The 57671-nt window shown below is 65.0% G+C and carries 48 protein-coding genes and 1 pseudogene (1 of these 49 running past the window's edge); 35 read left to right on the top strand and 14 right to left on the bottom strand.

Features of this window, described 5'->3' with window-relative positions:
- Positions 1-101: 101 nt before the first annotated feature.
- Complete coding sequence (locus AB0L82_RS40735) at positions 102-1694, bottom strand: PucR family transcriptional regulator ligand-binding domain-containing protein (RefSeq protein WP_364649862.1); 1593 nt, start codon at positions 1692-1694, stop codon at positions 102-104.
- 106 nt (positions 1695-1800) lie between these two features.
- Here AB0L82_RS40735 and AB0L82_RS40740 point away from each other — a divergent pair, with 106 nt between their 5' ends.
- The 4 genes from AB0L82_RS40740 (at position 1801) to AB0L82_RS40755 (ending at position 5709) form a co-directional block, all read left to right on the top strand.
- Positions 1801-3237: a cytosine permease gene (locus AB0L82_RS40740; protein ID WP_364649865.1), complete on the top strand. Its 1437-nt coding sequence runs from the start codon at positions 1801-1803 to the stop codon at positions 3235-3237.
- Between the two features lie 230 nt (positions 3238-3467).
- Positions 3468-3995 carry an anti-sigma factor gene (locus AB0L82_RS40745; RefSeq protein WP_364649868.1) on the top strand — a complete coding sequence of 176 codons (528 nt, stop codon included), beginning with the start codon at positions 3468-3470 and terminating at the stop codon, positions 3993-3995.
- Positions 3996-4076: 81 nt separating this feature from the next.
- Complete coding sequence (locus tag AB0L82_RS40750; RefSeq protein WP_364649871.1) at positions 4077-4490, top strand: low affinity iron permease family protein; 414 nt, start codon at positions 4077-4079, stop codon at positions 4488-4490.
- Positions 4491-4524: 34 nt separating this feature from the next.
- Positions 4525-5709 carry an AI-2E family transporter gene (locus AB0L82_RS40755; RefSeq protein WP_364649874.1) on the top strand — a complete coding sequence of 395 codons (1185 nt, stop codon included), beginning with the start codon at positions 4525-4527 and terminating at the stop codon, positions 5707-5709.
- A 1-nt stretch (position 5710) separates the two neighbouring features.
- Here AB0L82_RS40755 and AB0L82_RS40760 read toward each other — a convergent pair whose 3' ends face one another.
- On the bottom strand, positions 5711-6196 hold the full coding sequence (locus AB0L82_RS40760) for a DUF6328 family protein (RefSeq protein WP_364649877.1): 486 nt from the start codon (positions 6194-6196) through the stop codon (positions 5711-5713).
- A gap of 26 nt (positions 6197-6222) precedes the next feature.
- Positions 6223-6699, bottom strand: a complete 477-nt coding sequence (locus AB0L82_RS40765; RefSeq protein ID WP_364649880.1) for a hypothetical protein — start codon at positions 6697-6699, stop codon at positions 6223-6225.
- 256 nt (positions 6700-6955) lie between these two features.
- Here AB0L82_RS40765 and AB0L82_RS40770 point away from each other — a divergent pair, with 256 nt between their 5' ends.
- On the top strand, positions 6956-7300 hold the full coding sequence (locus AB0L82_RS40770) for an STAS domain-containing protein (RefSeq protein ID WP_364649883.1): 345 nt from the start codon (positions 6956-6958) through the stop codon (positions 7298-7300).
- 16 nt (positions 7301-7316) lie between these two features.
- On the opposite strand, the gene AB0L82_RS40775 is transcribed toward AB0L82_RS40770, so the two are convergent.
- The 3 genes from AB0L82_RS40775 to AB0L82_RS40785 form a co-directional block, all read right to left on the bottom strand.
- On the bottom strand, positions 7317-9665 hold the full coding sequence (locus tag AB0L82_RS40775; protein WP_364649887.1) for a SpoIIE family protein phosphatase: 2349 nt from the start codon (positions 9663-9665) through the stop codon (positions 7317-7319).
- Positions 9665-13909, bottom strand: a complete 4245-nt coding sequence (locus AB0L82_RS40780; protein WP_364649890.1) for a HAMP domain-containing protein — start codon at positions 13907-13909, stop codon at positions 9665-9667. Before AB0L82_RS40780 ends, AB0L82_RS40775 begins: the two co-directional genes overlap by 1 nt.
- Before the next feature lie 207 nt (positions 13910-14116).
- Entirely contained in the window at positions 14117-15010 is an 894-nt protein-coding gene (locus AB0L82_RS40785; RefSeq protein ID WP_364649893.1) for an NADP-dependent oxidoreductase, read from the bottom strand.
- 87 nt (positions 15011-15097) lie between these two features.
- Between AB0L82_RS40785 and AB0L82_RS40790 the strand changes: the two genes are divergently transcribed.
- On the top strand, positions 15098-15673 hold the full coding sequence (locus AB0L82_RS40790; protein WP_364649896.1) for a helix-turn-helix domain-containing protein: 576 nt from the start codon (positions 15098-15100) through the stop codon (positions 15671-15673).
- A gap of 46 nt (positions 15674-15719) precedes the next feature.
- Here the strand turns inward: AB0L82_RS40790 and AB0L82_RS40795 are convergent, their stop codons facing one another.
- Positions 15720-16628, bottom strand: a complete 909-nt coding sequence (locus AB0L82_RS40795; RefSeq protein ID WP_364649899.1) for an aminoglycoside phosphotransferase family protein — start codon at positions 16626-16628, stop codon at positions 15720-15722.
- Positions 16629-16726: 98 nt separating this feature from the next.
- Between AB0L82_RS40795 and AB0L82_RS40800 the strand changes: the two are divergent.
- Together AB0L82_RS40800 and AB0L82_RS40805 are read left to right on the top strand one after the other, a co-directional pair.
- A pseudogene (locus AB0L82_RS40800) lies at positions 16727-16819 on the top strand (DUF2510 domain-containing protein); the annotation flags it as partial.
- A gap of 6 nt (positions 16820-16825) precedes the next feature.
- A complete protein-coding gene (locus tag AB0L82_RS40805; protein WP_364650101.1) occupies positions 16826-17407 on the top strand; it encodes a hypothetical protein in 582 nt (193 codons plus the stop codon).
- A 58-nt stretch (positions 17408-17465) separates the two neighbouring features.
- Here the strand turns inward: AB0L82_RS40805 and AB0L82_RS40810 are convergent, their stop codons facing one another.
- Positions 17466-18086 (bottom strand): LysR family transcriptional regulator, encoded by a 621-nt coding sequence (locus AB0L82_RS40810; protein WP_364649902.1) that lies wholly within the window; start codon positions 18084-18086, stop codon positions 17466-17468.
- Between the two features lie 212 nt (positions 18087-18298).
- Between AB0L82_RS40810 and AB0L82_RS40815 the strand changes: the two genes are divergently transcribed.
- Positions 18299-18943: a dihydrofolate reductase family protein gene (locus tag AB0L82_RS40815; RefSeq protein ID WP_364649905.1), complete on the top strand. Its 645-nt coding sequence runs from the start codon at positions 18299-18301 to the stop codon at positions 18941-18943.
- A 46-nt stretch (positions 18944-18989) separates the two neighbouring features.
- On the opposite strand, the gene AB0L82_RS40820 is transcribed toward AB0L82_RS40815, so the two are convergent.
- Complete coding sequence (locus AB0L82_RS40820) at positions 18990-21035, bottom strand: hypothetical protein (protein ID WP_364649908.1); 2046 nt, start codon at positions 21033-21035, stop codon at positions 18990-18992.
- A gap of 239 nt (positions 21036-21274) precedes the next feature.
- Entirely contained in the window at positions 21275-22120 is an 846-nt protein-coding gene (locus AB0L82_RS40825) for an NmrA family NAD(P)-binding protein (protein ID WP_364649911.1), read from the bottom strand.
- A 69-nt stretch (positions 22121-22189) separates the two neighbouring features.
- Between AB0L82_RS40825 and AB0L82_RS40830 the strand changes: the two genes are divergently transcribed.
- From AB0L82_RS40830 to AB0L82_RS40850, 5 genes are all read left to right on the top strand, one after another.
- Positions 22190-22513 (top strand): metalloregulator ArsR/SmtB family transcription factor, encoded by a 324-nt coding sequence (locus tag AB0L82_RS40830; RefSeq protein WP_364649914.1) that lies wholly within the window; start codon positions 22190-22192, stop codon positions 22511-22513.
- Positions 22514-22617: 104 nt separating this feature from the next.
- Positions 22618-22899, top strand: a complete 282-nt coding sequence (locus tag AB0L82_RS40835; RefSeq protein WP_364649917.1) for a hypothetical protein — start codon at positions 22618-22620, stop codon at positions 22897-22899.
- A 192-nt stretch (positions 22900-23091) separates the two neighbouring features.
- Positions 23092-23865: a PRC and DUF2382 domain-containing protein gene (locus tag AB0L82_RS40840; RefSeq protein WP_364649920.1), complete on the top strand. Its 774-nt coding sequence runs from the start codon at positions 23092-23094 to the stop codon at positions 23863-23865.
- Positions 23866-23903: 38 nt separating this feature from the next.
- Positions 23904-24164, top strand: coding sequence for a hypothetical protein (locus AB0L82_RS40845; protein WP_364649923.1), 261 nt, complete (start codon positions 23904-23906; stop codon positions 24162-24164).
- Positions 24161-25141, top strand: a complete 981-nt coding sequence (locus AB0L82_RS40850) for a hypothetical protein (protein ID WP_364649926.1) — start codon at positions 24161-24163, stop codon at positions 25139-25141. The genes AB0L82_RS40845 and AB0L82_RS40850 overlap by 4 nt, the downstream gene beginning before the upstream one ends.
- A 54-nt stretch (positions 25142-25195) precedes the next feature.
- Here AB0L82_RS40850 and AB0L82_RS40855 read toward each other — a convergent pair whose 3' ends face one another.
- Complete coding sequence (locus tag AB0L82_RS40855; RefSeq protein ID WP_364649929.1) at positions 25196-26137, bottom strand: replication protein RepA; 942 nt, start codon at positions 26135-26137, stop codon at positions 25196-25198.
- Between the two features lie 5681 nt (positions 26138-31818).
- Between AB0L82_RS40855 and AB0L82_RS40860 the strand changes: the two genes are divergently transcribed.
- The 3 genes from AB0L82_RS40860 to AB0L82_RS40870 all read left to right on the top strand — a co-directional run bounded on the left by AB0L82_RS40860 (position 31819) and on the right by AB0L82_RS40870 (position 34052).
- On the top strand, positions 31819-32343 hold the full coding sequence (locus AB0L82_RS40860) for a hypothetical protein (protein ID WP_364649932.1): 525 nt from the start codon (positions 31819-31821) through the stop codon (positions 32341-32343).
- A 141-nt stretch (positions 32344-32484) separates the two neighbouring features.
- Positions 32485-33363, top strand: coding sequence for a ParA family protein (locus AB0L82_RS40865; protein ID WP_364649935.1), 879 nt, complete (start codon positions 32485-32487; stop codon positions 33361-33363).
- Positions 33363-34052, top strand: coding sequence for a hypothetical protein (locus AB0L82_RS40870; protein WP_364649938.1), 690 nt, complete (start codon positions 33363-33365; stop codon positions 34050-34052). The genes AB0L82_RS40865 and AB0L82_RS40870 overlap by 1 nt, the downstream gene beginning before the upstream one ends.
- Before the next feature lie 278 nt (positions 34053-34330).
- On the opposite strand, the gene AB0L82_RS40875 is transcribed toward AB0L82_RS40870, so the two are convergent.
- Both AB0L82_RS40875 and AB0L82_RS40880 read right to left on the bottom strand, forming a co-directional pair.
- The gene (locus tag AB0L82_RS40875) at positions 34331-34888 is read right to left on the bottom strand and encodes a GNAT family N-acetyltransferase (RefSeq protein ID WP_364649941.1); all 558 of its coding nucleotides are present in this window, start codon (positions 34886-34888) and stop codon (positions 34331-34333) included.
- A 62-nt stretch (positions 34889-34950) separates the two neighbouring features.
- A complete protein-coding gene (locus AB0L82_RS40880; protein ID WP_364649945.1) occupies positions 34951-35658 on the bottom strand; it encodes a MerR family transcriptional regulator in 708 nt (235 codons plus the stop codon).
- Between the two features lie 258 nt (positions 35659-35916).
- Here AB0L82_RS40880 and AB0L82_RS40885 point away from each other — a divergent pair, with 258 nt between their 5' ends.
- From AB0L82_RS40885 to AB0L82_RS40930, 10 genes are all read left to right on the top strand, one after another.
- Positions 35917-36396 carry a hypothetical protein gene (locus AB0L82_RS40885; protein ID WP_364649948.1) on the top strand — a complete coding sequence of 160 codons (480 nt, stop codon included), beginning with the start codon at positions 35917-35919 and terminating at the stop codon, positions 36394-36396.
- A gap of 47 nt (positions 36397-36443) precedes the next feature.
- The gene (locus tag AB0L82_RS40890; RefSeq protein WP_364649951.1) at positions 36444-37340 is read left to right on the top strand and encodes an ROK family protein; all 897 of its coding nucleotides are present in this window, start codon (positions 36444-36446) and stop codon (positions 37338-37340) included.
- A gap of 181 nt (positions 37341-37521) precedes the next feature.
- Positions 37522-38673 carry a GAF domain-containing protein gene (locus AB0L82_RS40895; RefSeq protein WP_364649954.1) on the top strand — a complete coding sequence of 384 codons (1152 nt, stop codon included), beginning with the start codon at positions 37522-37524 and terminating at the stop codon, positions 38671-38673.
- A 66-nt stretch (positions 38674-38739) separates the two neighbouring features.
- Positions 38740-39753, top strand: coding sequence for a conjugal transfer protein (locus AB0L82_RS40900; protein ID WP_364649957.1), 1014 nt, complete (start codon positions 38740-38742; stop codon positions 39751-39753).
- A gap of 19 nt (positions 39754-39772) precedes the next feature.
- The gene (locus tag AB0L82_RS40905; protein WP_364649960.1) at positions 39773-40039 is read left to right on the top strand and encodes a hypothetical protein; all 267 of its coding nucleotides are present in this window, start codon (positions 39773-39775) and stop codon (positions 40037-40039) included.
- On the top strand, positions 40036-40548 hold the full coding sequence (locus AB0L82_RS40910) for a hypothetical protein (protein WP_364649963.1): 513 nt from the start codon (positions 40036-40038) through the stop codon (positions 40546-40548). Before AB0L82_RS40905 ends, AB0L82_RS40910 begins: the two co-directional genes overlap by 4 nt.
- Entirely contained in the window at positions 40548-43064 is a 2517-nt protein-coding gene (locus AB0L82_RS40915; RefSeq protein WP_364649966.1) for an ATP-binding protein, read from the top strand. Before AB0L82_RS40910 ends, AB0L82_RS40915 begins: the two co-directional genes overlap by 1 nt.
- Before the next feature lie 143 nt (positions 43065-43207).
- Entirely contained in the window at positions 43208-45559 is a 2352-nt protein-coding gene (locus AB0L82_RS40920) for a hypothetical protein (protein ID WP_364649969.1), read from the top strand.
- Entirely contained in the window at positions 45556-46401 is an 846-nt protein-coding gene (locus AB0L82_RS40925; protein WP_364649972.1) for a hypothetical protein, read from the top strand. Before AB0L82_RS40920 ends, AB0L82_RS40925 begins: the two co-directional genes overlap by 4 nt.
- On the top strand, positions 46398-47903 hold the full coding sequence (locus AB0L82_RS40930; RefSeq protein ID WP_364649975.1) for an NlpC/P60 family protein: 1506 nt from the start codon (positions 46398-46400) through the stop codon (positions 47901-47903). The genes AB0L82_RS40925 and AB0L82_RS40930 overlap by 4 nt, the downstream gene beginning before the upstream one ends.
- A 22-nt stretch (positions 47904-47925) precedes the next feature.
- On the opposite strand, the gene AB0L82_RS40935 is transcribed toward AB0L82_RS40930, so the two are convergent.
- Positions 47926-50109 (bottom strand): hypothetical protein, encoded by a 2184-nt coding sequence (locus AB0L82_RS40935; protein ID WP_364649978.1) that lies wholly within the window; start codon positions 50107-50109, stop codon positions 47926-47928.
- 447 nt (positions 50110-50556) lie between these two features.
- Between AB0L82_RS40935 and AB0L82_RS40940 the strand changes: the two genes are divergently transcribed.
- The 8 genes in view from AB0L82_RS40940 to AB0L82_RS40975 are tightly spaced (at most 59 nt apart) and all read left to right on the top strand, a layout consistent with a single transcriptional unit that may run on beyond the window.
- Positions 50557-51831 (top strand): FxsB family cyclophane-forming radical SAM/SPASM peptide maturase, encoded by a 1275-nt coding sequence (locus AB0L82_RS40940; protein WP_364649981.1) that lies wholly within the window; start codon positions 50557-50559, stop codon positions 51829-51831.
- Between the two features lie 2 nt (positions 51832-51833).
- Entirely contained in the window at positions 51834-52469 is a 636-nt protein-coding gene (locus AB0L82_RS40945) for a hypothetical protein (protein ID WP_364649984.1), read from the top strand.
- A 53-nt stretch (positions 52470-52522) separates the two neighbouring features.
- The gene (locus AB0L82_RS40950) at positions 52523-53038 is read left to right on the top strand and encodes a hypothetical protein (RefSeq protein ID WP_364649987.1); all 516 of its coding nucleotides are present in this window, start codon (positions 52523-52525) and stop codon (positions 53036-53038) included.
- A gap of 59 nt (positions 53039-53097) precedes the next feature.
- A complete protein-coding gene (locus AB0L82_RS40955) occupies positions 53098-54753 on the top strand; it encodes a hypothetical protein (RefSeq protein ID WP_364649990.1) in 1656 nt (551 codons plus the stop codon).
- Between the two features lie 28 nt (positions 54754-54781).
- Positions 54782-56299: a PPE domain-containing protein gene (locus AB0L82_RS40960; RefSeq protein WP_364649993.1), complete on the top strand. Its 1518-nt coding sequence runs from the start codon at positions 54782-54784 to the stop codon at positions 56297-56299.
- Complete coding sequence (locus AB0L82_RS40965; RefSeq protein WP_364649996.1) at positions 56296-56637, top strand: hypothetical protein; 342 nt, start codon at positions 56296-56298, stop codon at positions 56635-56637. The genes AB0L82_RS40960 and AB0L82_RS40965 overlap by 4 nt, the downstream gene beginning before the upstream one ends.
- A complete protein-coding gene (locus tag AB0L82_RS40970; protein ID WP_364649999.1) occupies positions 56634-57320 on the top strand; it encodes a hypothetical protein in 687 nt (228 codons plus the stop codon). The genes AB0L82_RS40965 and AB0L82_RS40970 overlap by 4 nt, the downstream gene beginning before the upstream one ends.
- A gap of 40 nt (positions 57321-57360) precedes the next feature.
- Positions 57361-57671, top strand: the 5' portion of a protein-coding gene (locus tag AB0L82_RS40975; RefSeq protein ID WP_364650002.1) for a hypothetical protein. The gene runs 40 nt beyond the window's last position; only the first 311 of its 351 coding nucleotides appear in the window; the start codon lies at positions 57361-57363; its stop codon lies beyond the right edge, outside the window.

Consider the following 57671-nt stretch of genomic DNA (forward strand, 5'->3'; position numbering starts at 1 on the left):
GATTCGACAAACTCGCCGTCCGCTACCTGGCCACGATCCACATCGCCGCCATCAACCAGTGGCTACGGTGCATTGACTTTCAAAACACGCCCTAGTCCGGATCAGGTAGTGGGGTTGGTGGGCTGGATGGGGGATTCGAGGGATTCGGCCGTCAGGGCCAAATAGAGGTCGATGGTGTCTTCGAGGCGGTTTACGTTGCGGCCGGTTAGGTCGGTTATGCGGGTAATGCGGTTGCGGAGGGTGTTTACGTGGACGTGGAGGGCGGTGGCGGTTACTGCCCATTGGCCGTCGTGGGCCAGGAAGGTGCGGAGGGTGTGTTCGAGGTCGGTGTGGGAGCGGGTGTCGTGGTCGCGGATGGGGGTGAGGATTTGGTCTGAGAAGCGTTGGCGGACTTGGGTGTCGAGGAGGCCCAGGAGCATTCGGAAGGTGGCTATGTCGGCGAAGGTTGCTATGTCGGGGGAAGGTTGGGCGCGCAGGACCTGGCAGACTTCGCGGGCGCGGACGAGGGCGTCGCGGAGGCCGGGGGCGGGGGTGATGTCGCCTATGCCGATCACCGTGCGGGGGACGGGGGAACGTCTGGTGGTTTCGGTGGACAGGTCGCGGGCGAAGCGGGTGAGGTCTTCGGGGGAACGTTCCCACAGGCATATGGAGACCACGTCGCGGCTTCCCGCGGCGGTGAAGGCGGGGATGCCGTGGGCGGCGAAGAACGCGCCTACCGCGTGGGCTATGTCGTCGGGTTGGGCGGTTGCGCCGGCGGCGGGGACGGGGGCTGAAACCAGCACGGCCAGTGGGCGATCCGGGGGGACGCCGTAGGCGCGGAGGCGGCGGATCACCTCGGCACTGCTGCGCGGGCCCGACAGGATCATCTCCAAAAGCTCTGCGGCGAAACGGGCTTCGATGGCGTGGACCGCTTGCTGTTTGGTGACTTCCAAGCTCAGGAAGCGGGCAGCTTGAGCGAGGGCTTCTTGATCGGCGGCCGAGAGGGTGGCCGAGGGTTCGAGGCAGTACAGGCCCGCGTCGATCTCACCCATCGCGCCCTCGATCAGATACAGCGCGGCGGGGCCGGTCCCGAGCAGATCGACTTCGAGCGGCGGCGGGGTGCGGTTGAGGGCGGCGGCGGCCAGGCGGACCTGTTCGTCGGTCGGCTCGCAGCCGATCGAGGCCAGGCGACGGCCTTTGCGGTCCACCACCAGTAGCGGCAATTCCGTTTCACCGCGCAGGATTTCGAGTACGCCCGCCGCGCCGCTGCCACGGGAGAGCGCGGTTGCCAGCGCATCGCCGCGGTGGACCGTCGCGGTCAGTTCGGCCTGCAACACCTCGTTCTGGATCGCGGCGGCCGCGCGGGTCAGCGCGGCGAACGGCACACCGATGCAGAGTTCCACGAGGGGAAGACCGTGGGAAAGGCACAGGGCGACAAGGTCTTCGGGAAGCTCGGGAGTTTGCGCGGTGAGACCGAAGACCAGCCCGGCCGCACCCGCACGCGCGACCGCCGCCACGAAACGATCGAGCGATACCTGCGATTGCCACAGGCCGTTGGTCAGCACCAGCTCACCCGAGCGCACATACGGCGAGGGGTCGGCGAGCTCGGTGGTGTGCAGCCAGTGGATCTCCGCGTCCAGCGCGTCCGTGAGTTCCGGAGTCACCACGCGCAGTCCCAGGGCGGGATCGTCGACGAGTCGGCTGATGGTCAACATCTAGTCGAATGTACAGAACATTTCCGGCATTGGTGGATGAACATCCATCCCTTCGACGGCTCCCACACTGCTGTTATGAGGTACCTCACAACAAAGGAATGCGGCCATGTCCCAACCTCCCGACACCACCGAACGCACCGCACCCGCCGAGACCGGCGTGCGCTTCGACGAACACGGCGTCCTGCCCATCCCCGATCAGGAACGGGACTGCTCACCGTGGGAGCTGTTCTGGATCTGGTGCGGGGCGAATATCGCCCCGATCAACTGGGTGCTCGGCGCGCTCGGGATCACCCTGGGACTGAGCCTGCTCGAAACCCTGATCGTGGTCGTGATCGGAAACCTTTTCGGCTGCGCCATATTCGGGCTGTTCAATGTGATCGGCCATCGCACCGCGGTCAATCAGATGGTGTTGGGACGCTCGGCGTTCGGCATCAAAGGGGCGGCGTTGCCCGCACTCGTGCAGGGTCTGCTGACCATGGCCTGGGTCGGGGTGAATACCTGGGTGGTGCTGGATCTGGTGCTGGCCGTACTGGATCAGCTCGGCATCAGCGGCGGACTCGGGCTCAGAATCGTTGTGGCAGCGGTCATTATGGCGGTGCAGCTGGGTTTGGCACTGTACGGGTTCTATGCCATTCGCACGTTCGAGAAATACACCGTGCCGCTCACCATCGCGGTCATGGTGGTGATGACGGTGCTCGCATTGGGCCGCACTCATCTGAACTGGTCGACCGCCGTCACCGACACCCCCGGCGAAAAGCTCACCGCCATCACACAACTCATCACCGCGATCGGGATCGGCTGGGGTCTGACCTGGATTCCCTACGCCGCCGACTACAGCCGTTTCGTGCGCCCGAATCTGTCCGCGCGCAAAGTCTTCTGGGCCTCGGCGACCGGTATGTACATTCCGACGGTATGGCTGGCCGTGCTCGGGGCCTGCCTGGCGAGCGCGGGTGGCAGCGCCGACCCCTCGACGGTGGTCGTCGGCACCTTCGGCGTATTGGCGATCCCGGTACTGCTGCTGATCATGCACGGCCCGATCGCGACCAATATCCTCAACCTGTACTCGTGCTCGCTCGCGGCGTTGACCATCGGCATTCGCATCGCCCGCTGGAAAGTCACGCTGTTCGCCGGTGTGATCGCTTCGCTGGTGCTCGCGGTATTCATCAATGCCACGAGTTTCGCGCATGCCTTCGACAATTGGATGGTCTCGATCCTGATGTGGATCAGCCCATGGATGTCGATCCTGCTGGTGGACTATTTCCTGATCCATCGCCGGGCGCTGTCGATCCCGGACCTATATCGCGAGCCCGCTTCCTCGGCCTTCGGCGGGATCAATATCCCCGGCCTGGTCAGCCTCGCGGCCGGTCTGCTCGCCGGGTGGAGTTGGCAGTACGGACTGGTGCCCGCGATGCAGGGCCCGGTCGCGCGAGCGCTGGGAAATACCGACTTCTCTTGGCTCTCAGGCAGTTTCGTCGCCGGTGGGCTGTACGTCCTGCTCATGAGGGCGAGATTCGCCCGGACCGGACAGGCCGTGGAGGTCTGAGCGACGCTCGCCATCGGCGGTGAATTCCGGGGCGGAGGCCACACGCCTCCGCCCCATGGCCGATGAACCCCCTGCCACCACCTTCGAAACATCACGTGACACCTATCCCGCCCCCGGAGAGTGGTTCGCAACACTTACGTTTCCACTGTGAATTGCCGGGTAGATCCAATTCAGAGCCAATTGAAGATCGGATAGAGATCACCGTCGACCAGATTCCGGGGGCAAAGATGATGACCGGGTTACCGAGAACCCACCACGGCAGCACCAACGGGAAACCCCACCGCACCGGCGGCTCGCATCTGCGGCTGGTTTCCCCGGACGAGGCCGGGACCACGCGCCATCCGATGGATGACGCGCGCGGCCACACCATCGGGGTTCGAGTTCCGGCCGAAGCCTCGCAGCTCCTCATGCTGCGCGCCCTCGCCGAAACCGTATGCCTGACAGCGGATTTCGATGTCAGCATGGTCACCGATATTCGCGTCGCCCTCGATGAGGTGGCGACCGCGCTGGTGTCGGATCGCACGCCGGGCACCGAAATCAGCTGTGACTTCACCTATGACGAACAATCGATCGAGGTCCGGATCAATTCGGTATCGCAAACCGATGCCGCGTTCCGGGTCGCGAGTATGGGCTGGCATTTGCTCCAGGCCATCACCGACGATTTGAAGACCGAAGTCGGCCCCTTCGACCACCACATGTCCGGCTACCCGACGCAGGTGCGATTCACCCACAACCGGGACTGGCCGCCCCTCGATTGACGCCGTCGACGGCGCGTTTATCACGGCGCCGACGGTGGTATGGCCTGAGCGATCGGCTGTATCGAATTCGAAGGAGCACACGTGGACCACTCGCCCGGTACGGCGGTAGCACGCGGGGAGCAACTGTCGATCTTCGATAGATTCGCCACCAAAGCCAGCGAATTCGCCTCTCGGGCAGGGTTTTTCGTTTTCTGCGTAATCCTGGTCGTGGTCTGGGTGCCCTCCATCGCGGTAATGCCGAGCGTGGACACCTGGCAGTTGGTGATCAACACCGCGACCACGATCATCACGTTCCTACTGGTGGCGCTCTTGCAGAACACCCAGAGTCGCAGTGACGCCGCGTTGCAGCAGAAGCTCAATGCCGTCGCCGACGCGCTCGCGGACTTCATGGGTGAGCTCAGCACCGAATACCCCGAACTCCAGCGGCACCGCGCCGAACTCGCCGACGCCGTCGGCCTCGAACGCCGCGAGGGCTCGCGACACCAGGACAAGTGATGATTGCTCAGCTCTCCCGTATACCGGCCCGACCATGAACGACGAAGAACAAAGCACCGAGTGGGTCGGCCAGCCGCGCTCGGACGAACCCGCACCCATCTCGTCCGCTGAGCAGGACGCCGCCGCGCTGTCCAGCGACCAGCATCCGCTGGGCACGCCCGGTCGGCGGTTCGATCGGCGATCACCATTCATGACCGGGCTGCACGCGGCGGCCGGCGTGCTGGTCACCGTGGGCGCGGTACAGGTCGTACTCGCCGCGCACCAGGCGCTGCTGCTGGTGGTGGCCGCATTGTTCTTGGCCATCGGCATGGAACCGGCCGTGTCGTGGCTGGTGCGGCATGGCGTGCGGCGCGGGTTCGGGGTGACCTTGATCTTCGTGCTGGTGCTCGGCGGATTGGCGGCGTTCCTGTGGGCGGCGATCACGCCGTTGATCGATCAGGGCCAGGCGCTGATCCACCACGCACCCGATACGCTGCGGCACCTCGAAGATCGCTATCCGGTGATCCACAGTGTGTCGGATCGATTCCATCTCGATCAGAAGGTGCAGCAGGGGACCGGCAGCGATCTGGAACGGCTGTCGCAGGGCCTGCTCGGCGCGGGCAAAGTGGTCTTCGGCGCGGTGACCAGCACCGTCATCGCCGCAGTGCTCACCGCGTACTTCTCGGCCAACTTTCCGACCTTGCGCGCCTACATCTACCGCCTGTTCCCCCATGAGCGACGCCCCCGCGCGATCCTGATCGGGGACGCGATCTTCGCCAAGGTCGGTGGCTATGTGCTGGGAAACCTTTTGATCTCCTTGATCACCGGGGTGCTGACCTTCATCTGGCTCTCGGCGTTCGAGGTGCCGTTCCCCTTGGTTCTCGCCGTGCTGGTCGCGGTCCTGGACCTGATTCCGCTGATCGGTTCGACACTCGCCGGAATCGCGATAGCCCTTGTCGCGCTGACGGTTTCGCTGCCCGTATGCATAGCGACGGTGGCGTACTTCCTGGTGCTGCGCGCGGTCGAGGACTATCTGCTGGTGCCTCGGATCATGGGGCGCACCGTACAGGTGCCCGCGGTGGTCACCGTCGTGGCGGTCTTGATCGGCGGGTCGGTGCTGGGCGTGCTCGGTGCACTGCTGGCTATCCCGATCGCCGCGAGCGTACTGCTGCTGGTCGAGGAACTGCTCATCCCCCGACTCGATAAACCCAAGGTCGAGCTCACCAAGCAATCGGCCTGAGTCACCAGCGATTTCCGCCACGCTGCCACCACGGGTGCACGGCCCACGCGAGGGTGAACAACAGCCCGAAGCACGCCCCGGCCGCACTCGCCCAGATCGGACCGGCCACGGTATCGAAGATCAAGACGGCGACTCCCGTCAGCGCGATGCCGAGTAAGCCGAGTCCGGCCAGGGCATAACGGTGCGCCGTCACCACCACACTGCCGATTCGATGCCGCCGGAACAGCACTCGATGCGCGGCCACCGGCGCGATCAAACATACGGTCGCGGCGATCGATGTCGACACGATCAACAGGTACAGCAAACGCATGGCATGCGATAACTCGGTGAAGCGAGCTTGAAATGGCAAGGTCAGCAATAACCCGGTGAGCAGCTGCACCCCGGTCTGCACGACCCGCAGCTCCTGCATCAAACTGTTCCAGTTCCGGTCCAGCCGTTCGGCCTCGGTCTCATTGCGACCATCCCCGGCCGGCGGGACATCGGACATCACGAAACCTCCCACCCCGATACCGCTCAGAATCGCGTGTGCATCCCCACGCAGGTGGCATCGGCACGACGGCGTACGAGATCGGCGGTCGTCCGGTAGCGGGTGTACAGGCGGTCCTGCTCCTGATCGGCGGCGCGCTCACTGAAGGGCGACTCCCACAGCCGGGCGGCGGAGGCGCGGGCCACCTGCGCGAACTGCGCGGGCCAGCACAGTTCGCGGACCGCGCGCACGAGACCGGTATTCGCGTCGACCAGGACCACCCGCAGCAGCAGCTCGCTGGGCTCGTCGTCGATCGCGATCCCGCTCGGATGCTCGGCGCGGTGCGGGGTGTACGGGAAGTCCGACCAGTCGATGCCCTGGTCGAAACGGAAGGCCACCAGGGCGAGGTGCGCGCTGTTCACCCAGGCGAAGTCCGCCCGCCCGGACTCGATCGCGGTGATCTCGGACTGCTCGGGTGCGGCCAGCGCTATCAGCAATTCGCCACTGCGACCATCGGGTGCCATCCGCAACTGCGCGGACTCGGTCCAGCTGGAACGGCGCGCTTGGTAAACATCCCCGACCTGGACGCACGGGGCAGGCGCATCAATGACGTTGTTACTGGGCACAGCGCGTACGTTCCCGATTTGGGCGGATTCAAACGTGTGAGCCATTTCAGAGGCGTTCTTTGCCAACTTCCGGATTGGCGATAGGGTGACCTGCCAGTGGGATTCACGGTCCGCGCGGTGAGGTCGCGGCGATTTCGGAACCAGGGGCAATCAGTTGAGCAGCCAAGCGCCAGAGCTGACAGTCCACACGCGCACCGAGGCGGCGGCCATCGTCGTGGCCGTGGCCGGCGAAGTCGATATGGTGTCGGCGCCAATACTTTTGACGGCTATCAGCGATGCGCTGGCAACCGACCATTCCAGGATCGTGGTGGACCTGTCCGAGGTCGGTTTCTTCGGCTCGGCCGGGCTGAGCGTGCTCGTGCGGGTCGCCGAGGCCGCCGTCGGCCGGGAACTGCGGATCGTGGTGTCCGAGGCGGCCCGGCGGCCCATCGAGCTGACCGGCATCAACGAACTGCTCGACCTGTACAGCACCACCGCGCAGGCGCTGGGCGGCGCCTGACGGGGTGCGCATCGAGTCAGTCGACGTGGATGCCCACAACGCAGGTGTCGTCGTCGGTATCGGCGTCACTGGCATCGAGCAGATAGTCCAGTCGCTCGTCCAGACTTCCGGTGAATCGGGCCGAGGTGATGAGCAATTGGGCCACACACTCGTCCAGGCGACGGTCCCGGCGTTCGATCAGACCGTCGGTGTAGAGCAGCAGTGTGTCGTCGGATTCGAGCTGGAGTTCGCCCTCCTCGTAGGTCGCATCAGTCGCGGCACCGAGAATCATGCCCTTGAGCGGGGGCAGGCTCGACGCGACACCGCCGCGGATCAAGACCGGCGGCAGATGCCCCGCACGCGCCCAGCGCAATATCCGGGTGCTCGGATCGTAGAGACCGCACAGTGTGGTGGCGAAGATTCGATCGGTGAGGTGATGCGCCACCAGATTCAGCCAGGTCAGCATTTGACCGGGACCCGCACCGGTGGCAGCCAAGCCGCGTAAAGCGTTGCGCAGCACCACCATTCCCGTCGCCGCAGTGATGCCGTGCCCGGCGATATCGCCGACCGAGAGCAGAATCTCCTTGGACGGCAGCACAATCGCGTCATACCAATCGCCGCCGACCAGGTGATCCTGCTCGGTCGGGCGGTACCGCACCGCGATCTGCAGCCCGGATGCCTCGGTCGACGGTTGCTCATCCGGCATGATCGCCTGCTGGAGCTGGCGGGCCAACCGGCTCTGCGCCGCGGCCTGCTCCTCGGTGTGGGTGAGCCGGTCCCGAGTGGCCGACAGTGCGATCTCGGTCCAGTGCTGCGCCGAAACGTCCTGGTAGACACCACGAATGAGCAGCAGATGCCCGGCGGTGTCCAGGACCGGTTCGGCGATGACGCGGATATGGCGGGTGACCCCGTCCGAGCGCACCAGCCGAAACGCCGTCGACGCCGGGCGGCGATAACGCAGCAGCGTGCGCAGGAACTGGCGCACAGCATCGGAATCGGCGTCCTGGACATGGCCGGGCAGCTGCGCGAGCGGGATCGGATCCGCGCTCGGCGCCAATCCGTACAGTGCGAAAAGTTGTGCGCTCCAGGTGATCTCGCCGTTGGCGATACTTTCCTCGAAACCGCCGACCCGGCCCAGGCGCTGGGCATGCTGGAGCAGAGCCGCCAGCCGCGCCGCCTCATCCTCGACCCGCCACACCATGAGCACCGCATCGCCGTGCCGGGCCATGCTCAGCGCGGCCGAGAGCGTCAGCGGAATCTGATCGACCAATTCGGTCAGCAGCATCCGCTCCGCGCGGTAGCTCTCACCGGTGGCGTAGACGTGCTCGATGCGCTCGAACAACCGGCCTTCGGAGGCGGCCATCGGATACGCCTCGAGCAGCAGCGCACCGCTGATCAGCCCGCGCGGACGCCCGGCCGGATCCAGGAAGCACGAATTGACGTGGTGGATACGGAAATCGGTGAGCGCGCCGTCGACCAGATGCGGCAGCAGTACCAGCGCCGGATCGAACAGTCCATCGGCCAATCGCACCAGATCGGCGATATCGGGACGGTACGCGGTCGGTGTCACCACCAGATCCGATTCGAGGGTGTGCGCGACCAGCTCCGCCAGCGCTTCGAACTGACGTCGCACGCGAGAGGGCTGCTGCTCGATCGGATGCGGCCAGCACACCTCGAGCACGCCGAGCAGCTTGCCGCCCGCGCCGACCGGAATGGCCGCGCGCGCACCGGTGCGATCACCGATCGAGGGCAGGCCGTCGGGCTCCAGGCTCTCGTTCCACAGTGCGGTTCGGTCCACCAGGGCCTGCCGCGCCAGCGTCGCCACACCGGGCGGGACATAGCGCCACCGCTCGGCCTCATACGGGGCGATGCCCGCAAATCCCACCAGTGACAGCGACGCATCGGTGCCCGCGGACCAGATCGCCACGGCTGTCCCGCCCAGGGGCGCTACCGCGTGCTCGAGCACCGATTCGGCCACCCGCTGGGTGTCGGTCGCCGCGAGCAATCCGCTTTCCGCCGTGCGCAATCGCACCGCGGCCGCGGCCTCCTCCGGGGCTGCCGTGCGCCGCAGGAACTGGCCCACCGCCGCGCTGATCCGGTCGCGCGCGGCCTCATTGACCAGATCGGCGGCCAATTCCAGCTCGCTGATGCCCGCCTGCTCGGACAGGATCCGCAACTGCAACGCCGCCTGGGTCGGGGCGCACTGCAATCGCTCGATGAGTACACCCTTGGCCATCTCGATCAGTGCCCGGCCGTCCGCGGTGGCCTGCGCCTGGCGGACCTCAGTGCGCAGCCGTTCCACGGTCGCCGCGAGGCGGGTGAACATGGGCCGCGCCTGATCGTCCGGAGTGATCGGTTCCTCTCCGGGGTCATGAGGCTCGGACATCAGGCGCCGAGCCAGTGCCGGATGCAGCCGAGCAGCGCTTCCGCGTCGACCGGTTTGGTGACATAGTCGTTCGCGCCCGAGGCCAGACTCTTATCGCGATCGCCGAGCATCGCCTTGGCCGTGACCGCGATGATCGGCAATGACGCGTACTGCGGCATCTCGCGGATGGTCGCGGTCGCGGTGTAGCCGTCCATCTCGGGCATCATCACATCCATCAGCACCAGATCGGTTTCCGGATGGGCGAGCAGTTTGTCGATGCCCTCGCGACCGTTCTCCGCGTGCAGAATGCTCATGCCGTGCAATTCCAGAATGCTGCTGAGCGCGAACAGGTTTCGAGCGTCATCGTCGACGATCAGCACCGTGCGACCGGCGAGCTCACCCGCCGGTTGCGGCAGCGCGCCGGCGGTCGTCACTCCCCCGCGCCGCACCAGCGGCAGCACATCACCCGGGGCTTCCGCGGTGATGTGCAACGCGATCCGTTCGCGCAGTTCGTCCAGGCTGGTCAGCAATTCCAGCGGGCGGCGCGTGATGTGATCCTGTAGGCGACGCTCCTGATCGGCATCGAGTCTGCGGTTGTGCGCCAGCACCGGAATGCTGCGCAGCGCCGAATCGCCATCCATACGCTCGAGGAATTGCAGAGCCGCGTTATCGGGCATATCGAGTTCGAGCACCACGCAGTGGAAGGACTGCGAGGCCAGCGCGGCCGCGGTCTCCTCCACCCCGATCGCGCTCACGACCTGCACCGGGCCGCGCGGATCATTGCTGTCGGCCAGATCCGCCACCGCGCTCTGCGCGACCAGCGACAGCAGGCCCTGCGGACGTTCCTCCACGACCAGCAGTCGGCGCAATTGCCCGGTCGCCGAGCTCGGCGTGGGCGGGCGGTTATCGGCGCGCTGGGTGTCCTCCCGCTCGGGGAACGGCAACTCCAGGAAATCCGGACGGGCCACCGGCAGGTAGAGGGTGAACGTACTGCCCTGTCCCAGTGCGCTTTCCGCGGTGATGACACCGCCGAGCAGATAAGCGATCTCGCGACTGATCGACAGGCCCAGACCGGTGCCGCCGTACTTGCGGCTGGTGGTGCCGTCGGCCTGCTGGAACGCGCCGAAGATCGACTCCAGCTGATGCGCGGCGATACCGATACCGGTGTCGATCACCCGGAAGGCGATGGCGGTGCCGTGTCTGCGTACCGCGGCGGGCAGCTCGCGCGGATCCGGCGGCTCCAGGCGCAATTCGACCGATCCGGTCTCGGTGAATTTCACCGCATTGGACAGCAGATTGCCGAGTACCTGACGCAACCGGGAATCATCGGTCAGCAATTCCAGCGGCAGATTCGGAGCGCTGGTGATCTGGAAGCCCAGATTCTTCTGCGTCGTCATCGGCCGGAAGGTGGCCTCGACATAGTCGAGCAGTTTGCGCAGCGGCACCTGCTCGGGCGTGATATCCATCTTGCCCGCCTCGACCTTGGACAGATCGAGGATGTCATTGATCAGCTGCAGCAGATCCGAACCCGCGGAATGGATGATCCCCGCGTATTCGACCTGCTTCGGCGTGAGGTTGCGGGTCGGATTCTGGGCCAGCAGCTGGGCCAGAATCAGCAGGCTGTTCAGCGGTGTGCGCAGCTCATGGCTCATATTCGCCAGGAACTCGGACTTGTACTTCGACGCCAGCGCCAGCTGCTGGGCGCGCGTCTCGAGCTCCTGCCGGGCCTGCTCGATTTCGAGGTTCTTGGCCTCGATATCGCGATTCTGCATCGCCAGCAGTGCGGCCTTGTCCTCCATTTCGGCATTGGAGCTCTGCAACTCCTCCTGCCGGACCTGCAATTCCTGTGAGCGAGCCTGCAATTCGATGGTCAGGCGCTGCGATTCGGCCAGCAGATCGTCGGTGCGGGCATTCGCGATAATCGTATTGACGTTCACGCCAACGGTTTCCATCAACTGATCCAGGAAATCGCGATGGGTGCGGGTGAAGTGGTGCAGGGACGCCAGCTCGATCACACCGAGGACCTGATCCTCGACGCCGATCGGCAGCACCAGCAGGTTCACCGGTGCGGTCTGGCCCAAGCCGGAGGAGATGGTGACGTAGTCGCCGGGGACATCGTCCACCGCGATGGTGCGGCGACTGCGCGCGGCCTGACCGACCAGCGATTGGCCGAACGCGAAACGTGTTGCGGCACCGGGCTCTTCGGGGCTGCCGTAGGAGCTGATCAATTCCAGCTCGGACTTCTCCGGGGTGTCGTCGGCGAGATAGAACGCACCGAATTGCGCGGAGACCAGCGGGGCCAGCTCATCCATGATGAGCTCGGCGACGACATTCAGATCGCGCTGGCCCTGCATGAGACCGGAGATGCGGGCCAGGTTGGTCTTGAGCCAGTCCTGATCCTGATTCGCCTTGGTGGTCTCGCGCAGGGACTCCACCATCGAGTTGATGTTGTCCTTGAGCTCGGCGACCTCGCCCGAGGCTTCGACCGTGATCGACCGGGTCAGGTCGCCCTCGGCGACGGCGCTGGTGACTTCGGCGATGGCGCGGACCTGACGGGTCAGGTTGCCCGCGAGCTCATTCACGTTCTCGGTCAAGCGTTTCCACGTGCCCGAGACGCCCTCGACCTCGGCCTGGCCACCCAGGCGACCTTGCGAGCCGACCTCTCGGGCGACACGGGTGACTTCGGCGGCGAACGCGGAGAGCTGATCGACCATCGTGTTGATGGTGGTCTTGAGCTCTAGAATCTCACCGCGCGCGTCGACGTCGATCTTGCGGGTGAGATCGCCCTGCGCGACCGCGGTGGTCACCTGCGCGATATTGCGGACCTGGTTGGTGAGGTTGTTGGCCATGGAATTGACGTTGTCGGTCAAGTCCTTCCACGTGCCCGCGACATTCGACACGCGTGCCTGGCCGCCGAGCATGCCTTCGGTGCCGACCTCGCGGGCCACGCGGGTGACCTCATCGGCGAACGCGGACAGGGTGTCGACCATCGTATTGATCACGCCCGCGAGCGCGGCGACCTCGCCCTTGGCCTCGACGGTGATCTTCTGGCTCAGATCACCGCGCGCGACCGCAGTGGCGACCTGCGCGATCGAGCGCACCTGACTGGTCAGGTTCGAGGCCATGACGTTGACGTTGTCGGTCAGGTCCTTCCAGGTGCCCGAGGCTCCGCGCACAGTCGCCTGACCACCGAGATTGCCTTCGGTGCCGACCTCGCGGGCGACGCGGGTGACCTCATCGGCGAAGGCGGACAGCTGATCGACCATCGTATTGATGGTGTTCTTGAGCTCGAGGATCTCACCGCGCGCATCGACCCGAATCTTCTGGGTCAGGTCGCCCCCGGCGACGGCGGTGGAGATCTGCGCGATCGAGCGCACCTGCGCTGTCAGGTTGCCCGCCATGAAGTTCACCGAGTCGGTGAGGTCGCGCCAGGTGCCCGAGACACCCTTCACATCGGCCTGACCGCCCAGGATGCCTTCGGTGCCGACCTCGCGCGAGACGCGCGTGACCTCATCGGCGAACGAGGACAGCTGATCGACCATCGTATTGATGGTGTTCTTCAGCTCCTGGATCTCACCGCGCGCGCTGACCGTGATCTTCTGACTCAGATCACCGCCCGCGACCGCGGTGGTCACCTGGGCGATATTGCGGACCTGCGCGGTCAGGTTGCCCGCCATGAAGTTCACCGAATCGGTGAGATCACGCCATACGCCGCCGACACCGGGCACCTCGGCCTGACCTCCGAGCTGACCTTCCGAACCCACTTCACGGGCGACGCGGGTGACCTCGTCCGCGAATGACGACAGCTGATCGACCATCGTATTGACGGTGTTCTTCAGCTCGAGGATCTCACCGCGCGCATCGACATCGATCTTCTGCGACAGATCGCCCTGCGCCACCGCGGTCGCAACCTGCGCGATATCGCGGACCTGACTGGTCAGGTTGCCCGCCATGGCGTTCACCGAATCGGTGAGGTCCTTCCAGGTGCCCGAGACACCCGGCACCTCGGCCTGCCCACCCAGACGCCCGTCGGTACCCACCTCGCGCGCCACGCGCGTGACCTCGGAGGTGAACAGCGACAGCTGATCCACCATCCCGTTGAAGACGTTGGCGATCTCCCCGAGCAGTCCATCGGCATCCGTGGGCAACCGTGTCCCGAAATCACCATCGCGCACGGCGGTCAAACCGGCCAGCAACCTGCGTAATTCGACCTGATCCGGACTCGAGGCGGCCTGTTTGGCCGACCCCTTTGGGGTATCCGTCATTTCCATCCTCGTTCCGCTCGGCCGAACCGCGTCGCAACACCCTTGGGCTAGAGCGGTGACGGGCGATGAGTTGCAGGATATGGACAACCACCAGCGGCTGACTCTACGGCCCCGGCACTCGGGTTGTGAATCCATTGGCGCACAGACCGTTCGTGCCAGTCGAGCGCGGGATCGACTCGATTCGGGATCGGACGTTCACACTCGCGCTCAGACCAGCAGGACGCGGCGGCCGCGGGTATGTCCGGCTTGGCTATCCGCTTGTGCCGCAGCGGCTTCGGCGAGAGGGTAGGACCGCTCGACAGGGATGCGGAGGCGGCCGCGGGTGATGAGGTCGACGGCCTCGGCGAGGGCCGCGGGCATGCTGCCGCCGACTCCGGCGAAGCGGATGCCGAGCATTGATGCCTCGAGGTCGGCGATTGTGATGATCTTGTCAGGATCTCCGGTCAGGTCCAGGAGTCCGGGGAGGACGCCCGCGCCGCTCAGGTCGAGTGCGGCATCGATGCGGCCGAGGGCGCGGACGCGGTCGACCCAGCCCGGGCCGTAGGTGGTGGGGATCGCGCCCAGGGTGCGCAGGTAGTCCTGGTTCGCGGGGCCGGCCGTGCCGATCACCGTGATCCCGCGATCGCGGGCGATCTGGAGTACGGCCGAGCCGACTCCGCCAGCCGCACCGCTGACCAGCAGCGTTTGGCCCGGTTGGCTACCGACGAGGCCGAGGATTCGCAGTGCGGTCTCCACGACCGAGGGGTACCCGGCCGCTTCGGCGAAGGTCAACTCTTCGGGCAGGTGTGCCCAGGAATTGAGTACCGCGAGTTCGGCGTAGGTGTTCGAACCGCGTCCGAAGACATGGTCGCCGATCTCGACACCTGTTGTGCCAGGGCCTATTTCGTCGACGATGCCGGCGGCGTCCTGGCCCACACCGGCGGGTAGGGGCAGCGGGCGGATGCGCTCGAACTGGCCCTCGCGGACTCGCCAATCGTGGGGGTTCACCCCGGCCGCTCGGACCGCGATGCGTATTTGACCGGGGCCGGGATGCGGCTCGGCGGTCTCTGTCAGTTGGAGGACTTCGGGGCCGCCGAACTCGGCGAAGCGCACTGCTCTCATGGATCGAAAATAACGCTAACCGTTAGTGTTTTGCAACGGGTAGTTCTGCGTTCCGGTTACATGTTGATATCTGATAGCATCTCGGCTATGACCGCGCCCACCGGCCGCAGGGAGCGCAAGAAGGCCGCGACCCGCCAGAACATCGCCGACACCGCGCTGCGACTGTTCCTGGAACGCGGGTATGACGCGGTCGGCATCCGGGATGTGGCCACCGAAGCCGACGTGGCTGTAACGACGCTCTTCGCACACTTCCCCTCGAAAGAGGCGCTGGTTTTCGCCCAGGACACCGACTTCGAACATCGCCTCACTCGCGCGGTCACCGATCGGTCGCCGAATGAGCCGCTTATTCCTCTGCTGCGCAATGAGATTCAGGCCATGGTTCAACACTGCACCGCAGCGGGAGCCGCACCGATCTGGCGCATGATCGACCAGTCCCCCGCGCTGCGGCAGTACGAGGAATCGATGCGCCTGCGGCACGCGGAGTCGCTCGCGACCGCCATCGCCACCGACCTCGGCCAGCCCGCCGACAGCACAGCCTGCCGGGCAATCGCCCGGTTCGTCATCGACGCCTACTCGCTCGGCCGTGATTCGGCGCACCCCGAAGCCACGGTGAACGAGGTATTCCGAATGATCGAAGCCGCCTGGGCGACCGGAATCGGTTGAGCTGTAGGCGATCCGGGGCGTGCGGTCAGATCGCCGGTGGGCGTGCCTAACTCGCGATCAGGCGGCGCAGCGCGGCCTGTGCGGGTGGTCCCCAGGTGGGTTTGCCGCCCGGCAGACCACGGACTCCGGCGTCGCCGATCTGGATTCCGGCGAGTGCGCGCAGCACCGCACAGCCGCGAACACGACGCCGGGTCGCGGGGTCCGGGCTCGGAGCGTAACTGTCGAAGAATCGTTCGACAGTGTTGTCGGGCAATAGAATCCACGCGGACGCGAGATCGTAGGCGGGGTCGCCCGCGCACAGATCGCCGAAGTCGATCACACCGCAGATCGCGCCGTTCTCGGTCAGCACGTTCGCCGGGTGCAGATCACCGTGCAACCACATCGGCGGCCCATACCACTGGGGTGCAGTGAGGGCGTCCTCCCATATGGCACGCACCGCATCGGGATCGGAGATCGAACCCCGATCGGTGGCCTCGGTGAGTTGTCGGTCGAACCATTGCGATCCGGCAGCCAGCGGGCCACCACGTCCTCGGCCGACAGGTGCCTGCTCGGGGGCGGGGTGGTGCAAGGCGGTGAGAAACGATGCCAGGGCGGTGACCGACTCCGCACCGTCGGTGATCGGTGCACGATCGGCGGGCTCACCCGGTACCCAGGTCGTGACAATCCACGGGTGCGGAAAACGCTCGGACGGTGCGCCGAGACGCTGCGGAATGGGAACCGGCAGTGGAAGATTCGGCGCGAGTACCGGTACCCAGGTGTGCTCCTTGACCAATAGCTCATCGGCAGAATCGGTCGCCCAGGGCAATCGGACGGCGAGATCCGCACCGAGCCGCCAGATCTGGTTGTCCCAGCCGCGCGCACCGAGCTGTATCGGACGATCGGCCAGATCCGGGTGCTGGTCGCGCAACAGCCCCCGCACCAATTCCGCGGTGACCTCGATATCGGTGTGCGTCATGCTCACCAACGGTAGTCAGGTTCGCCACGGGCTCAGGTGCGAAATTCCCACACCTACGGTGGGTAGGAAGCGGCACCGCCGATTCCTACCCTGAGGTGATGACACAGCCGCCGCCCGCCGCGGGCTGGTACCCACACGGCACCGTCTTACGTTGGTGGGACGGGTATCGATGGACCGAGCGTACACAGCCGCTTCCGGTGAGAACCACACCGACACAGCAGATTTCAATTGATCCGCGCCTGCTCATCGAGCGGAGCGTGGTCTTTCGGCACAAGGCCGATCTGATCGAGAATCACGAGTGGAGCATTACCGACCGGCATGGTGCGCCACTCGGAGCGCTGGTCCCCATCGGGGCGCGGACCCTTGATCGACTGGCCGGGGGCACGGTCGAACTCCGTGACGAGCGGGACGCGCTCATCCATACCCTCACCAAGGATGTCGTCCGGTTCAAGGCCGTCACCCGCATCGCGGGCCTGGGTAAAGTCACCGAGGGCTGGTCGGCCAGAACCAAATTCACCCTCAGCGCGGAGGACGATCGGGTTCTCGGCACGATCGAATGTGCGGAGAAGAGGTCGAGGAGGTTCCTCATCCGCGACGCCGACGATCAACAAATCGGCAGAATCGACTATGAGGTCGTACCCCTGAACCGTCACGTGATCGACCGATACGAGATGTGGGTACACCTGGACCGGCCACTCACCCAACCCCTCGCCGGTCTGGTGCTGGCGGCGACTCCGCGCGTGTACCTCGACATTCGGCGACGTTCCATGCTGAGCTGACGGCCACGGTGCCGCCGCCGGCCTCGGCAATCGAATCGGCGAAGGCGCGCAGTGCCGCCTAGTCGCGGTCGGGGTGCCAGAGCAGACCGTAATCGACGGCTCGTGCACCGTGCAGCGGAACGAGGGTGACTCCGCCGCGACTGTCCGGCCGGGCGGTACGGACACTGCCGGGAATGATCCGTGGTTCCGAGGAAATAATCGGGCCCTTGATGAAAGCCGTTTCAACAGATGGCAATTCGGTGAGTTGCAAATCGATGTCACCACCCCGCAACGCCTGGAATCCGTCATGGATGTGCACCTCTCGCACGATGATCCGGCCGCCCGGATTCGCGGTCAGGTAGTTGTCCGCAGCGGCGAGCAGCAGATCACCACACCAGGGTTCGGTGTAACCGGCGCGCAGCGTGTGCGCGAGATCGCGGGCACGGTTGCGAGCATGGTCGAGCGCGGCCCGCATCTGCCGGGCGGCGGGCAACAGTTCGTCATTGAGGTCGCGTCCGATCGGCGTGAGCGTGACGGTGCGACTGGTCCGCTCGAAAAGTGCCGCGCCCAAGCGACGTTCGAGCCTGCTGATGATCTGACTGATGCGGCCCGTGGTCACCCGCAGCCGATCGGCGGTGCGGCCGAAATGCAGCTCCTCGGCAAGGGTCAGAAAAGCCTCCAGTTCGGGCGGTTCCAGCATGGACATCCTTTGATCGGGGCACCGATGTGCCGAGCGAGCGGTCGACCATCGGACAGATCCGGGAGCCCGAATGTGACAGCCCCGGCCATGACGCCGGACACATTTCCGGCTCCCGTTTAGTTCCGCTAATCGCAGCGTGGATTGAACCGATCTTGTTGGCCGATAGGCCCTGAAACACAGTGAAATGGTCCGACTTTCAGGCAAGGAGAACCATGAAACTCACTGTGACCACGTTCGTTTCGCTCGACGGCATCATGCAGGGCCCGGGCGGCCCGGAAGAGGATCGCGACGGCGGATTCGATCTCGGCGGCTGGCTGGTGCCCTACGTCGACGCCGGCTTCGGCGAGATCGCCGGACCCTGGTTCGATGACGCCGACGCGTTTCTACTCGGCCGCCGCACCTACGACTTGATGGCCGCGCACTGGCCGCACGTCACCGATCCGGACGATATCGCCGCCACCAAACTCAACACTCTGCCCAAATATGTGGTCACCAGCCGGGCATCCGGACTGGATTGGGCCGGTGCGCAACAGCTTTCCGGGAATATCCCGCAGCGCATCCGGGAGCTCAAGGAGCAGCCGGGCCGTGTGCTCCAGGTGCACGGCAGCAGCCGCCTCATCCAGTTCCTGCTCGCCAATGAACTGGTCGACGAACTACGGCTGCTCACCTTCCCCGTCGTGGTCGGCTCGGGTAAGCGACTATTCGAACCCGGAACGCTCACTGCCGCGTGGCGGCTGACGGGGGTGCGGTCGACCCCAGCCGGAGTGCTCGGCCAGACCTATGAATTCGCGGGACGACCGGCGCTGGGCAATATCGAAATCGATTCCGACGGAAAGGAAAAGCTCGTCGAGGCTTGACACCGGTCCGGCAGCGACCGATCGAGGCGGGGCATCCCCGGCCGGATCAATCCGGTACGAGGGTGCCGTCCGCGATGGCCAACGCGCGTTCGAGCATGCGAGTCACTTCGTCGGCTCGGTCGTCGAAATCGTCCCAGAGGGAGCCGACGTCGTTGAGGCGCTGGTGGTCTCGATGGCGGGCGGCGACACCGGCGGCGAAGGTGTCTTCGAGTTCGATGGATTCCGGTACCGGCGGAGCGGACGAGCGCTCGCGAAGCGGGACGGTGGCGCGGGTGCGGTAGGCCGGGAGCGGGCCGCTCAGGTGTGCGGCGACGATCGTGGCGATGGAGGTGGCGGAGAGCGGGCGCAGCCAGGTGACCAGGTTGTCGTGCATGGCGGTGTAGCCGCGGGCATCGAAACTGGTGAACAAGGGCAACTTCGCGTGGGCGGGGTCGAATCCGGCCGCGGGCAAGGTGTTTCGACTGAGGTGATGTTCGAGCAGGCCACGACCGGCCGGATGCGGGGCCAGGCGCACCACATCGGTCCAGCGGCGCAGTATCCCGACCGGGCAGGTGTCCGGATCGCCGGTCGCGGCAATCGAGGCCAGGCCGTTGGCGATGATCGCGTGATCGTCGTGCAGGGTCAGATCCTCCTGGACGAGGTCCGCGATCTGCGCGTAGGTGAGTCCGGCGGCGGACAGCATCAGCAGGGCCGCGTTGCGTCGTCCGAACAAGCCGCGGGTCCAGCCCTTGGTCGGGAGCTGGCGCACAATCGAATTCACGCGCGCCGTGATGCGCTCGCCACGTGCGGAGCGGTGTTCGTTGAGCGCGGTCCGCAGGGTCGCCGCGCGTCCGGGCGCGGGCAGGCCCGCGACGAGATGCGCCTGATTGATCGCGCTCAGGCGGGTCCGATGGGTGCCGCGACTGCCGGGGTGATCATCGAGGTATGCGGCCACGGTCAGGGGCGCCGCGGGCAGTGACGCGTGATCGGTTGCGGCACACCAGCGGGCGAACAACTCCCAGGGGCGGTGGTAGCGCGCTGCCAGACCCAGAGGTGGTCGGCGAGCATTCGTGTCCAGGTCTTCGTCCTGTCCGAGTGGCGGTCGAGACCCACTCGGAAACACCGCCGGTGGGAGATCCCGTCCGAGGTTTTGACGGATTGTCCACGGGGACAGCGCCCCACCGATCGGATTAAGAGCCCGCGGTTCGACAGCATGCCCGAGCGCGCTGGTCTGCGCATGGCGGCTGCGCGTTCCGAACGGATCTATGGCGGCAGGGTCCAGACCTGCCGCGACTGCCCGTTGATGCACCATGCGAGTGATGGAACCCGCTGTGAGGGAGCCGTCCTCCTGCGGAAGGCCATTGCGAAGCGCACGGAACAGCGGCGCTTCCGGAGACGGTGCGCACGGCCACGGACCATCGCAGATGTGCCGGTCGGGGCTGCCTTTCGCGGTGTGCACCAGTCGAATCACCGCCGCCGCACCAGCGTCGGCGGCGCGCTCGCGCACCGCCTCCGGGTCCATGGTCGTTTCGCTGTTCGCATCCGATCGCATTGTGTGCGATGCCCGCTCATACGCAGCGTCGTAGTCGGCGATCACCGCCAGCCATCGCAGGTGCGCGCACCATGGACACAGGCGAGCCGACTCGCCTTTCGGCAGATAGCGATTCGCGGAATCGCTATCTGTGTCTCCGCGACGCACCGCCAGCCACTCCCCCACCCCGTCGCCGACCGGCGCGACATCCTGAACGACCAGCCGCGCGAGCTCATCGCGGTGCAAGCCGCCGCTGAATCCGAGTGCCAGCAGCGCGATATCGCGCCGCGCCGCGACCTGCGCGGCCCACCCCTGCGCTCGCGCTTCGATATCGATTACGAGGGTCTCGAGATCCGCCGGGGCAAGCGGTTCGGCTCGGCGTGCGGGGTCGGTGGCCCCGGTCCGTCGGCCTCTGATCTTGCGCATTGCCTCGACAATCAGCGGATCGATCCCCGGATGCGGGTGTCCCGCATTCGTATGCCGCTCACCGATAGCGGCCAGCCAGACCGTGAATGTCGAACTCCGATACCGATACTCGGCCCCGGCCCGTTCCCGCGCCGCCTCGGCCAAGTACTTCGCCACCGTCGCCGGGTCGGCAGGAAATGCGCTGTGTCCGTTCGCCAGACACCAGCTCTCGAACCGACGCCAGGCGGAGCCGTAGGTGCGTCGGGTATTCGATTCCGTGGTGGTCTGCCGATCGACCCGCAACCCAAGCTCCCGCGTCCGAAGGTCAATGCTTGGGGAAGCTTAACGACCCAGCCGCATCGGCGGCCGGTAGGCGCGAGGGTCGGCAATCCGCGCAAAAGCGCCCGACACCCGGCTCAGCGGAAGGCGGTCGCGTGATCGGTCGCCCACTGCTCGAAGGACGATGCGGGTTTGCCGGTGATGCTCTCGATGGTCGAGGTGATCAAGGTTGAGCGCGAACGCTTCTCGGCGGCTGCCAGCAAGGCGTCAACCAGGGCGGGTGGGCGGCCATCGGCGAGCATTTGGCGGCGTGCGTCCGCGACGGGTACCTCCTCGAAGCGCAAGGGACGGCCGAGAGCGGAGGCGATCGCGTCGACTTGCTCGGGGCGGCTGATCACCTGTGGTCCCGTCAGGAGATGGGTCTGGCCGGCGTGGGCATCGTCGGTGAGCACCGATGCGGCGACGGCTCCGAGATCACGCGGGTCGACGACCGCGGTGGGAGCGGTCATCGGTCCTTTGACCACACCGGTCGCACGGATTTGCTCGGCCCAGCCGAGGGTGTTGCTGGCGATGGTGTCCGATCGCAGAATCGTTGGGATGAGACCGGTTCGGCTGATCCGCGCTTCGATCTCCGCGTGCATGGCGAAGATCGGGTCGTGGCGTTCCTCGTCGGTGCCCACACCCACCGACGACAGATAGACGATCCGGCGCGCACGCTGACCGATCGAGTCGAGGACTGCGGGCGCGGCGTCGGTGGTCAGGAATGGCCACATCAGCAATACCGTGTCGACGTCGGCGAGCGCCGCGTCGAGTGCGGCGGGATCGGTGAGGCTGCCTTCGACCGTTTCGACACCGATGGGCATCTCCGCTGAGGTGCTCTCCCGTGATCGCACCAATGCTCGAACCTGATGCGTGCCAAGGTCGGTGAGCCGATCCACGACATGCCTGCCGACCTTGCCGGTCGCGCCGATCACCAGAATCATGCCCCGCACCTCAGTTCTTCGAGATTTCGATGATCATCAAAATATCGAATTGTTCGGTACTGTCAAACCATGCGGTCCCTGCACCACCCCACCCTCGACTCGCTCGAACTCGCGACGGTCCTGAACGCACTGTCGGATCCGGTGCGGTTGCAGGTCGTCGGCCAGCTCGCCGACGCGGGCGGAACCGTATGCGGCGCTTTCGACGTCCCGGTGAGTCCCTCGACCCTGTCGCACCACCTCAAGGTCCTGCGCGAAGCCGGGCTGGTGCGCGTCATCCAGGAAGGCAGCTGCCGCCGCCATACCCTGCGCCTCGACGAGGTCGAAGAACGCTTTCCTGGTGTGCTGAGCAACATCGTTCACGCCGTGAACTCCGAGCTGCGATCGGCGGGGTAGCGCCCCGCCCCGCGCACTGGGGGCATCGGAATCCCTGTCTGTTCGAGCCAACCCGAACTTGAAAACGTTGCCGGAGTTGATCTCTCGAACAAAGGATGCACGAAATGAACATGCTCGTCTCCGCTCTGCGCACCGGTGTGGTGGCCGCGGCCGTCGCCGCCACGATGGTTGGCGGTTCGGCCCTCGGCTCGGCGGCAGCGCCGGATTCGACCGGCGTGCCCCTCGCGGTTGCGGCACCCACGACCCAGCCGAGCCAGGCCGAATCGATCTGGGCAACCACCACCGGTAGCGCCGCACTGGACCTGCTGACCCTGCTGGGAGCCCCCACCGGCAGCCTGCAGAAGCCGTGCCCGCTGCCCAACCCCATCCTGTGCCAGATCAACTGACCGCGCTCGGTATGCGTCGCAAAAACGGGGTGGTCGGTCGAATGCCGCGCTGAGCAGGGCGGATAATTGTCGCTTGTTTGACAGCGATTGTTGCGGGTATGTGCGTACACGCAGCACGTTGACAGCAGATCGTTCCCACGCGGTGGCCGTGCCGGTACTCCGGACCGGCCACCCATCAGCGGAGGAGAGATCATGGCGAAAACAACGTTGGAAGCGCTGATCGGAAGCACGGCGCGCGATGCCGCCGGAGCCGAGATCGGCAGGATCAAATCCTTTTTTCTCGACGATGAATCCGGTACCCCGACCTGGGCGGCGGTATCTATGGGCGGGGGGCAGCAAGCGTGTCTGGCCCCGCTCGCCGGTGCTGAATACCGGCCTGAGGATAATTCTGTTCGCCTGCGCGTTGACCGCGAAATGGTATCCACCGCACCACATCTCGACCATGACGGGCGCATCGACGCCCAGGCCGAACAGCAACTGCTCGCCCACTACCGGGGCGGACAGCGCCGCGGCGCCGCATCGGTCGCGGGCACGCGAATCCAGCCCGCCATGGACGAGCCGATGACCCACGGTTACGGCGATGCCGAATCGCTCCTGCGCTCGGAAGAACGCCTCGTGGCCAATACCGACCGTGAAGAGGTCGGCACGGCACGACTACACAAGTACGTCGTCGAGGAAGAGCAGACGATGAACGTGCCGGTCAGCCACGAGGAGGTGCGAATCGTGCGAGAGCCGATCACCGATCCGCGTGCCGCCGAGCATGCCGATATCGGTGAGCAGGTCCAGGAGGTCACCCTGCACGCCGATCGCGTGCGAATCGACACCGAGACAGTCCCGGTCGAGCGCGTCCGCTTGGCGGTCGATGAGGTCGAGGGCGAACAGGCCGTCTCGGGCACGGTCCGCAAGGAGCGCATCGAAACCGAGGGCTTCGAGCCGGAGAACCGCGGAAAGCATCGCGGCGCATAACCTTTCGTCCCCTATCCGATTCAATACCAGGAGGAACCATGGAATGGCTGCTGGGTTTGCTCGGGGGTGTCGTCGGCGGTGGAATCGGCGGTGCGAGAAGCCGATTCGGGCCGGTCGTGCACGGTGTCACCGGGGCGGTCGGTGGCGGCATCACCGGCGCGATCATCGAATCCGCCACCGGTAGCGGACTGGATTTCGGTCAGATCCTCGCCCAGGTCGCCGGTGGTGGCGCGGTAGGCGCGCTGTTCTCGGCGGTGCTGGGCATCGCGAGCAAACCCAAGGCGGGAGTGGCGCGATGACTCACTGGAAGAAGCCGCTGCGCGGCGCGACGCTGGCATTCGCGTTGATCATGGCCTGTGGCAACGGGTTTCTCGCACCGATGGCGGGCGCTCAGCCGGCCGATGCTCAGGCGGCGATCGACTCGCACTATCAGGACAAGGGTGGTGCGTCGTCCCCGCTCGGTGCGAAGACCGGTGGCGTCTACGCATTCGGTGCCGACGGCGCCGCGCAGGACTATCAGGGCGGAAAGATCATCTACTCCGCCAACACCGGAGCCAAGGTGATGTACGGGGCGATCCTGGACAAGTACCTGGCGCTGGGCGGTGCTGACGCCGTGGGATATCCGACCAATGACGAATCGGATGCTCCGGTCGCCGGTACCGCGCGATTCAGCGAGTTCTCCGCACCCGAGGGCGCGACCATCGAATGGAGCCCGCAGAACGGCGCATGGCTGGTTCAGGGGCCCATCCGTACCGCGTGGTCGCACCTGCGTGCGACCGACGGGGTGCTGGGTGCGCCGATGAGCGACACCAGCGTCGCGAATGGCGTCTACAGCCAGACGTTCCGCGGGCAGGGTGCGGATCCGGTGCAGATCAGCTGGAACCAGGCCGGTGGCTTCACGACCATTCCGGCTGAGATCGCGACTCAGCTCAGCGGTCTGGATGTCTCGGTACCGGGTGCTCCGCCCGGACAGGCCGCGACCGCTGGAACCGCGGCCACCGCCAGCTCCAGTTCCAGCTCGGCCTGGAAGTGGTGGGCACTACCGCTGGGACTCGTTATCGCGGCCCTGGCGGGCGGTCTCGCCGCGATGGTCACGAAAAGCTCTCGCCGTAGCAAGCATTCGACTCCCGGGGCCGGTACATCGATGCCTCGATCGGGAGCGGGTGTCGCCGCGGGTGCGGGTGGAATGACCCGCAGCGCCGGAGCGCATCTGGCCACCGCGAGTGAGCGGGCACGCTCGTTCACCTTCGGTGGTCCGGGCGGGCAACGCGCCTGAGTTGTCGTGCCAGGGTGGAGTGTCCGCGATTGTGGGCACTCCACCTTTGCTGCGTCAGCCGATCGCGCGTAGTCGGCGCGACACCTTCTTGATCACGTGCGTCGGGCTCGGGTAGAGCGTCAGCCCGGCCTTGTCGTCGACCGTCACCCGCAGATCGGGGTAGAACGCACGCACGGACTCGAGATGCTTGGAGAAGTCCCTGCGGAACTGGAAGCGGCCCTGCTTGGTATCGGCCAGGTTCGAGCCGAACTGCAGCATCAGCAGCGGCCAAGACAGCTGCACGGGATCCTCGAGCTTGAACATCCGGTAGGTGAGCCAGATGTAGATATCCATGGCCATGGGCGCGCCCTGAAGCAGGTTGAGCACGTTCATATCCACCGGAACCGGATGGTCTATGACCTCTTTGAAGAACTCCGGGGACAGGGTGATCGAACTCGGCATCAGGTACTGCTGACCCTCGCGGCGCTCACCGGTCCACCACAGGTCCCAGTTGCTCGCGACGCTGAGCTTGATCGCCCGCGAACGCTGTTCGGCGTAACTGTCCTTGAAGTCGATGGTGATGGTCGCGCGCAGCAGACGCTCGGTCTGATTCTGGAAGCGGCCGATCGTGCCGGTCTTGCCCCCGGTCGCGCGGCCCAGACCGACCTTGCGCATGTACTCCGATTGCGAGCTGCCGAGATCGATCATCGGCTCGCCGGTGAGTACCGCTTCGGTCGAAATATGGGCCAGGATCAGGCGGGGAACGCCGCCGAAGGGGAATCCGTAGGAGCGGGTCACGCCATTCTCGACCCGCAGGCCGGGCTGGACTGTGATTCGAACCGGTCCGCTTTCGCGACCCCACGCCGTGCGATCGGTGCCGGGGTCCTTGTAGGGCAGGCTGAACTGGGTGAACAGCCGCCCCAGGTAGCCAACCTCCTGGAGCTCCCGCTCACGCTGCGCTTGGAGCTCAGCAGCCATTGCTGCGAGTTCCGCGTCATCTCGTTTCGGCCGAGCCATGGGCGTTAGCATTCCACGTTCCCCCTCAAAACTCGCAATGACGAGATCGGCGTGTCGGTGGTGTTGCGCATACGAAGCCGACTTCATAGCCCCTGAAGTCGTATTTCAGGATATGTGCGCGAGGGAGATTCTCATAATGGCCACGGTCGGCAAGAAATGCGCAACTACCCGGGCTCTCGGTGCGCGTGGGGAATTCGACCAGGAACAATAGCCAACTCGTGCGCATAAGACGCCGACCCTGCTGACTCAAGCTGACCATCTCGATGTCACAAATGCGCCATCGGGGTGAGGATGCGGGCGTGAGCGCATGGGCGGGCGATGGCTGTGAGCGAGTGGGGACAGCCCGGAGAAGGGGCGCTCGGAGCGGGCGCGCGGCGCGGACTTGTCCACAGGCAACGACCGGCTACTACTACTAGTTATCTTTTTCTACAAGAAAAGAGAACTACTTGTAGGGGCAAATTTATGCCGTTTGACCTGCGCATATCCAGGGCCTCGGTCGGCAACAAATGCGCAATAGGTCGGCAGCTAATGTGTGGATGAGCCGGAATCACGACGTTTTCGGTCGGCGGCAAATGTGTGGACAAAATCCACCGTCCACAGGGTTATCCACAGATTCATGCACAGAGTCGGCAAGAAATGCGTGGAAGCTCCTCAAAGAGTAGATCGCGCCGTCCAGGTCGGCAAGATATGCGCACTTTTCCGCGTGTCGCGGGTATTCGAGGGCAACGGCGATTCCAGTGCTGATCAGGCACTTTGATTCCGGCCGGGCGAAACGACCTGTGTCGAGTCACGAGCGCGTTCCGGCCAGGGCCACGGCTCGGTGCGGCGCCGATCCCGCTCTTGGTCGGCAAGATATGCGCACCGCCGGGAGTGCCCGCGCAGCTTTCGCCAGGGCGCGTGGTCGGCGAAATCATGCCGGTGACCTGGGATGGTCGGCTTCCTATGCGCTCTGTCGTGCGCTTGTGAGTGCGCATAAGAAGCCGACCGATGAGGCGGAAGAAGCCCACTGAGCACGCATAAGAAGCCGACCTCGTGTTCCCTCGGGTGGGCCGAGTCGGCCATTTATGCGCACGGGAGGTGGTGATGGGACCGTCCAGACCGCGCTGACCAGCGCCTGTTCGCCCTCGGCGTGGATTCGGCCCAGGACGGCGGCATCGCCCGAGGTCGGCTTCGTATGCGTACGCACTCACGCACGCATACGAAGCCGACCTGCCGATACGCCTGCTCTACGCATACGAAGCCGACTATCTCCCCAGGGATGAGAAGTCGAGGTCGGCAAGATATGCGTGGTCCGTCGGGCTCGAGGGGCGGGACCCAAGTCGGACATACCGGCACTGCGATTGCCGGTTTCGCCGCTTCCCCTCATGAAATTTGGGGCTTGACCTGGGAGGTCGGCTTCTTATGCGCATCGAGCGCGAGGCCACGGGTCGCCCGTTTATGCGCACTTCAGGTGCGCATATCTTGCCGACCGCACCTCGCGCCGGGCGCCACAGTTCCCATCGTTTCCGATGGTCCGGGCCGCCGCCGGATCGAAAAGTGCCAGGTCAAGGGCAGGGTCGGCGCAAAATGCGTGGGCGCGGCCCGGCGCGGTCGGCGATGAATGCGTGGCAAGGAGTGCCCCGAGGTCGGCCATTAATGCGTGGAGACGGTGGACAGCGGTCGGTCACGAATGCGTGGACGGGGCGGGGTCGGCCGTCAATGCGTGGCAGAGCGGGGTGAAGTCGGCCGGGAATGCGTGACGGAGCGGGGTGAAGTCGGCCGGGAATGCGTGGCGGAGTGGGATGGGGTCGGCCGGGAATGCGTGAGCCGGGTCGTCGGGTCGGCTATGAATGCGTGGCGAGGTCGGCAAGATATGCGCAGCAACTGGGAGTTCTGTGGTCCGCGGTCAGCTCGGGTGCAGACTCCTCCGGCATCCTTGGACCCGCGTTGGCCCTCTGACCTGGGTGGGTCGGCTTCTTATGCGTGATACATCGCCTGGTGCAGTCCGATCGTGGCACGCATTAGAAGCCGACCATGGTGTGCTTCGACGCTGGATCACGGCGATGTTGTCCCCGGTCCGCTCCCCCGCGGGCCCGCCTGGCTCGAGATTTCAGGCGCCGAACCGAGGTTCACAGTCGGCAAGATATGCGTGGTCTCTCGGCGTCTTCCGATGAGCGTCGTTCCGCAACCGTTCATATCCAGGGTCGGATCCCAGCTGATTCGTGCGGCATATGCACAGGTCAAGGCCATCTTTGTAGTCAGGGTCGGCAAGAAATGCGCACGATCGCAGGGAAGGTGCATCGAGTGCAAGTCGGCTTCCTATGCGCACTCGGTCGGACGGTCCGCTCGCCTTCGAAGGCTGTGTAACTGCGACGGACCACGCATAAGAAGCCGACCTTCCGCAGAAAGACCTGGGCTGACCTGGCATTATCGGTCTGCCTCCGGCGCAGTCGGCTTCTTATGCGGTGTAGTCGGCTTCTAATGCGCACGACGAGGCTGTATCGAACTGTGGCAGGTCAGAAGCCCGAGATATGCCTGCGGGAGCACGCATAAGAAGCCGACCCGGGCTGGTTGAGGGCTGCCCGCTCGCTGGTTTCGCGGCGGCCTGTCCCGCCCTTGGAACCTTGACGGTTGTAGCCGTCATCGTGCGTGCGTCTCGGCCCACATCATGACCCCGCGGGCCAAGTGGGTGCCCGCAGCAGAGCCTGAGGCCCTGCGTGCGGTGCTGGCGGCGCCCTCCACGAGGAGCATCGGCCGTGAGTGGGAATCGGTGCTGGAGGACGCGAAACAGTCTCGCATTCTGCCGCGAGGATCCTGGAACAAGGCGGAAACCCGGATTGGGCCCCTCGAGGACCCGCTCGCGCATCGAACGCCGGCTCTCCCCTCGCCGCCCTCGATGGCTACCGCGAGGTTCATCCATCTGATCGACGAAGCGCGCCGTGGGGCGCATCTACTCGTCATCCAGGGGCGCAGCTGACGTAATTCGTCGACCTCAGGGGTCCGGGGCTGCCAGATCTACCAGCTGGTGATGCCCGCGTGGCGCGTGAAGTTCGCCGAAGTCGGGGACTAAAATCGGTGTTGACCTGCTGATACAGTCCCTTGATGCGCGAGGTGAGCGATTATCACGCGTCAGAACGAATATTTATCAGGTGACTGTGCAGGGGATCTGGTTTCAGCGGGTTTTGCCTTGCTTCAAGCCTAAGGGTTTTGGCGCGAGAGTTGGGCCAGGCCGACACGAAGTCCCCGCATAGCGGCGGTATCGGCAGATCGCCGAAACTTCTCTCCCCTCTCCCCTCTCCCCTCTCCCCTCTCCCCTCTCCCCTCTCCGGCCGATCTGTGCGGTGTTGCGGTTCGGCCTTGATGAACTCTGGGCCAGCTGTCCGGCTCGTTCGGCAGTGCCTCATTCTGCGTTTGCTCGATCGCAGGCACTCAGCGCCTCGTTGGCGGACATAGCCGCAGGTCATGCGCCACTAGGCTCTAGATTGCCCGTAGGAGCTTCTTTGTGGTCAAAACGAACATCGATATGCGAATGGGGTTCTGATCGATCTGCGGGGCAATGAGGGCGCATTTCCGGTTTTGAGGGTGTCGAAAGGTCTGCAAGTCGGGTCAAATCGGCCGATTTCTGGGCAAAGTTGGCAATCTTGCAGCTATCCCACTTTGGAGAGGGTTGATGCGCTCCTCGTGGCCTATCCGATGCGCGGAAAACGTCCTGCACCTTGCAGGAACGCCCGCTGCGACGGTCTGGTCGAACGTGGTGGTGCGAAGCATCTTCGATTCGGTTTGACCTTGGTGATGCGTCGCCTACCGCACCACACTTGTGCGGTAGGTAGTCCAGGTATCTCGATTGGTCTGCGGGATACGTGCGCCGAGGTCGGAGACCTCCTCAGTCGGCGTACCGGCGAGATGGATTGGCCGAGTTGGAAAGACGCACGAACCCTCTGCCGATGGCGCGGGAGGAACTACCGCGGCGATCGTCTGCTGATTCGCTGTCCCTATCCTGGCGCGCCGCGCGCAGGAGGCGGCCACCACCGTCGTGCGCAGTGAACTGATCTGACAGGCGTCCTGTTCGTCGGGATTCTCGGGAGGCGTTCGACATGTGCGCCGCACGAGCGTTAGGGATGTGCGTGATGCCGAGGACCCTGTAGGTGATGCGTCTCGCCAATAGCGATGCCGGTGAAGATATCGCACGAGCAGGCCGCTGGGCCGGATGAGCTTGTTCGCATCTTGGGAGTGAGGTCCACTCTGCGGCAGAGGCTGTAGGCGTGCCGCGTGATGGGCCGGGCTCGAGATGTTGGTCGATGCCACTCCCCCACGTCGTTTCTCGGCGGGGCAGAGGGGCGATGGCGACCGATTGCGCGGTGATACTTCGTAAATCACTCGTAAGCCTCGTGCGTCCCGTGCTGTCGGTATCTCGCGCACGAGGTCGGCGAGTCATGGCCTAGCCGTGGATCCTTCGAATCCGACACGAAGGGCACCGCGACGGCAGATGCGGTCGCCATCCGGTTCAGCCCGTGAATCGGCTGTGCCGCCAGGATGTCTCGGTCATGCGCGAAAATGAGCGAGCAACCTCTGGATGGCAGTAGGGACCGCGATCCTCGTCATCGACGACGGGATCCGGTAGAGCCTCAGGAGTCCGTCGGTACTGACCAACCGTTCCCAGGTTCTCATCTTGGCAGCCGTATCGATCCTCCGAATAGCTTCAGTCCCTGGCGACTTGGCCGCCTACGAAGACCGCGAACTGGGCAGACTGTGGCTAGACTCCAGGGAGTTCAAGTACGACGCCGAGATGCGCGAATGACGAAGGAAGGGAGACGCGAATGCTGTGCATGATCCAGCCGCAGTCGCCGCTCCTTCAGCGTCTCAATGGTCGTGCGGGATCGCGAGTCTCGGTTCTCGAATCGGAGCGAAACTCCTCCCCTGTGGCCAGGTTCTCGGGTATCTCTGCCGGGTTCGAAATGGCGTCTGAGCTGCCGATACATGCCGATACCCTCGTATCTGCCAATCCGAGTCCCGCTGCAAAGGCCGCTCCTAAGGTCGTACGCAAGACCTTTGGCGCGACAGATTGCAAGACATCACATCAGACTTTCTGCACGACAGTCGACACGACCTTAGCAACGGTCGATGGATTGAACTGCTGTTTTGCTGTTGCAGCGACAGGTGATTGGGAAGATGTAAAGAGACAATCTCCGGTAGCTTCCAGGGGGTTGGCATCTGCATTGAGAGCTACCTACTCGATGGCACCTCTGAATGCTGATGTATCTGCACTTGATCGGGCTATGGTCATGACCCTGAAATCTGCAGGACTGCATGCGCTTGAACATGCAGTCGCTCATACACATTCATCGGGCACCGAATGTGTGGATCTATCGGCGTATATGACTACCCATGACGATGGCAAGATATCGGCACGGACATACCCCTCTGCTTCGGTATTTACGACTGCATACACATCGGCATCGACTATGGGTGATATGAGTGCGATGCATCAGGACTTACGCTCGCCCATGGCAGAGGGCTGTTCAGTCGTAGAGTGCAAGGTAGACAACACGTCCTGTAGAAACGCTCTCGAGTGTGCCTCTGGAAGTAGCTTCGAATCGGACGTCGCGTCGTCCAATGCAACAGCATCTGCAACGAGTTTCGTCACGACAGGCAGTGTGGCAGCTCCGAGGGAAGTCAGCACGGCTGACGCAGATGCCCAGGCTATGAGTAACTCACCTGCACAGATACAGATCGATGTGGCTGCCTGTGTGCACACACTCTCCGAGATCGGTATCAATGCCGTTCTTTTGGAACGCCAAGATGCCTTCAACGCTGCCTCAGATTCGGCGCATACCAAGGGCTTCATGCAGGTAGATCACACGGGCGTCGGTACCGTATGTGTTGCGGCAGTTCCAATGTCACCGAACGCGGCCTCATCAACGCCCTCAATACTGGTATGTGGACGAGTAGGTGAAGCGTCAGCTGTCACGGCAGTCGAAGCTATCTGTGCTCGGGGCGAGATTGCAGGCAAGTCCATGGACTTCGCAACACTCAAGACATCGGTACAAGACCATGGACATCGACCGGGCAAAGCCAACGCACAACAAATGACACGAGTTTCGGCACCGCCCAATACATTTCACTATGCGCTGGTCAAGACATCACCAACCGTCGTTCCATCGGACGGTGCACAGTCATCGCTTCAGGCAGATTCCTGGACTCTCAGTCAGATCGCCTGCACGGGATAGGGATTGGCTCACGCGTCCGCCTGAGTAGCGGGCACGTAAAAGATCGCGACACACCCCTTCCAGATGGTTGGTTCGGCGGTGTGCGCTGGGGTACTGTCCACGATCGTGACGAGTTCTCGTTTGCTGCCTGATATCCGTGCCGTGAGACGAACGATCCTGCTGGCCAACCAAAAAGGGGGAGTGGGCAAATCGTCGATCGCCGCTGCCATAGCGGTGGCCGTCGCCCGACGGGGCAAGCGGGTACTGCTGATCGACGCCGACCAGCAGGGCAACTGCACCATCCGCGATCTCGGGGTGAACGATTCCGATGAGGGCCGCTCGCTGGCGATGACCCTGCAGTACGGAACTGCCCTGGAACCGGTTCGCAAGGTCCGTGACGGCCTCGATGTCGTCTGCGGCGGCCGGCATCTGGCCATGGCGGGCACGGTCGTCTCCAGTGCCGAGCAGACCGGGATCAACCCGCTGCAGAATCTGCGCGGCGCGCTCGAAACCTTGGTCGACGCCGAGGGTTACGACCTCGTGCTCATCGATTCCGGCCCCGGTGACCGCGCGGTGCTGGATCTGCTGCTCCAGATCGTCAGCTGGCTCGTCGTGCCCACCAAGGAGGACGACGGCAGCATGGACGGCGCCGAACTCCTGGCTCGCCGCTACCTGCACGCCCGCAAGAACGGCGCCCTCGTCGAGCTGATGGGCATGGTCCTGTTCGACTGCAATCCGCGCGCGGTGCGCCGCAATGAGGAAACCCTCGGCAAGATAATGGAATTGCTCGACGGCACCGGAATCGAGCCGTTCCGCAACTTCATTCGCCATGACAAGGCCGCGGCGATCGACGCGCGCGCGTTCCATCTCACGGCGGAAGAGCTGGTCGGATTCACCCCCTCGCGCCCCGAGGGTTCCGATGAGGAGGTGATCAAGCGGTGGTCCCGAGATACCGAACCGCTGGCCACCGACTATCAGAAGCTGACCAAAGAAGTACTGGTCCGACTGGCCACCGGTGAGCGAGCGAAGGAGACCGCATAATGGCACGCAAAGGCGCATTCAACGATGACGACCTGAACGACATCGACGACCTGCTGCCGCCCTCGGCGCCGCGTCCCGTCGCGCATGCCGCCCCCTTGGTCGCGGTCCCCGACGTCGCCGAAGTCCCTGCCCCGGTGGTGGATTCACCCGAGGCGGCTCCCAAGGCCCCCAAGAAGGCCGCCCCCAAGGCGGCTGCCAGCCCAGTCGCCGAGCCGACCAAGCGCCCTCGCACCCGGGCGAAGAACGGTCAATCCGTCCCCGAAGCTCATGTCGCGGGTGTCGTAGCGGAGGTGCTCCGTCAGCTGACGCACACGGAGAAGCAGCAGCGCGGCGAAGGCCGCAGCTACGGCGCAGTGGTCCTGGACGCCATCGAAGCCCACGAGCTCGAACTCCAAACCCACTTCACCACGGCCGCCTCCGCGAAACCCGCAGGGCGACTGTTCAAACGAGTCGACGCCGCCCGCCCGCGCCGCCGCCGCCACTCCGAACCACAGGTGAAGATCGCCCTCAGCGGCATCATCGCCGAAGATATGGCCGCGATCGATGACCTCGTCGAAACTTGGCAGACCGGCAGCCGCAGCGCACTGGTCGATCAGGCGCTCAAGCTGTACCTGGCCGAGGATATCGAGCGGGTCAATCGCGCCAACGACGAGGAATCCGAGTTCGAGGACGAGCGCGCGGAGGGATAGTCGTCAGAGTGCTGCAGTGACCAGTGGAAGCCACCCCACGAGTCGCTGCAGCCCCGGTTCGAGCGCCAGCGAGACTCTCATTTGCCTCAACCTGTCACTGTGACGAAAAATCCGAGCCGCAACGGAACTCGGCGGTACAAATTCCCAGTCCGAGGGATGCGCCGCCCTCTGAAGGGCACAAGACCGACACCGGTGATCCTGCTCGCGCCGGAATTGTTCACGTGTGGTCGGCCAGTGCTGTTGCCCAACCACACGTGCCGTTGAGCATCTCGTCCTGGTCAGCCGCGTGAAAGCGATTCCAGCGCGAGGCGTTTCAGGGGCACCAGCGGTGCGTGAATCCCCGCCTCGCGCAGTGGACGCGGAGTATCTCGTAGTCCCTCGAGAATCGTGAAGCCGTACCGTTGATAGCGTTCGATCGCTCCGGTGCCGAGGATGGCTTGGGTGTAGACATCGACTTTTCCGAGTCGGCCGAGCCCCGCACGCATCAGGGCGCGGCCGACGCCCGCGCCATGCCAATTGGGGTGCACATACCAGGAGTTGATCGCTCCGGTGCCGTCGTCGCTTGTCGATACCCAGATGTATCCCGCGACGGTAGCGCCTTCGGTGCGCGCCACCAGCAGGCCCGGCTCGCCTGATGCGGCCAGTTCGGACCAGTCCGCGATCTTGCGCGGTCCCAGGTCGTTCAAAAGGAAACTGTCGAGGAACTGAGCCGCTCCCGGAAGGTCGCGGTAGGCGACCCGCGACGCCAGTACATTTGCGCGCGCTATCCCCGGACCGTCCGTTATGCGCGCGGGGCCGACGGTGGTGGGTCCGATCTCGTCGACGCGGGTTCTCAAATAGTCGGACGGTAGTCGATGAGGAAATTCCGTATGCTCGCTCGGGCCGCTCGGGCCGAATGTCACTGTGACGAAAGGGGGTTGGGCCCCGGGGCGTCGGTCTGTGGTTCCGTATACCGGGACAACACTTGATCGACCAGCTCCGCGGCCGCGCGGTTGGTCATCAACCGCGCGATCGCGACATTGGTTTCGAAGTCGTTGCGATCACCTGGGGTGCGTTCGGACTGTGCGAAGGGCTTGCCGGCCATGTGGAAGAACAGTTCGCTCGCGTAGCGGTCGACAGCCTGGTCGACGTCGATCCGGAAGCGTTCGACCAAGCTGAATGCGGCCGCTGCGGGTAGCCCGGCGTCGATCAGTCGTGTCGCGAGATCGCAGCAGCGGGGATTGGCGAGTCGATACGCCTCGAGCGGATCGGTGGTGGCCAGTGCCTTGTGCATGTACTCCGGCAGCTCCGGCGAAGGTGCCGGGGGAGTGGCCTGTGCGGGCGCGGAATCGTCGGGTTGGTCTGGGACGCCGAGGATTTCGGCGAGCCCGTCACCGCGATCCCAGGCCTCGAGGAGTTCGCGAATGCCGTTGAGCTTCATGCCCCGGCTCAGTAATCGGCTGATGGTCTGTAGCCGACTCAGGTGGTTGACGTCGTAATAGCCGATACGGCCGCGGACGTCGGGGGAGGGTAGGAGGCCGCGTTCGTGATACACGCGGACGCTGCGCACGGTCGTATCGGCCACCCGTGCCAGTTCATCGATGGTGTATTCCACTGTGCCGATCATCCTCATGAATCCAGATCCGGGCTGAAGTGCAGTACCGAATGTATCGAGCCGCTACACAACGATGCAACATAACCGCGCCTAAGTCAATGCGCCGTTACATAACGGCATAAACCTTGCGGGGTCGGACACATGTCGGTTAACGTGCCTCTACCGGCTACTACAGCCGCTTCCGGGGACTGCTGGATCAGCCCCGACGACCGCCCGATAAGTGGGACGCGACCGAATCGCGTTGTGCCCCCATGTTTTCCGGAGACGGCAATGAGCATCACCCATACCCGTGCCCTGAGCAGGGTTTCCCTCGCGACCCCGAAGACCGCCGCGACCCCCAAGACCGCCGCGACCCCCAAGGCCGCCGCGGCCCCGGCTCGTTCCAATCGTCCGCCCTGCGCGGATATCCCCAATGCCTGGGATCTCGATGTCGGCACCCCCGACTCCTGGCGCATGGCGGTGGAGATCTGTAAGAGCTGCCCGCTGCTGGCCCAATGCGAGTCGCTGGCACAGACATTCATCGAACGCGGCGACGCGCCGCGCGCCATGATCTGGGCGGGCGTCGGCTACGACAACGCCGGCAAGGTGGTCGAGAATCTCGACCGGCATCGCATCGCACCAGTTGATCGCAATCGGCCCATGCGGATCATCCGCAACGGTCATGAGCCGAATCGGGCCGAGCCCGCACTGCCCGCGCCGCGTCGGCACCTGGTGCTCGGCCAGCCGCTGCGGCCCACCGGCACCGCGTAGCTCCGTTTCGCCGATCGATTGGAAACCCCTGTGATAGTTGGTAAGTCATGACAGTGCTGGCTTTGGAAGTGGGCGCGGCCGGTTTCGCGGCCGGACAGGTCGCCGAGGATGTCGGTGAGGACGGGATCCGGCGTATCCCGATGCCGTCCGGTGCGCCTTGGGACAGCTGCCGCGAGCTGCTGCTCGAGGTGGCCGCCGGCACCCAGGTCACGGCCCTGGGAATTGCCTGCTCCGGGCCGGTGGATATGGCCGCGGGGGTGGTCGCCTCGACCGAGATCCCGCAGTGGCGAACAGGTTTCGCGATTGTGGAGGCCGCCCGCAAGGTCTTTCCCAAGGCGAATGTGAGCGTGGCGCTGGACGGAGTCTGTCTGGCCCTGGCCGAGCGCACGTTCGGTGGCGCCCAGGGCGTGATGGACTCCCTGGCCATCTCGGCTTCCGAGCAGATCAGTGGTGGCATGACCGTCGGCGGGTTCGCTGTGGTTGGCCGCACGGGCAATGCCGGCAGCATCGCGCACACTCTGGTGCCCGGCTTCGACGAGCGCTGTGAATGCGGTGGGCACGGCTGTGTGCAGGCGGTCGCGGGCGGTGCGGCGATCCGGGCGTGGGCGCGTGGGCAGGGCTGGTCCGGGGATTCCCTGCCGGCGCTGCTGACCGCCGCGCAGGAGGGCGACGGCGTTGCGATCGCCGCCCTGGGACGCGCGGGAACGGCTCTGGGTAAAGGTATTTCATCGACTGCCGCGCTGCTGGACCTGGATCTTGTTATCGTCGGCGGCACCATGGCGGCGGCCGGCCCCGCGCTGTGGAAACCGCTGGGTGAGGCGGTCGCGGAGCATGCCAGGCTCGGCTATCTCGCCGGATTGCGAGTGGTGCCTTCGGCGCTGGGCGATCTCGGGGTGCTGGCGGGCGCGGGCGTCCTGGCCATGGTCGGCGACAGGTCATCGTGACCGCCGGGCGGGGCGCGGCCAAGCGCCCCGCCCACAAGCTACTGCGGGGTTAACCTTGTGCGGGACGAACTGTCGGTGCGAACTTCCCATTGAGTGTGCCGCTATATAACGGTACATTGAACGAGTGGGATTATCTCCTGGATCTTCGAATCCTGAGTCGAGGCCGGGGCAGGCGGGCGAAATGCGAAGTGGCACAGCCATTCCCTGGATGTCGGCGGAGACCCTGAGCACCGAGGCCTTGACCGTGGCCTCGGTCGGAAGTTCGGCCCGCGACTTCGCCGCCTGGCAGCGAGTTCTGCAGCGGCAGTTGACCAAAACACCCGCGCTGTACCAGGGACTGACGCCCGCCGGTATCACTGACGCCGTCCACGCCGTTCGCCAGCGAGCCACCGATTTCAAGCTCACCGTCCCGAGCCGATCAGGCCCGCACGCACTGTGGGCGCGACCGGTACTCGGGCCCGCCGGTGATGTCCACGGTGTGCAGCTCTGGATGGGTCCGGCCGCCGAGGCCGCGCCACCCGCGCCAGCGGCGGCCGGGGCCATCTGGGATCTGGAATCCCAGACGATCGCGGTGCCCAGCGGCATCACCGAGCTGACCGGCCTCTCGGCCGAAGAGTATGTCCCCAGACTGTCCATCGCCGAACTGTTCCAACGCATCTCGGGATTCGACCGCCACGCCGAGGTGCTGGACATGCTGTACGAGGCCAAGGCCGGAACCAAACTGCAATTCGACGCCAACGTCACCAGCGCCACAGGCCGAGCGGGCCGGTGGCGCTTCACGATTCGGGGTCGCGATGACGAACGTGCGCGGGGCGCGTGGTGGTTGATCGAGGATGTCACCTCCGATCAGCCGGTCACTCATCGGCCCACACTGGAGAACATCGGTCTGCGCGAGGCGCACCGGCGCGCGGGCACCTCGCTGGCCGTGATGCATCTCGAGCATGCGGGTATCGCGCACTGGCTGACCGATCCGGCCCCGTGGATCCGATGGGACTATCTCTTCCGCCCCGGCGATGTCTTCCACCCGGCCGATCGGGAGCAACTGGTCGAGCTTGGCAAGCAGGTTCGGGCCGGCTATACCGCCGGGGCGACGGTCCGCACCCTGGACTACCGCGGTGGGTACACCGCCAGTTCGTTGCTGGTCTATCCCTATCCCGGATACACCAGTCGGCCGCTGGCAATTGTGCAATTCGTTTGTGCCGGAGACTGTTCCCCGGTGCCCGAGCCGCTATGCGATACGGCCGGAATACCGCTGGCCGGAGTGCCGATCGGCTACGACGAACAATTGCGCTACCGGCTGACCGGCCGAAAGGGGCGAAAAGCACACGCCTGAATTCATTCCCAGAAATGGGAGTACCGCCGAGTAACGTTGCGGCGCTTGCTCTCTACCATTTCAATTGTGAGCGTAACGAGTGGTAGACGGGCAGATTCCGGTGAAGCGCTGCTCCGCCGGATGGCCGCCCGGCGCCGCCGGGACAATGTGGTCGTCGTAATACTCGCGGTACTGGCGGTTTTCGGCGGCGGGCACGCGATAATCGACGCGTTCTCCGATCCGCCCCCGGGTCCGTCGGAAAACTCGACGGTATCGCTGATCGGCAGATCGCAACTCGCGGAATCCTTCGCGCGCGATTTCATTGTCACTTATCTGAGTGCGGCTGCCGGACAACAGGATCGAATCCAGGAATTCGTCGGCAGCGCCCAGCAGGCGACGCTGCCGACCACCGGACGGCAGGTCAGCGACCCGAACGTGGTCTATGTCAGTCGCGAGCTCACCAGCGGGGGAGTGGATGTCTGGGGTGTGACCGTCTCGGTCCGTCTCACCCGCAAGATCGGTGCGGCGGCCGACGATTCACGCCAGTGCTATCAGGTCTCGGTGGCGATGGTCGAGGGCCGGATGCGGGCGCTGTCGCTGCCCGCGGCGATCGAACCACCCGGTCATGGACCGGAATTGGCGTTGAACTACGGCTCGACCTGCGCCGCCGATACCCCGCTGGCCCAGGTCGCCGCCGGATTCCTGCAGGCGCTGCTGACCGGCACCGGTGATATCGCCCGCTACACCACCCCCGGTTCGGGGATCGCCGCGCTGCGTCCAGCCCCGTTCACCTCGGCGGACACCGCCACGGTCAACGCCGACAATTCGTCGTGTGGTGCGAACGGATCGGCTGCCCGCGTATTGGTTTCGGTGAATCCGAAGCTCGACGGCGCGGCCAGCCCGACGCTGGGCTATCCGCTGACGATGATCCGCGAAGCCGGGCAGTGGCAGGTCAAGTCCGTGGATTCGGTTCCCGCACTGCATCTTCCACTCACCGCCGGATCCGACCCCTCGGTCGGCGTCGGGGGTACCGCGACCACAACGACCACGGCCAAAGGGCCGGCGAGTGCGGCGCAGGTGCCGCAGGCAACCCAGAACTGATCGGGAAAGGACTCCCAGCATGGGCACTCAGCTCGGCAACATTCTCTACGGGGTGCTGCTCGTCTTCCGTTGGCTCGGTCTGATCATCCTGACCATCGCCAGCATGGGCATCCTCATCTCCGAGGCCACCAAGAACAAGCTCTCCCCCGGCAAGGTCTTCGCTGTCACCGGGTCGGCGATCGTGGCGGCGGTGCTGTTCTGGATTCTGCCGACGATCATCAACTACGCCCGTGTCGATTCCGGCACCGTCGTGCAGGACTATCCGATCGGGCGATACGGCCGATGAGTTCGGTCATCAAGGTCTTCACTCCGGTCAAGCGGGTGCCGACGGTGATCGGCAAGGCGCAGAACGGGCAGAAGTTGCCGTTCGGCCCATACACGTTGCCGCAGATCGCGGCGGCGGCCGGACTGCTGGCGATCACCGCGGTGTGCGCGATGAGCTTTCCGATCAATCCGGCGGGCACCTTCGTGGCCGGACTGGTGGTGACCGTCGGATGCGTGTTCGCGCTCGGTCTGATCCCGTACACCGGTGTCCGGTTGACCTCGCGTGCGCTGTGGATCGGACGGCTGCTGATCCACCGAAAGCCCGTGTCCGCCTCCGGAATGCCGATCGACGCGGACTCCGCGCGGCACACCCTGTTCATCGAGGAGTCCGTGGTGGTGATCTTCCCGGATACACGGGTCGTGGAGCCCCGTCGTGCGGCGCAGCAGCCGGTCCCGAATCTCGGCGCGGGCGGCAGTTTGCTCGCCGCGATCGACGGCGGCCGTGCGCTACTACCCGGTGGACGTGTCTGATGGCCTTCGATCGCGATCTGCAGCCAACCGTGGCGATTCGCGGGAACCTTCAGTTCACGCAGGCCGGACTGGTCACGGCGACCTACTTCATCAATCCGCTCGGCTACGGATTGCGCAAGGCCAGTGACAAATTCGATGTCAAGGCTGCGCACCACGCGCTGATCAACAGCCTGCCGAACGGGTCACTGCTGCTGGGCATTCAGGCCGGGCTCAATACCCTCGATGTGCTCAGCAAAATGGTCGAGGGCGTCGATCTCGACGAGTCCGAGGCGTACGCGATCGAGGTCGTCGCCGCCTACGAGCGGGTCCGCGCGATCGGGCCGCAGACGCGAATCTTCCTGCTGTCCATGCCGGTTGGCTCCACCAGCCCGGGAATGTCGTCGCTGGCACGGGTGTGGCGGGGTGGCGGGACGGCGGATGTGTCGGGGGTAACCCGTGCGGATCTCGAAGGATACGAGGAGAAGGCGGCCGAGATCCTGTCCCGCATCGGCGGGGATTTCGATCCGGTCCCGGTGCCCGCGGCGCTGTTCCAATGGTTGTGGGAGCACTATCTTTCCCGGGGCGCGGCCGGAGATCCGGTGGCGCCCACCAGAGTAGGAGCGCTCGATGACGTGACGGCCGCGGTCTTCCGGTCTGCGGCCCTGGACGAGGGCGCTCAGGCCGATAACGGTCGTCGATTGCGGCCTTCCTTTGTTCCGGTGATCAAGGTGGTGCAGCCCGATTTCGAGTTCCGCCCCTCCTACCAGGCGATGCTCACACCGCACTCATTTCCGTACGCGGGCATGACCTTTCCCGGCGGCAGCGAATTCCTCAATGTCATCGAGGGCGTCGGTGATGTCACCGTCGACTGGGGCATCCGGGTATCGACCCGGCCTGCGGACCAGGTCCTCAAGAACAACGAGACGAACCTGCGCCGTCTGGGCGAGCAGATGGATCAGCGCGATCAGGAGGTGTCGTTCGCGCAGAACACGCTGATGTCCAAGGCTCAGATGCTGGGGGAGTACAACAACCACTTCGAGGTCAACGGCGCGGAGTCCGAGGTGTCTTTCACGACCGTCATCGCGATCGGCGGAGCCTCGCGGGAAGCGACCATGGATGCGGTGAATCTGCTCAAACGCCGCTATCGTCGATTCCAGGTCGAGCTCACCGCACCACTCGGTGCGCAGGTGGATCTGTGGTCGATGATGGTGCCGGGCAGTCCGCATCGGCGGGCGTACGACGATTTCGCCCATATCGTGCCCTCGGATATGTGGGCCGGTTTCGTGCCGTTCACCAGCAGCCAGATCGGTGACGACAGCGGTCCGGTGATCGGGGTGAACCTGATGTCCGGCCATTTCGAGCCCATCCATTTCGGCATCATGGAAGCCGCGCTGCACGATCTGTCGGCCTCATTCGCCGTGACCGGTGAACTCGGTTCGGGTAAGTCGTATCTGCTCAAACTCATTGCGGCACTGGTCAATGACATGGGCGGGCAGTTCCTGGCCATCGATCGAAGTCAGGTGGGGGAGTGGGAACATTTCGCCTCCGCTATCGACGACGCGGTGGTGATCGATCTGGCGAATCCCTCTGTCTCCCTTGATCCTCTGCGTCTGTTCGATCCGCGCATCGCGGGTGAGCGCACACTCGATTCGATTCTGCCGCTGCTGGATCTGTCGCCGACCTCCGGCGCGGGCGCGGCGGCCAGTACCCTGCTCACCCCGCGCGGTATCGCCGAGCACGGGATTCGGTCGCTGGTGGATCTGTTCCAGGTGGTGTTGCGACTGCGCGACAGCCCGGGAATCGGTGACGAATACGCGGATCTCGCCTCCCGGCTGGGCACGGTCGCCGAGCGGGTGCCGGTGTTGTTCAACCCGAAACTGCCCCCGCTGCGATTGGACGCGGCCGCCACCGTGATTCGCAGTCACCAGGTGGCATTGCCCTCGGCCGAGGAACTCACCACTCCGCACCTGTACAACCGCCTTCCGCTGACCAAACGGCTCGGCACCGCACTGTACGAACTCGTGGGTGTCGCCGCGCGCGAGGCGTTTCTCCGTGACAACGGCCGCTTCGGACTGCTCATCGGCGATGAGGCACACCATTTCACCCAAACCCAGGTCGGTGCCGCGGTCACCTCGGACTTCAGTCGTGACGGCCGTAAACACCTCGCCGCGATCGGGCTCGCCTCGCACGATCCCGCCACCGACTTCCAGGGTGCGGCACACAATCTCATCCCGAACCGCTTCGTGTTCCGTCAGCGTGACGAGACCCTTGCCCGCAACAGCTTGGAATGGCTCGGGGTGGATCTGGAGGAAGCGCCCTACCTGCTGCAGATTCTGCGCGAGGACACCTCACCACCGGTCGGTGCGGGCCGCCAGGTCCCCGAAGAGCGGCGCGGTGAGATGTTCATGCGCGACGCACTCAACCGCATCGGGCGCGGCAAGATCCTCGGACCGGCACGGCCCGAGCGGGCCGCCGCCATCACCAGTACACCGGGCACCGCCAAGGTCGCGCTCGCTCAGGGGCGGATGAATTCGTGAACAAAGGTGCCGCACAACGTGTTCGCAGCTCTCAGCGCCGGCAGTCCCGGCAGGCGTGGGAGCTGCGACACTGGCACCTCGGGGTTGTCATACGCCGAATCGGCGCCTGGGTGCGCGCGTCCCGGCGACGCCATCGTGCGGTGGTGACGATCGGAATCATTCTGGGGCTCACCGTCATTCCGGGCTGTATCGGCGCGGTGGCGATGGCACAGAGCGAGTCCGGGACCATGTCGGCGGGCAATGGCGCGCTGAGCTGGATGAATGTGCGCGATTCGTCCGGGGTGAGCCTGTCCAGGTACAACTTCGCCTTCAACACCGACGCCGTCGGCATCCTGCATCCCTTCAACACCGCGATGGCGACGGCGATCAGCCTGGAGTTCGCGGGCTGGCTGGTCATCGTCGTCACCGGTATCTGGCTGATCGGCTATGTGCTCAGTTTCCGGTGGATGGATCTGTTCGCCGCACCGCTGCGTGCGATCGCGGAGGGCTTCACCAACCAGGTCAGCATTCCGATCGTGCTCATCACGGCTGCGACGCTGGGCGCTTTCTGTGTGGCGTGGTTCGTGATTCGCGGTTTTCACGCCAAGGCCGTCATGCAGGTGGTGACCATGCTCATGGTCGCGGTGCTGGGTCCGCTGTTCCTGGCCGAGCCGCTGGCGGAGATTCTGGACTCGGATGGCTGGCTGACTCAGGGCCGCGATTTGGGCATCACGGTCGCGGCGGGTCTGAACGGGAACAGCAGCCCGCAGCCCAATGCGATCGTCGCGTCGATGCAGGAACAACTGGCCGATAATTTCGCGCGAAAGCCACTGCAGGTATGGAACTTCGGGCACGTGATCGACGATCGGCCGGCTTGTAAGACCGCCTGGACCAACTCCGTCGGCACCGGTGACGACGATCGAATCAAGAACGCGATCCGTTCCTGTGGTGACGGTGACGCGTGGGCGGCGGCGAAGGAACCGACCGCCGGACAGTTCGGCGCGGGCCTGCTGATCCTGATCTCGGGGACACTGATGCTGGCCTTCGGGGCCGTGCTCGCGGTCAAGATCGTCCGATCTGCGCTGGACTCGGTCTACCACGGGTTCTTGGCCATATTCGGTTTCGCCGCAGGCGGATTCGTATACGGCCCGACCCAGACCTTCCTGGTGCGTAGCGTCGTGCACGCGCTGTTCGCCTCATTGCGAATGGCCGTCCAAGTGATCTTCCTCGGCGTCTACGTGCTTTTCCTGGGCGATATCTTCCAGCATGCGCAGGGCCAGGTGATGGCGGTCTTCGTCATGGGCGCGATCCTCGAGATCATCGCCATCACCCAGATGAAACGACTGGACGCCAGCCTGGACCGAGGCAACGACTGGGTGGCCAACCGGTTCTCGCAAACCTTGCACGGTGCGACACAATCACCCGGGGGAAGCGGCGGTGCCGCGCTCGGAATGGGAACCGCCGGTGCGCAACGCCATGGCTTGGGGATTCTCAAGACCCTCGGCGCGGCCGCCGTGATCGGTGGCTCGCCGGTCACCGCGCTGGCGTTGCGGCGGCGAAATCCCGCACTGCCGTTCTCGAAATTGGAGACGGCCGCGTCGATCGCGAACTGGGGCGCGGCGGCGGTGCCGGGTCTGGGCGGCCCAATGGGCTGGAACGTCCAATCCATGCTCAACCGGCAGATGTGGGCCGACGCCGCCCGCGAGGCGGCGGTGCGGCACGGTGGCATCGATACCGCTCTCGGTGCGGCAGCCGCAATCCAGCACGTGGTCGACCGGGGGGCGGGCATCGACGCGTTGAACGGTGCGTTGCAGGGCGCGGGGTTCACGGACGTCGAGCTCGTGCACCGAGCAATCGACTCGTGGGGAATTATCAGCGGCAACGCGGGGGACTACAAACTGTCTGATGAGCGTTTGGCAGGTGCGGTCTCGGCAATGGCTCGGGTGAAGAACACCTCGGATCGTCTGGTGCGCGGTGGGTCGTCGCTGAAGTCGCACGGCAACCCCGCCGATGTGGCCGCAGATCTGGCAACACTACAGGCGGCAGCGTATCGGTTCCGCCGAGCCAACGAAGGTGGCGTGACCTTGGACGGCGGCGCAGCCGATGGTGCTCAGCAGCGATTCGTGCGCGCGTACATGAACGGCGATCAGTCCTCCGCCCGTCTCGCCGCGCTTTCCAGGATCGCGAAAGAGGAATCGGTCAATCCCGCACATGCGGCTCTGGTGGACGAGCTACAACGAGAGGGCATCACCGCTGATGATGCCCAGCGAATGTGGGCTTGGATCGGCAACGAGCATGCCAAGAATATCTACACATCGGTCAACGAACTCATTGCCAATCCGGCGGATCCCGCCCTTATGCGTGCTGCTCGTGCTCACCTGGCCGCAGCACAGAACACCGACCGCAGAACTCCGCTCGACATGCACTCCCCGTGGAAGCAGCTGGCACCCCCGAGTACGCATGCGCCGGTGGGAGATTGGTCCAGGATGCGCAGAGTCGGGGATTTGCTCCAATGAAACTCGTTCTGGCTCTCGGGATTCCGGTGGCTTTGCTCGCGCTGGTGCTCGTCTTCCTGGTGCTGGTACTCGGTGGAATCGATACCGCGGTCGCGTCGGATTTCGAGCATCAATGTGATGTGGCGATCCCGAACGCCTCGTCCACCGCGACATCGGCCGTGCGCACCAGTGAGCGGGTGCCGGTTACCGCGAATCCCGCGCCGACGCCGACTCCCACCGAGAACCCATACGCGCGGTTGACATTCGCGTCCGATGACCCCTCGGTATCGGATCGCCAGCGCGCGTGCGCTTCCGCGATGCGGACCGCCGTCTACCAGGGCACGCCACTGAGTGAGCCCGCTACCGGAGCGACCGCACAGTGTGCTGGCGAAATCCTTGCCGCGCTAGTGAATCGGAGTTCGAGCAACCGGGCATCGGTCGAGCCCGCCGCGGTGACGGCGGCAGTTCTGCACCTCGCCTCGACCGCGACGACGACGGGGTACTGCCGACCTTTGGCCGATACCGACGTCACGACGTTGCTGGGCGCGCGCTCCGGCCGAAATCCCGATCAGTGTCCGTCCGCCAGTGCGAAGACGGCACTGGTTCTTCCGGATAGTCTTGCGGCCCAGAGCCTTTGCGGTCAACTCGTGGCCGGTGGCGCGGAATCCCCAGGCGACCTTGTGTTCTGGGACTATCGCGGTAACATGCCGACCCGGGTGGGCGTGGTGATCGGGTACGGGCAGAGTTCGGCCGGACCGGCACTGGTGTTCGGTTCGGATCCGGATACAGGTTCGATGGCGCAGATGACGATGCCGAGGAGTTGGGACGTGCGCGTGAAACGGGTGCTCGGAGCAGCGGTGTGACCGAGGTGCCCGAAGCTTCCCCGGAGTCCGAATCCATTGTGGCCGAGCGCGAATCCCCGCCCGGCCCGGCTATCCCGTGGACCCGGCGTCTGCCGCCGGTCAGGGCCTTGCCACCTGTGACGACGGCCGGTGGTCCCGGGACCGGCGCTCCTCAACCCTCCGGCGCGACCACCACCACCGCCGGCCCGCCCCGCCCAGCCGCGATCGATGCGCAGGCAACCGCGGGAGCCGCACGGCCAACGCCCGGAGCGCCGGCGGCACCCACCGGTGCGCCGCCGCCCGCCGCAGGGCAGCCGGGCGCGGTCGACGTACGCCCGCCTGCCGGTGCGGACCCCGCCGGTGCGGCCGCGCCGCGTCCGGATTCCGCTCGGGTGCACTCGGATTCGGGTGAGCGCGATCATGATGACCGTCGCGATTCCGATTCCGATCTCTCGGGGCTCGCCTCGGCGGCACCCGCCCTCGCCTCCGGGCTGGCCATGCTTCCGATGCTGTTGTCCTCCCTGCTCGGGGGAGGGGGCGGCGGGTCGGGATCGGGCGGAGGGTCGCAGCAAAATGGCTCGGGCACAACCAATTCCGGACAGCCCGTCGCGAGCTCGGGAGGTGGATCGCAATCCACACTGTCACCGCAGGCACAATCCGCCATCGACGCACTCGAGCGGCTGCGTGCCACCTATGGTAAGTCGGACGGCGCGTCGACCCCGGGAACGAAACCGGCCGGTACCGGCGTCCAGCCGGGCGGCGGAACCAGCGCGGGAAACGGCAAAGGGGCCGCGGCCCTGTCCGCGGTGCAGCTCTATCAGCGCACCGCCGCAATCGCTTTCAACAATCTCGACAATCAACTCGCGGGATATCTCGCGGGTCTGGCGGGAACCCACGGCATCGACAAGGCGGCGTTGAACTCGTTGATCAAGGAGCTCGATCTGGCATTGATCAAGATCGGGTCGGCGGCGTACACCCCGGCGGGTGCGCAGAAGGTGCACGACATCTTGACCATCGCGCTGCGCGAAGGAATCAAGCTGGCCGGTGCCAGCCAGGTCAACTCATCCGATACCGCGGCGGCCATCAACAGCCTGACCGACCAGTACCTCTACAACATCGCCGGACAGAACTACAAGGGCACCATGCCGACAGCGAGCGGGGTATCGGCGGCCGTGCAGAAGGTGATCGCGGTGGCTACCGCTCAGATCGGCAAACCGTACGTGTGGGGTGCGGAAGGGCCTAACTCGTTCGACTGCTCGGGCCTGATGCAATACGCGGCTCGCGCGGCGGGCGTGAACATCCCCCGTGTCTCGCAGGATCAATATCGCCAGTTGCCCAAGGTGAATCCCGCCGATATTCGTCCCGGGGATCTGATCTTCCCCGCCGGGCAGTACAACGGTGGCAGCCCGACACACGTCATGATGTACATCGGCAACGGGCAGTGCGTCGAAGCGCCCCGCACCGGTCTCAACGTCCGCATCATCGCGCTCCCGTCGAGTTACGCCGCCAGCCGGTGGAGCTGAGCCACCGGCCGGCGGAGCGTCGTCAGGCGTGATGCCAGGGTGAGAGCTGATTCGCGGTGTGCAGCGTGGAGATCCGGAACCCCGAGTTCACGAACTCCATTCGGATGCGGTCGATTTGAGCGGCGGTCGATGCCGGATTGGTCAATGCGTCCGAGTACGCGTGGGCCAGTGTCTGGTGCCGCAACGCGAGTTGGTTGCCGATGTGCAGACGTTTGTCCACCCCGGCCGATCGCCATTGCGCGGGCGTGATCGCGGCCAGTTGATCCAGTGAGGCCCCATGCATGACCCACCGCACGAACGGATCGTTGTCGTCCACCGGGTTGACCGGTGCCAGCGCGTGCCGGGCGAAGTTGTCCGCCGCCACCACGGCTTGACTTGCGATGGCGCTCTTGGGATCTCCGTCCCTGAGATGGTTGTGGACACCGAAGGTCGCCGCGACCGCCTTCTGCACCGCGGGCACACCGATCGGATCGACCATCATGCTGGCCTTCTGCGCGGCCAGCGCACGTTCGGCATTGATCACCTGCTGATGTGTCGCACCCGCCCAGAGCATGGCGGGGATCAGCATGGCGTCGGGTGCCTTGCTGTCGTACAACCCGTCCAGGATATTGGCGACCTGCAGATCGGTCTTGGGGCCGTTGGTGCCGTCCGAGCGCAGCCCGGCCTTGTGAATCCAGTTATCGCGCGCGGACTTGTTCCACTCGTGCGTCTCCAGGCTCATCGGCGAGGCGGCCATATTCTCCTTGTCCATCTTTCGACGGCGTCGCGACAGGGGATTCATGGGGTTCACTACGCCGCCCGCCACCCAGGCCGCCGCCGGTGAGGCATTGAGGGTGTTGAGCATCGCGAGCTTGGGAATCAGCCCAATGCCGCCGGAGCCGCTCGCGTGCATGGTTCCCATGCCGAGACCGAGTGCGGTGCCACCGCCGGAACCGCCGCCGCCCGCTGTGCGGGGCATACCATTCTGGATCGCCAGCGCGAATCGGTTCGCGATCCAGTCGTTGCCCTTGCCGATACTGCGGCTCAGATGTTTGAGCTGCGAGAGCGCGATGACCTCGACCAGTCCCGCGGTCACCAGCACCGCCATCACATGGCCTCGGGATTGTTCGAAGATATTGCCGATGAACACCATGTAGAAGCTCAGGAAGATCACGTACAGCGTCATCCGCGCCGCGGCGACGAAACCGTGAACCATGCTGCGCACCAGGAAGTTCTGGGTCGGACCGTAGATGAAGCCGCCCGCCGCGAAGCCCAGGATCGTCACGAACCCCTGATAGATCGAATCCAGCGCCGCTTTGATGACCCGCACCGACAGGAACACCGCGAACAACAGCAGTAGGGTGCCGCAGATGAGCAGGATCAAACCGGTGCCCACCTGACCCATGGTCGGATCATCGGCTCGCGCTGCCGCCGCCGTGTCGCCACAATCGCGCAGCCCCTTGCGAACTCGGCTGTCGTCACCGGCCGAGACCCCTTTGGACCAGACCGTCTTGCACGCTGCCGAACCGTCGACCACATGCCCGAAGTTCCATACTTGCAGGGGACTTCGCGCGAAATTATCCGCCAGGTTGCCCTGCAGGGATGCGATGAGCCGCGCCGGGTCGGGGTTGGCGTCGCCATTGAGCCCGGCCGCCACGGAGATGCCGAGGTCTCGTCCCTGTGCCAGCAGCCCGTCCGGTGCGAGCACCTCGGCGAGCGGGTCGGCCAGGAACATCGGCCCGAGGATCGCGACCATCAGCATGGTCACCACCTGCGTGGTCGCTTTGGCGTGATAGCCGCGCAGGACGAACCAGCCGACGCAGAACGCGCCGACGGTGGCGGCGGTCACCAACATCATCGGTGTCGCCACGGTCTGGGTGAAGGTGCGCGCGATACCGTGCAGCGCTGTCGAGAACAGGCTCAACCATTGGAAACTCAGGGCATACCCGATCAGCCAGATCGCGCTGATGACGATGACCATGTAGCCGATGAACTCCAGTCCGAGCAGGGTCCACACCACGGTGGCCGCCGGATCGAGCACGCCCCCGTGATCGGTGACGAAGGAGTAGTCGGCCAGTGGCACCCCATCGGAGTCACGGACATTCATCCAACTCAGCCCGTCGATTCCGCCACCGCGGTTGCCCGATTCGGTTCCGGTACCGCTCGCACTCGCCGCCACACCGATCAGACCGGGAAAGACGAAGAGCGCGAACAGTATCCAGAACATCCACACCGTGCGGCGGCGCAGCCGACCGCCGGGGCGACCCGACCCGACGCGCTCGATGAGATGCGGACAGCACCCTTCCGAATCATTCGGCTTCTGGGATCTCAATGATTTTCGGCGCGGTCGCGGCGACCGTGCCCGCGGCGAACGCCTGGCCATGCGTCGGAGATTACTCGAGAATCGCACCGCCATTCAACGCGTTTTGCTTACCGCCTATTCACTTTCGCTTAACTATCCGTTGGCTCGGCGGTCGTGCTCGAACAGGCCGCGCGAAAGGCCTTCCCTATCGATCATTTCCCAGTCTTGGGAAGCCGTGCGCGCAACGAATATGGCTGCTGGGCTAGGGTTTACGACGCCCGGCATGGCGTCGATCTATCCGGCCTCCTCTGATTCCGGCGCTGCCGACGACGGATCAATCCACACTGCGCAATCGTCGTACTTTCGCGCGGCATGAGAGGACCGATATCGGTGGAGCAGTTCATCAGCGAATTACCTTGGCGTGATTGGGGTCTCGACTTCGCCGAGCTCCGCCGTGGCGGCTGGCGCCCCAAACCGTTCAACGAGTTCATCGTCAAGATCCACGGCCGCTGCAACCTCGCCTGCGACTACTGCTACGTCTACGAGATGGCGGATCAGAGCTGGTTGACAAAACCAAAGGCAATGTCGCGCAGCATATTTCGGGAGTCATGCGAGATGATCAAGGATCATGCCGTCGGCTATGCGCTGCCCGCGGTCAATCTCGTGCTGCACGGCGGCGAACCGCTGCTGGTCGGTACCAGCGATCTCGAGTATTTCGCACGCACCGCCCGCGAGATACTGGACCCGGTGGTGCGGCTCCGGCTGGCGTTGCAGACCAATGGTGTGCTCATAGACGAGGATGTGCTCCGGATCTGTGAACGGTGGAACGTCAAGATCGGTGTGAGCCTGGACGGCGGTGAACCCGAACATGATCGGCACCGCTTCGACCGTGCCGGGCGCGGCAGCTACGCACGGGTCGTCGCCGGGCTGGAGCAGTTGCTGGAGCCCAGGCATCGGCACCTGTTCTCCGGACTGCTGTGCACCATCGACGTGCGAAACGATCCCATCCGGACCTATGAGTCGCTGCTGCTGTTCGAGCCGCCGCTGGTGGACTTCCTTCTGCCTCAGGGGAATTGGACTACACCGCCACCGGAACGCGGGGCGGATCAGACCCGGACTCCATACGGCGACTGGTTGATCGCGATCTTCGACAGGTGGTATGCCGCCCCCGAGCGCGAGACCGGGGTCCGGCTCTTCGGAGATATCATCGACCTATTACTGGGCGGCCGCGCCACCTCGGAGCTAGTGGGTCTCGGGCCGATTCGGCTCGCCGTGGTCGAAACCGACGGCTCGCTCGAGCAGGTAGACGAATTGAAATCGGCCTTCGAAGGTGCCGCCCGGATTCCGGTGCGTGGCGAGGGCAACCCGCTCGATATGGCTATGTGGGATCCCTCGGTGATGGCGCGCCAGATCGGGGCAACGGCCCTGGGTCCGGTCTGCCGCGGGTGCCCGATCCAAACTATCTGCGGCGGCGGTCATTACGTGCACCGCTATCGAGCCGGCGAGGGATTCCGCAATCCGTCGGTGTACTGCGCCGACCTGAAGAAGCTCATTACCCATATCGAGAACCGGATACGAACTGATCTCGATGCCACGCTCACCGCGGTATCCGCCTCTCCCGAACCCGGAACGATCACAGGAGTTTGACCATGCCCGCCCCGGTACGCCAGATCGACCACAGCGCAACGAATCTCGACTCGGTTCAGGCGCCGACGGATGAACTGGCGGCCGCGTACCGCACATTCCTGCGGATCCGTGATCTCGAACCCGATCCGCGCGGAATCGCCGAGCTGGTGGCGCGGTGGGACAGGGGTGGGTCATCCGATGTCGAATCGCGGTCCTCGGTTCCTGCTGACGAACAGCGCATTCCCGCTCGATATCGCCGATTGCATCTGGTCACCGAAGCGGAATTCGCCCCCGCACTGCCGAATACGACAACGGATGTGCCGCCGGAAGGCGATCGCGCGTACCGCGCCGGGTACCTCAGCGAGGCGATGGCGCTCTACAGCCGTGAACTCCGTGTCGACCCGTTGCGGCCGCAAGCCTGGGCCGGGTTACGCCTGGCCTCCTCGAAGATATTCGGCGAGACATATTCCGCCGTGCTGGACGACCGGGCGGAGGTCGCCGCACATCTGTATGCGGCCCTGGGGCCGGAGGTGGAGATCATGTCGCTGCTGCGTTGGCTGGCCCGGTCCGACGCACTTCCCACGGTTGGGAATCCCGGAGAATCGACAGCGCGACAGGAGCCCGAGACATGTTTGGCCGCAAAGCCATTCCGCGAGTAGCGGTCGCTGATTCGAACGGGTGTAGCGGCTTTCCGGATTCGGTGAGGTGAAGTATGAGCTGGTGGAAGAGCGCGATCGGCGCTGTGATCGTCGGTGGCGCGACCGCCGTCGGATTCGGTCTCGGCGGCGGCCCACTCACCGCCGGACTACTCGGCGGTGCCGCCCAAACCCTGTGGAGTCACTGGGGTGAGGGCAAAAGCTGGACCGAATCCGCAGTGACCGGAGCGGCGGTCGGCGTGCTGGGCGGTGGTATCGGCGGTGTCTTCGGCGGCGCGGAAAGTGGTCTCATCAAGGGTGGTGTCAAGAACTTGATCAGCGGTGTCAAGGACGGGTTCCAGGGCTGGACCGCACCGTTGAAGGTATTGACACTCGCCGAGCGCAGAGAATACGCGATGGTCGGCAACGTCACCCGGATGAAAACAGGAATTGCGACGTCCGGTCTGGCGGCTGGTTACGTGAGCAACAAGCTCAGTTCGATGGGCTTCTCCGGTGGAGATTCCGGTGGCGGTGGCGGCGGTGGTGGCGGTCAACCTCAATTCAGCACCATTCCGACAATCGCGATCGCGTGACACCTGTGTTCGCGCAATAGATATCAGGGTGGTGTGCAGTGGATATGCAACCTATATACATGCCCGATACCGCGGCGATGAAGACCCATAACCCGCCCTATCCGGAGCGGTTCTGGGTCGCACCTGTTCTCGAACAGGGTTACCGCACATTGCCCAAGACGTTCTTGACCGCCTTCAAGGGGTTCGGCGACGAACCGAGGACCGCGGCGCCGACCAAAACAGCTCCCGCGAAGATAGAACCGTTCTCGCTCTCCGGAATGGACAGCAAAGGGATTACGAATTATCAGTCTCTGGTGGTGAGTCTCAATAATTCGTTCAACAACCTCCAGGCGGCGAATGCGCTTGTCACGCCGGCGGTTCAAGATACGGCGCTCAGTGCGATGAAAGCGCAACAGAACATCAATACGTTGATTCTGGAGTGGGCGGGAGAGGCGTCGAAGCCTCCGATCGAGCCGATGAACGAGAATCAGAAGGTCATGGAAATGATCACGAAGGTGACGGAGAACCTCGCCACCATCGTGAACAACGCCAAGACCGAGATGCAGGGGGCGAAGGGCGATATCGACGCCGCCGCGAAAACGATTCAGGAACAGAACGACAAAATCGCGAAGCTGCAGGCCCAGCTCGACGCGAAGGCCGGTGATCCGCCCGGAACGCCGCCCGGCGTACCCCCCGGCACTCCGCCGGGGACCCCGCCCGGAGGCACCGGCAATGGTGATGGCTCCCAGTGGAAGCCACCCAATATCGATCCCGGACTCCTGAACCCGGGCAACACGAATCAGCCTCCGAAGGTCACACCCACACCAGATCCGACGACACCACCGACGCCGGACCCCACCAAACCGCCCAGCACGCCGGACAATCCGCCGTCGGACAACGGGAACGGCAAGCTGCCGGACACCACGCCGCCCAATTCCATGCCGAATCAATATCCGAACATGGGCAACGCTTCGCCTATTTCCAGCGGTATGGACCCGATGAGCATGATGCTGCCGTCGTTGCTGAGCGGAATGATGCCGAACATGAACGATCGGTTCCAGGCCGATCCGGATCGGTACAACCGTTACGAGGAGCCGTACAACCAGTACCCCCAGAACGCGGTTCCGATGCAGGCGAATCCGCCTGCCGCGACGCCGCAGACCCCCGCGACCACGCCACCCTCGACGACCACCACTTCTGTCGCTCCCACGGACAAACCCGCTCCGGCGCAACCCGCCGCTCCGGCGCCTCTCGCCCCGGATGCCGATGGGGGAGTGGACTATCCGTTCCCCGACGGCAAGACCCAGCGGGTGTCGGTCATCGTTGCCAAGGCGCTGGACAAGGCGTTCGGCAACAAGAAGGGCACCGATGCGCAGGCCGCCTACGCGGACACCACGGCAAAGTGGTCCGATACCAAGCAGATTGGCGATCGGGTCGACCCGAGTCAGCTGATGACCGGTGATGTCGGCATCTGGGAGAGCCCGGATATGGTCGCGATCGTGCGTGCGATGGGATCCGAAGGCGATGCGTCGCTGGATCTCATCGTCAATGGCGAATTGCGGAGGTATCCGGACCAGATCTCGGAGACGACAGGCGATCTCGGCAAACTCGTGGGCTGGGCGCATCCGCGCGGTATCGAGATCACCGGAACCAGCGCCAAGCACGGCGACGGCCCGGCACCCGGGATCGGTGCTCCCGCAGCACCTATGCCGGTGGTCGCGGCTCCGGCGAGCTGAGTACGGGGCGGGCGGAAGGGACTCCGATATGGCAATGAACGTCGACCCCGGGGAGCTGGTCGAGGCCGCCGCCAAGCTGTGGCGGTTGGTCGAACAGGCTCATGCCGGACTGCCGACCGGGTGGGTGACACCCGCGGGGGCCGACCTGCAGTCCACGGTCGCCTCGGCGTTCCACACCGCGCACGCGGAGTCGGCGTTCAACTCGTTGATCGGTATCGCCAACCGGGCGGGGCCGCACGCCTACCAGATCGGTTCCTCCGCGGTCGAATACACCCTGGCCGATGATGCCGGGGGGCGAAAGATCGCCGGTGCCGGTGCGGAGACGGTCACCAACCCGGTGCCCAAGATGCCGCCCTACGGATTGCGCCAGGCACCACCGCCTCCGGTCGGAAGCGCACCCGCCGTCGATCCGCTCACCTTCGCGCAGCAACTGCGCGCCGGGCCGGGTCCGGGTCCAGCGCGGGCTTTCGCGAGTTCCATTCGGCAGTACCTGGACGGTCCGCACCGCGAGGCCGTCGCCGGGTTCGAGAGCCTGATACCTGTCATGAACAACTGGACGCCGGTAGGCACGACGGTGGCCCAGCACCTGAACAACTACGGTCGTCAGCTCAGCGATATCGGCAGCAGCATGGGCACTCTCGCCGCCAATGTCGACGACTATGCCAATGCGTTCCAGGCCGCCAAGGACCGGCACCCGACACCTCAGGAAATCCTGGCCACACGGAAGCGCCTGCTCACCGCCATGCGGTCCAAGGACGAGGTCGCACTGGCACAGGCGCTCGCGGAATTCAATGAGCAGAATGGGCTTTCGGCACAGACCCACGCGGATTACACCGGCGAAATCAGCAAGACGCTGCCCGCGCCCGGTGGAACCGGCAAGCCCGGCGACGGCACACCGGGCGGTACCGACGGCGGCTCCGGAGGAAACAAGGGGAGTGGCCAGGGGGATCAGAGCAGCACCGCGATGATGTCGATGCTGCCTTCTCTGCTGAGCAGTCTCACAAATTCGGCGAGCTCACTGTCGCAGAACAATTCGACGGACGATCCCGACGCCGGGCTCGAGTACCCGGACGATTATCCGTCCGATCAATTGCCCGAACTGCCGATGTTCACCGGTGGTGGCGGCAGCCCCGGGGGTGGCGGAGATCCCGGTTCGCCGAGTGTCCCCGATCTGACCACCTACAACGTCGCACCCATGCCGGGCGTCAGCGCTACTGCGGCACTTGGCAATTCGGGCCTGCCGCGCGCGCCCGTCATCGATGCGCTGCCGAGTCAGTCCGCCGGTAATCCGGCTGCCCGCGCGGGCAGTTCCCCGTACATGCCGTACATGCCGATGGGCGCGGGTATGGGCGGTCCCGGCGGAGCCGGTGGTGGGAATGACCGCAATCGCGTGGTGGCCTGGCATCCGGACCGCCTCATGTACGTCGACGACACACCCCATACCGATGCGGTGATCGGTGAGAAGCCCACCATCGCCCCGACCGTGACACCCCCGACGCCGGCCCATGCCAATCAGGCGCCGACCAATCCCGGAGGCTCCGTATGACCGATATTCACCCCGATGTACAGGCCGCCCTGGACGCTGCGCGCGATCTGCGGCATCGCATCGCCGATCTGCGCGAACGGATCAACGGCATCCGCGCGCGCCGGCCCTCCCCCAGCGGGGCGGTGGTGCCGGAGGTCGATGCCATGGGCCGCCTCACCGATCTCTACTTCGCGCCCGGCACCACCGCGCGGTTCGGCAATGCCGAACTGGTCGCCGAGATCATGGCCGCCATCGGTGAGAGCACCGCCGACGCCGGACGTCAGTACCAGGTCATCATGGATGTGGAGCCGTGGCCGGAAACAGTGACCGCGGATGCTCCGGCGAGCAAATCGGCATGACCGGCGCGGAACTCGAGTCGAACACCGAGACCGAACCGGCGGTCACCGTGGCGGACACCGTGCAGTGGCTGCACGATGAGGGTTTGGCGCGCCTGGCCGTCGTCGGCACCACCGCGCCCAGCCCCATCGTCGCCTTCACCGTGGAGGTCGCCACCGGCACCGTGACCGCCTTTCCCGCCGCGGTCACCGGCCCCGGAACCGATGTGCTCACGCTGGCGGCGGACGATCTGCCGCCACCGTCCGGAACCGCGAAACGCCTTGTCGTGGTTGGGCTCACCGCCACCGAATCGGTGCTCGTGCTGGATTTGGCCGCACTGCCGACATTGGGTATCCACGCCGACCGTCCCGAGACCACCGCGCGAGCCTGGGTCGCGCAGCTGTTGCTCGATCCGGAGGTCACCATCACCACCAACAGCGCGGATCTGGCGATCCCGGCGGGCAATCGCTGCCGATTCACGTTCATCCCGGGTGGCGGCACCCTGCTCATGGTGGACGATAAGCGACCTCCGGTGACCACCATCAACCTCGGCCCCGCCGACGACGGAGCCGAACAGCTCGATGTGGCCGAGGACGGCAGCGCGGAGCTGTATCTGGGCAACCGCTTCTGGCAGCTGCGCCACGTGCTCGGCATCGGCGACCTCACCTGGGCCGCGCTCACCGCCCAGCTCGAACCGGCGGATTGACAACGGAATTCGCCCCGAACATCTTTCGACAGGAGCACCCATGGACGACGACTTCGACGCCTACGACGCGGCGCAACCGCAAGCCCCGGACTGGCGGAATATGACGCACGAAGTCTTCAACCCCGATCACACCGCGGGCGCGGCGTGTAACCGGGACGGCGAGATCATCGGTCTGCACATCACCGATGAGGCCCGCGACAACGGCGATGCCTGGCTGGCCGCGGAGATCCTGCGGCTGGCCCGGTTGGCACACCTGAAATCACGGGTCGCGCTGCGCGCCGAGATGGAATACAACGGGACCCTCTCGCACACCATCGACTCCTTCGATCTGCCGACCGAAGCCTCCTACCG

This window comes from Nocardia sp. NPDC052001 (genome assembly GCF_040680615.1).
Lineage (GTDB): Bacteria > Actinomycetota > Actinomycetes > Mycobacteriales > Mycobacteriaceae > Nocardia.

Excerpts from the sequence above, each read along its gene's own strand:
- AB0L82_RS40735 (WP_364649862.1), bottom strand. The coding sequence starts at position 1,694 with ATGTTGACCATCAGCCGACTCGTCGACGATCCCGCCCTGGGACTGCGC.
- AB0L82_RS40740 (WP_364649865.1), top strand. The coding sequence starts at position 1,801 with ATGTCCCAACCTCCCGACACCACCGAACGCACCGCACCCGCCGAGACC.
- AB0L82_RS40745 (WP_364649868.1), top strand. The coding sequence starts at position 3,468 with ATGACCGGGTTACCGAGAACCCACCACGGCAGCACCAACGGGAAACCC.
- AB0L82_RS40755 (WP_364649874.1), top strand. The coding sequence starts at position 4,525 with ATGAACGACGAAGAACAAAGCACCGAGTGGGTCGGCCAGCCGCGCTCG.
- AB0L82_RS40760 (WP_364649877.1), bottom strand. The coding sequence starts at position 6,196 with ATGTCCGATGTCCCGCCGGCCGGGGATGGTCGCAATGAGACCGAGGCC.
- AB0L82_RS40765 (WP_364649880.1), bottom strand. The coding sequence starts at position 6,699 with ATGGCACCCGATGGTCGCAGTGGCGAATTGCTGATAGCGCTGGCCGCA.
- AB0L82_RS40775 (WP_364649887.1), bottom strand. The coding sequence starts at position 9,665 with ATGTCCGAGCCTCATGACCCCGGAGAGGAACCGATCACTCCGGACGAT.
- AB0L82_RS40780 (WP_364649890.1), bottom strand. The coding sequence starts at position 13,909 with ATGACGGATACCCCAAAGGGGTCGGCCAAACAGGCCGCCTCGAGTCCG.
- AB0L82_RS40785 (WP_364649893.1), bottom strand. The coding sequence starts at position 15,010 with ATGAGAGCAGTGCGCTTCGCCGAGTTCGGCGGCCCCGAAGTCCTCCAA.
- AB0L82_RS40790 (WP_364649896.1), top strand. The coding sequence starts at position 15,098 with ATGACCGCGCCCACCGGCCGCAGGGAGCGCAAGAAGGCCGCGACCCGC.
- AB0L82_RS40795 (WP_364649899.1), bottom strand. The coding sequence starts at position 16,628 with ATGACGCACACCGATATCGAGGTCACCGCGGAATTGGTGCGGGGGCTG.
- AB0L82_RS40810 (WP_364649902.1), bottom strand. The coding sequence starts at position 18,086 with ATGCTGGAACCGCCCGAACTGGAGGCTTTTCTGACCCTTGCCGAGGAG.
- AB0L82_RS40815 (WP_364649905.1), top strand. The coding sequence starts at position 18,299 with ATGAAACTCACTGTGACCACGTTCGTTTCGCTCGACGGCATCATGCAG.
- AB0L82_RS40825 (WP_364649911.1), bottom strand. The coding sequence starts at position 22,120 with ATGATTCTGGTGATCGGCGCGACCGGCAAGGTCGGCAGGCATGTCGTG.
- AB0L82_RS40830 (WP_364649914.1), top strand. The coding sequence starts at position 22,190 with ATGCGGTCCCTGCACCACCCCACCCTCGACTCGCTCGAACTCGCGACG.
- AB0L82_RS40835 (WP_364649917.1), top strand. The coding sequence starts at position 22,618 with ATGAACATGCTCGTCTCCGCTCTGCGCACCGGTGTGGTGGCCGCGGCC.
- AB0L82_RS40840 (WP_364649920.1), top strand. The coding sequence starts at position 23,092 with ATGGCGAAAACAACGTTGGAAGCGCTGATCGGAAGCACGGCGCGCGAT.
- AB0L82_RS40845 (WP_364649923.1), top strand. The coding sequence starts at position 23,904 with ATGGAATGGCTGCTGGGTTTGCTCGGGGGTGTCGTCGGCGGTGGAATC.
- AB0L82_RS40850 (WP_364649926.1), top strand. The coding sequence starts at position 24,161 with ATGACTCACTGGAAGAAGCCGCTGCGCGGCGCGACGCTGGCATTCGCG.
- AB0L82_RS40855 (WP_364649929.1), bottom strand. The coding sequence starts at position 26,137 with ATGGCTCGGCCGAAACGAGATGACGCGGAACTCGCAGCAATGGCTGCT.
- AB0L82_RS40860 (WP_364649932.1), top strand. The coding sequence starts at position 31,819 with ATGAGTAACTCACCTGCACAGATACAGATCGATGTGGCTGCCTGTGTG.
- AB0L82_RS40870 (WP_364649938.1), top strand. The coding sequence starts at position 33,363 with ATGGCACGCAAAGGCGCATTCAACGATGACGACCTGAACGACATCGAC.
- AB0L82_RS40880 (WP_364649945.1), bottom strand. The coding sequence starts at position 35,658 with ATGATCGGCACAGTGGAATACACCATCGATGAACTGGCACGGGTGGCC.
- AB0L82_RS40885 (WP_364649948.1), top strand. The coding sequence starts at position 35,917 with ATGAGCATCACCCATACCCGTGCCCTGAGCAGGGTTTCCCTCGCGACC.
- AB0L82_RS40890 (WP_364649951.1), top strand. The coding sequence starts at position 36,444 with ATGACAGTGCTGGCTTTGGAAGTGGGCGCGGCCGGTTTCGCGGCCGGA.
- AB0L82_RS40895 (WP_364649954.1), top strand. The coding sequence starts at position 37,522 with ATGCGAAGTGGCACAGCCATTCCCTGGATGTCGGCGGAGACCCTGAGC.
- AB0L82_RS40905 (WP_364649960.1), top strand. The coding sequence starts at position 39,773 with ATGGGCACTCAGCTCGGCAACATTCTCTACGGGGTGCTGCTCGTCTTC.
- AB0L82_RS40910 (WP_364649963.1), top strand. The coding sequence starts at position 40,036 with ATGAGTTCGGTCATCAAGGTCTTCACTCCGGTCAAGCGGGTGCCGACG.
- AB0L82_RS40915 (WP_364649966.1), top strand. The coding sequence starts at position 40,548 with ATGGCCTTCGATCGCGATCTGCAGCCAACCGTGGCGATTCGCGGGAAC.
- AB0L82_RS40925 (WP_364649972.1), top strand. The coding sequence starts at position 45,556 with ATGAAACTCGTTCTGGCTCTCGGGATTCCGGTGGCTTTGCTCGCGCTG.
- AB0L82_RS40935 (WP_364649978.1), bottom strand. The coding sequence starts at position 50,109 with ATGTTCTGGATACTGTTCGCGCTCTTCGTCTTTCCCGGTCTGATCGGT.
- AB0L82_RS40940 (WP_364649981.1), top strand. The coding sequence starts at position 50,557 with ATGAGAGGACCGATATCGGTGGAGCAGTTCATCAGCGAATTACCTTGG.
- AB0L82_RS40945 (WP_364649984.1), top strand. The coding sequence starts at position 51,834 with ATGCCCGCCCCGGTACGCCAGATCGACCACAGCGCAACGAATCTCGAC.
- AB0L82_RS40950 (WP_364649987.1), top strand. The coding sequence starts at position 52,523 with ATGAGCTGGTGGAAGAGCGCGATCGGCGCTGTGATCGTCGGTGGCGCG.
- AB0L82_RS40955 (WP_364649990.1), top strand. The coding sequence starts at position 53,098 with ATGCCCGATACCGCGGCGATGAAGACCCATAACCCGCCCTATCCGGAG.
- AB0L82_RS40960 (WP_364649993.1), top strand. The coding sequence starts at position 54,782 with ATGGCAATGAACGTCGACCCCGGGGAGCTGGTCGAGGCCGCCGCCAAG.
- AB0L82_RS40965 (WP_364649996.1), top strand. The coding sequence starts at position 56,296 with ATGACCGATATTCACCCCGATGTACAGGCCGCCCTGGACGCTGCGCGC.
- AB0L82_RS40970 (WP_364649999.1), top strand. The coding sequence starts at position 56,634 with ATGACCGGCGCGGAACTCGAGTCGAACACCGAGACCGAACCGGCGGTC.